Annotated in this window: 43 protein-coding genes and 1 pseudogene (2 of these 44 only partly in view); 27 read left to right on the top strand and 17 right to left on the bottom strand. The window is 63.7% G+C overall.

Features of this window, described 5'->3' with window-relative positions; all coding sequences use genetic code 11:
* On the top strand, positions 1 to 2,819 hold the 3' portion of the coding sequence (locus CD932_RS07180) for an ATP-binding sensor histidine kinase (RefSeq protein ID WP_094442033.1). Its footprint begins 2,734 nt before the window's first position; the window shows 2,819 of its 5,553 coding nt (coding positions 2,735-5,553); its start codon lies off the left edge, out of view; the stop codon is at positions 2,817 to 2,819.
* Positions 2,816 to 3,451, top strand: a complete 636-nt coding sequence (locus CD932_RS07175) for a response regulator transcription factor (RefSeq protein WP_254926495.1) — start codon at positions 2,816 to 2,818, stop codon at positions 3,449 to 3,451. Before CD932_RS07180 ends, CD932_RS07175 begins: the two co-directional genes overlap by 4 nt.
* Positions 3,452 to 3,496: 45 nt before the next feature.
* On the opposite strand, the gene CD932_RS07170 is transcribed toward CD932_RS07175, so the two are convergent.
* Together CD932_RS07170 and CD932_RS07165 are read right to left on the bottom strand one after the other, a co-directional pair.
* Complete coding sequence (locus CD932_RS07170) at positions 3,497 to 4,888, bottom strand: YfcC family protein (RefSeq protein ID WP_094442031.1); 1,392 nt, start codon at positions 4,886 to 4,888, stop codon at positions 3,497 to 3,499.
* A 12-nt stretch (positions 4,889 to 4,900) separates the two neighbouring features.
* Positions 4,901 to 6,037: a succinylglutamate desuccinylase/aspartoacylase family protein gene (locus tag CD932_RS07165; protein WP_094443509.1), complete on the bottom strand. Its 1,137-nt coding sequence runs from the start codon at positions 6,035 to 6,037 to the stop codon at positions 4,901 to 4,903.
* 211 nt (positions 6,038 to 6,248) lie between these two features.
* On the opposite strand from CD932_RS07165, the gene CD932_RS07160 reads away from it, so the two are divergent.
* From CD932_RS07160 to CD932_RS07150, 3 genes are all read left to right on the top strand, one after another.
* Positions 6,249 to 7,241 (top strand): MurR/RpiR family transcriptional regulator, encoded by a 993-nt coding sequence (locus CD932_RS07160; protein ID WP_094443508.1) that lies wholly within the window; start codon positions 6,249 to 6,251, stop codon positions 7,239 to 7,241.
* Between the two features lie 30 nt (positions 7,242 to 7,271).
* Positions 7,272 to 10,034 (top strand): TonB-dependent receptor, encoded by a 2,763-nt coding sequence (locus CD932_RS07155; RefSeq protein ID WP_094442030.1) that lies wholly within the window; start codon positions 7,272 to 7,274, stop codon positions 10,032 to 10,034.
* 63 nt (positions 10,035 to 10,097) lie between these two features.
* Positions 10,098 to 11,363 carry a cyanophycinase gene (locus CD932_RS07150; RefSeq protein WP_094442029.1) on the top strand — a complete coding sequence of 422 codons (1,266 nt, stop codon included), beginning with the start codon at positions 10,098 to 10,100 and terminating at the stop codon, positions 11,361 to 11,363.
* Between the two features lie 3 nt (positions 11,364 to 11,366).
* Here the strand turns inward: CD932_RS07150 and CD932_RS07145 are convergent, their stop codons facing one another.
* Positions 11,367 to 13,355, bottom strand: coding sequence for an ATP-binding protein (locus CD932_RS07145; protein WP_141213198.1), 1,989 nt, complete (start codon positions 13,353 to 13,355; stop codon positions 11,367 to 11,369).
* A 173-nt stretch (positions 13,356 to 13,528) separates the two neighbouring features.
* Here CD932_RS07145 and CD932_RS07140 point away from each other — a divergent pair, with 173 nt between their 5' ends.
* From CD932_RS07140 to CD932_RS07085, 12 genes are all read left to right on the top strand, one after another.
* Entirely contained in the window at positions 13,529 to 14,953 is a 1,425-nt protein-coding gene (locus CD932_RS07140; protein WP_094442027.1) for an IgA Peptidase M64, read from the top strand.
* Positions 14,954 to 15,218: 265 nt separating this feature from the next.
* Positions 15,219 to 16,001 carry an enoyl-ACP reductase FabI gene (gene fabI / locus CD932_RS07135; protein ID WP_094442026.1) on the top strand — a complete coding sequence of 261 codons (783 nt, stop codon included), beginning with the start codon at positions 15,219 to 15,221 and terminating at the stop codon, positions 15,999 to 16,001.
* Positions 16,002 to 16,008: 7 nt separating this feature from the next.
* Positions 16,009 to 17,442 carry an efflux transporter outer membrane subunit gene (locus tag CD932_RS07130; RefSeq protein ID WP_094442025.1) on the top strand — a complete coding sequence of 478 codons (1,434 nt, stop codon included), beginning with the start codon at positions 16,009 to 16,011 and terminating at the stop codon, positions 17,440 to 17,442.
* 31 nt (positions 17,443 to 17,473) lie between these two features.
* On the top strand, positions 17,474 to 18,553 hold the full coding sequence (locus tag CD932_RS07125; RefSeq protein WP_094442024.1) for an HlyD family secretion protein: 1,080 nt from the start codon (positions 17,474 to 17,476) through the stop codon (positions 18,551 to 18,553).
* 29 nt (positions 18,554 to 18,582) lie between these two features.
* Positions 18,583 to 21,297, top strand: coding sequence for a ribosome-associated ATPase/putative transporter RbbA (gene rbbA, locus CD932_RS07120; protein ID WP_094442023.1), 2,715 nt, complete (start codon positions 18,583 to 18,585; stop codon positions 21,295 to 21,297).
* Between the two features lie 4 nt (positions 21,298 to 21,301).
* Entirely contained in the window at positions 21,302 to 22,426 is a 1,125-nt protein-coding gene (locus tag CD932_RS07115) for an ABC transporter permease (RefSeq protein ID WP_094442022.1), read from the top strand.
* A gap of 102 nt (positions 22,427 to 22,528) precedes the next feature.
* Positions 22,529 to 24,709: a DUF3141 domain-containing protein gene (locus tag CD932_RS07110; RefSeq protein WP_254926603.1), complete on the top strand. Its 2,181-nt coding sequence runs from the start codon at positions 22,529 to 22,531 to the stop codon at positions 24,707 to 24,709.
* Positions 24,710 to 24,717: 8 nt separating this feature from the next.
* Positions 24,718 to 26,127 (top strand): bifunctional enoyl-CoA hydratase/phosphate acetyltransferase, encoded by a 1,410-nt coding sequence (locus CD932_RS07105; protein ID WP_254926494.1) that lies wholly within the window; start codon positions 24,718 to 24,720, stop codon positions 26,125 to 26,127.
* Positions 26,124 to 27,338, top strand: coding sequence for an acetate/propionate family kinase (locus tag CD932_RS07100; RefSeq protein ID WP_094442019.1), 1,215 nt, complete (start codon positions 26,124 to 26,126; stop codon positions 27,336 to 27,338). Before CD932_RS07105 ends, CD932_RS07100 begins: the two co-directional genes overlap by 4 nt.
* Before the next feature lie 190 nt (positions 27,339 to 27,528).
* Positions 27,529 to 27,993 carry a hypothetical protein gene (locus CD932_RS07095; RefSeq protein ID WP_094442018.1) on the top strand — a complete coding sequence of 155 codons (465 nt, stop codon included), beginning with the start codon at positions 27,529 to 27,531 and terminating at the stop codon, positions 27,991 to 27,993.
* 179 nt (positions 27,994 to 28,172) lie between these two features.
* A complete protein-coding gene (locus CD932_RS07090; RefSeq protein ID WP_217907240.1) occupies positions 28,173 to 30,164 on the top strand; it encodes a M43 family zinc metalloprotease in 1,992 nt (663 codons plus the stop codon).
* Between the two features lie 12 nt (positions 30,165 to 30,176).
* The gene (locus tag CD932_RS07085; RefSeq protein ID WP_094442017.1) at positions 30,177 to 30,524 is read left to right on the top strand and encodes a hypothetical protein; all 348 of its coding nucleotides are present in this window, start codon (positions 30,177 to 30,179) and stop codon (positions 30,522 to 30,524) included.
* Here CD932_RS07085 and CD932_RS07080 read toward each other — a convergent pair.
* The 5 genes from CD932_RS07080 to CD932_RS07060 all read right to left on the bottom strand — a co-directional run bounded on the left by CD932_RS07080 (position 30,497) and on the right by CD932_RS07060 (position 38,752).
* Positions 30,497 to 30,745, bottom strand: a complete 249-nt coding sequence (locus CD932_RS07080; RefSeq protein WP_176460906.1) for a helix-turn-helix transcriptional regulator — start codon at positions 30,743 to 30,745, stop codon at positions 30,497 to 30,499. The two genes, CD932_RS07085 and CD932_RS07080, sit on opposite strands and share 28 nt — an antisense overlap.
* Positions 30,746 to 30,814: 69 nt before the next feature.
* The gene (gene parC / locus CD932_RS07075) at positions 30,815 to 33,169 is read right to left on the bottom strand and encodes a DNA topoisomerase IV subunit A (protein WP_094442015.1); all 2,355 of its coding nucleotides are present in this window, start codon (positions 33,167 to 33,169) and stop codon (positions 30,815 to 30,817) included.
* Between the two features lie 51 nt (positions 33,170 to 33,220).
* Entirely contained in the window at positions 33,221 to 35,044 is a 1,824-nt protein-coding gene (locus CD932_RS28730) for a J domain-containing protein (RefSeq protein ID WP_094442014.1), read from the bottom strand.
* Positions 35,045 to 36,754 (bottom strand): molecular chaperone HscC, encoded by a 1,710-nt coding sequence (locus tag CD932_RS07065; RefSeq protein WP_094442013.1) that lies wholly within the window; start codon positions 36,752 to 36,754, stop codon positions 35,045 to 35,047. It abuts the gene before it with no gap.
* A complete protein-coding gene (locus CD932_RS07060; RefSeq protein WP_094442012.1) occupies positions 36,755 to 38,752 on the bottom strand; it encodes a DNA topoisomerase IV subunit B in 1,998 nt (665 codons plus the stop codon).
* Between the two features lie 360 nt (positions 38,753 to 39,112).
* Between CD932_RS07060 and CD932_RS29135 the strand changes: the two genes are divergently transcribed.
* The 8 genes from CD932_RS29135 (at position 39,113) to CD932_RS07025 (ending at position 48,136) form a co-directional block, all read left to right on the top strand.
* Complete coding sequence (locus CD932_RS29135) at positions 39,113 to 39,220, top strand: potassium ABC transporter ATPase (protein WP_217907239.1); 108 nt, start codon at positions 39,113 to 39,115, stop codon at positions 39,218 to 39,220.
* Positions 39,217 to 39,306: a K(+)-transporting ATPase subunit F gene (gene kdpF / locus CD932_RS07055; protein WP_094442011.1), complete on the top strand. Its 90-nt coding sequence runs from the start codon at positions 39,217 to 39,219 to the stop codon at positions 39,304 to 39,306. The genes CD932_RS29135 and kdpF overlap by 4 nt, the downstream gene beginning before the upstream one ends.
* On the top strand, positions 39,306 to 41,123 hold the full coding sequence (gene kdpA, locus CD932_RS07050; protein ID WP_094442010.1) for a potassium-transporting ATPase subunit KdpA: 1,818 nt from the start codon (positions 39,306 to 39,308) through the stop codon (positions 41,121 to 41,123). The genes kdpF and kdpA overlap by 1 nt, the downstream gene beginning before the upstream one ends.
* On the top strand, positions 41,120 to 43,186 hold the full coding sequence (gene kdpB, locus CD932_RS07045) for a potassium-transporting ATPase subunit KdpB (RefSeq protein ID WP_094442009.1): 2,067 nt from the start codon (positions 41,120 to 41,122) through the stop codon (positions 43,184 to 43,186). The genes kdpA and kdpB overlap by 4 nt, the downstream gene beginning before the upstream one ends.
* A gap of 9 nt (positions 43,187 to 43,195) precedes the next feature.
* A complete protein-coding gene (gene kdpC, locus CD932_RS07040; RefSeq protein ID WP_094442008.1) occupies positions 43,196 to 43,771 on the top strand; it encodes a potassium-transporting ATPase subunit KdpC in 576 nt (191 codons plus the stop codon).
* 35 nt (positions 43,772 to 43,806) lie between these two features.
* Entirely contained in the window at positions 43,807 to 46,536 is a 2,730-nt protein-coding gene (locus tag CD932_RS07035) for a DUF4118 domain-containing protein (RefSeq protein WP_094442007.1), read from the top strand.
* Positions 46,533 to 47,252 (top strand): two-component system response regulator KdpE, encoded by a 720-nt coding sequence (kdpE, locus tag CD932_RS07030; RefSeq protein WP_094442006.1) that lies wholly within the window; start codon positions 46,533 to 46,535, stop codon positions 47,250 to 47,252. Before CD932_RS07035 ends, kdpE begins: the two co-directional genes overlap by 4 nt.
* A 131-nt stretch (positions 47,253 to 47,383) precedes the next feature.
* On the top strand, positions 47,384 to 48,136 hold the full coding sequence (locus CD932_RS07025; protein ID WP_094442005.1) for a TorF family putative porin: 753 nt from the start codon (positions 47,384 to 47,386) through the stop codon (positions 48,134 to 48,136).
* On the opposite strand, the gene dapA is transcribed toward CD932_RS07025, so the two are convergent.
* The 7 genes and pseudogenes from dapA to CD932_RS28085 all read right to left on the bottom strand — a co-directional run bounded on the left by dapA (position 48,120) and on the right by CD932_RS28085 (position 53,327).
* Positions 48,120 to 49,070 (bottom strand): 4-hydroxy-tetrahydrodipicolinate synthase, encoded by a 951-nt coding sequence (gene dapA / locus CD932_RS07020; protein ID WP_094442004.1) that lies wholly within the window; start codon positions 49,068 to 49,070, stop codon positions 48,120 to 48,122. The two genes, CD932_RS07025 and dapA, sit on opposite strands and share 17 nt — an antisense overlap.
* Positions 49,067 to 49,342: a hypothetical protein gene (locus tag CD932_RS07015; RefSeq protein WP_254926493.1), complete on the bottom strand. Its 276-nt coding sequence runs from the start codon at positions 49,340 to 49,342 to the stop codon at positions 49,067 to 49,069. Before CD932_RS07015 ends, dapA begins: the two co-directional genes overlap by 4 nt.
* 530 nt (positions 49,343 to 49,872) lie before the next feature.
* Positions 49,873 to 51,026: pseudogene (locus CD932_RS07010) on the bottom strand (IS3 family transposase); the annotation flags it as partial.
* 59 nt (positions 51,027 to 51,085) lie between these two features.
* Positions 51,086 to 51,295: a hypothetical protein gene (locus CD932_RS07005; RefSeq protein ID WP_141213197.1), complete on the bottom strand. Its 210-nt coding sequence runs from the start codon at positions 51,293 to 51,295 to the stop codon at positions 51,086 to 51,088.
* A gap of 194 nt (positions 51,296 to 51,489) precedes the next feature.
* On the bottom strand, positions 51,490 to 51,867 hold the full coding sequence (yidD, locus tag CD932_RS29735) for a membrane protein insertion efficiency factor YidD (RefSeq protein ID WP_369679835.1): 378 nt from the start codon (positions 51,865 to 51,867) through the stop codon (positions 51,490 to 51,492).
* Positions 51,868 to 51,883: 16 nt separating this feature from the next.
* Positions 51,884 to 52,843: a TraB/GumN family protein gene (locus tag CD932_RS06995; protein WP_176460905.1), complete on the bottom strand. Its 960-nt coding sequence runs from the start codon at positions 52,841 to 52,843 to the stop codon at positions 51,884 to 51,886.
* 91 nt (positions 52,844 to 52,934) lie between these two features.
* A complete protein-coding gene (locus tag CD932_RS28085) occupies positions 52,935 to 53,327 on the bottom strand; it encodes a hypothetical protein (RefSeq protein WP_141213196.1) in 393 nt (130 codons plus the stop codon).
* An 848-nt stretch (positions 53,328 to 54,175) separates the two neighbouring features.
* Here CD932_RS28085 and CD932_RS06990 point away from each other — a divergent pair.
* Complete coding sequence (locus tag CD932_RS06990; RefSeq protein WP_094442000.1) at positions 54,176 to 55,177, top strand: gamma-glutamyl-gamma-aminobutyrate hydrolase family protein; 1,002 nt, start codon at positions 54,176 to 54,178, stop codon at positions 55,175 to 55,177.
* Positions 55,174 to 56,232, top strand: coding sequence for an alginate lyase family protein (locus CD932_RS06985; protein ID WP_141213195.1), 1,059 nt, complete (start codon positions 55,174 to 55,176; stop codon positions 56,230 to 56,232). The genes CD932_RS06990 and CD932_RS06985 overlap by 4 nt, the downstream gene beginning before the upstream one ends.
* A 3-nt stretch (positions 56,233 to 56,235) precedes the next feature.
* Here CD932_RS06985 and CD932_RS06980 read toward each other — a convergent pair whose 3' ends face one another.
* Positions 56,236 to 57,366: a YbdK family carboxylate-amine ligase gene (locus tag CD932_RS06980; protein ID WP_094441998.1), complete on the bottom strand. Its 1,131-nt coding sequence runs from the start codon at positions 57,364 to 57,366 to the stop codon at positions 56,236 to 56,238.
* Positions 57,367 to 57,671, bottom strand: partial view of a cation:proton antiporter gene (locus CD932_RS06975; protein ID WP_094441997.1) — the end only. Its footprint extends 883 nt past the window's final position; 305 of the gene's 1,188 nt are visible here — the last part of the coding sequence; its start codon lies off the right edge, out of view; it ends in the stop codon at positions 57,367 to 57,369.

Here is a 57,671-nt window from a genome sequence, read left to right as displayed (position 1 = left end):
TGCTGTCGGGCATGCTGCTGCCGGCCAGCTTTTCGTCGCCATCGCTGCTGTTCCTGCATCTGTGCCATACGCTGCAGGTCAGTCTCGATTACGGTATCTGCGGCGCGACCACCACGGCGCTGGCCTGGTTCGGCGTGATGAGCGGCGAACGGCACGGCGCTTATGCCGAGGGCTTCGAGTATGCCGATACCGCACGCAGCCTGGTCGAGCGGCATGGCTTGCGTGCCTGCGCCGCACCGGTGCTGCTGGCGCTGGACCAGATCAGTGTGTGGACCCAGCCGCTGTCGTCCGCGCTGCAGTATGCACGGGCCGGATACGACGCCGCGCTGGTGGTGGGCGACCTGCCGATGGCCAGCCTGGAGCAGTGCCACCGCATCTGCATGCTTATCACCCGCGGCGACGCACTCGAAGCGGTTGCCGCCGAAATTGCCAGCGCGCGCGCCTTCGTGGCGACCATCGAATTTCGCGATATGGACAAGATTTTGCAAGTGCAGCAGTGGTACGTGAATCATCTGCGTGGCCTGGACGACGAACCACTGGTGCAGGGCATCGTTGCCAACAGCATGGCCCCGCTGCGCTTCTGGCACCTGGTGTACCAGGCCGGCCCCGCTTTCCTCGATGGCGACCTGGTACTGGCCCGCGCCTGCCTGCAGCAGGCGGCTGCACTTGCCTGGTCCGCGCCCGCGCATGTGCATCAGATGGAATTCCATCTGTTCAGCGTGCTTGCGCTGTGCGCCGCTCCGGCACCCGATGCCGACCCTGCTGCTTGTACCGAGCAGTTACAGGGCCATGTGGCGCTGCTGGCCAAATGGGCGCAGGCCAATCCGGCGACGTTTGCCGACAAGCATGCGTTGGCGATGGCGGCGATGCGCGAGCGTGCCGGCGACGCGTTCGGCGCGCTGGCGCTGTACGAGCAGGCCGCCCTGCATGCCCAGGCGCAGGGCTTTCATCACTACACCGCATTCGCGCACGAGCTGGCGGCCCGCCTGTGCCGCCGTGGCGCTCTTGCCACCGCCGAGCAGGCGCATCTGCGCGGCGCCATTGATGCTTATCGCCGCTGGGGTGCGCTGCGGCGCGTCCGTCAGCTGGAGGTGCGCTACAGCCAGGCGATGCCCGGCGCCGCCATGGGCGGCGGCGACCAGCAAACCGTCTCGCTGATCGAGAGCGCCGAGTTGCGCGATGTCGACAGCATCGTGCGCGCGTCGATTGCGCTGTCACAAGAAATCGAGACCGATGCGCTGGCCCGGTCGCTGATGGGCATCGCGCTGGAGCACGCCAGCGCGCAGCGCGGGCTGCTGATCCGCATGCAGGGCGAAACGCCGCTGATCGAGGCGCACGCGCTGCTGACCGGGCGCGGCGTCGACGTGACGCTGGCACAATCGGCGCCGCATGCGCAGGACCTGCCCCTGACGATGCTGCATACGGCAATGCGCACGCTCAAGCCGGTCAGCGTGGGCGCCGAGCCGCGTCCGGCGCCTTTCCGCGGCGACGCCTATCTGCAGCATTACTCGCAGTGCAGCGCGATCTGCATTCCGATGCTCAAGCAGGCCCGGCTGGTTGGCATGCTGTACCTGGAAAACAGGTCTGCCAGCGCCGCATTTACCGGCGAACAGGCGCGCGTGCTGCTGCTGTTGGCCGCGCAGGCGGCGGTGTCGCTGGAAACGGCCGCCTTGTACGCCGAACTGCTGCAGGAGAACCAGCACCGCCGCGAGGTGGAAAAGACGCTGCGCGAGCGCCGTGCGATGATGCTGCAAGGCGAAAGAATCAACCGTAGCGGCAGCTGGACCTGGGATCTGTCGGAAGCGACCATCAATGGCACGCCTGAGCTGTGCCGTATTTTTGGCCTGTCTGACCCGCAACCGACGATGCCGCTGTCGATCTTTGTCGAAGCGCTGCATCCCGACGACCAGCCGCGCGTCACTCACGTGCTGGAACACGCCATCGCGCAGCGCAAAGCCTATACCATGGACTACCGGATCATCGACCCGGACGGCAAGATCCGCCATCTGAGCTGCGTCGGTGAACCGATGGCCGGTACCGGCGGATCGGTGTTTGTCGGCACCACGGTCGACATCACGGCCCGGCGTGTCTCGGAAGACTCGTTGCGCCAGGCGCAGGTCGAGCTGGCCCGGGTCTCGCGGTTGACCACGGTGGGCCAGCTGACTTCATCGATTGCGCACGAAATCAATCAGCCGCTGATGTCGATCGCCTCGAACGCCGGCGCAAGCCTGCGCTGGCTGGACCGCGATCCGCCGCATCTGGACCGCGTGCGCAGCGGTTTGCAGGAGATTGCCGAGCAGAGCCAGCGTGCCGGGCAGATCATCCGTGGCCTGCGCGCGCTCACGCGCAAGGGCATACAGGAATCGGCGCCGGTCGACCTGCATGCGACGATCCGCCATATCGTGCTGATTTCACGCGCTGAACTCGAGCGCAACGAGGTCAAGCTGGAGCTGGCGCTCAATGCGCGCTGCGGCTGGGTCGAAGGCGATGCGGTGCAGCTGCAGCAGGTGCTGCTCAATCTGGTGGTCAATGCCCTCGACGCCATGGCCGGGGTGGCGGGGCGCTCGCGGGTACTGGCCATTGCCACCTGCTCGCAGGAGCGGCAAATGCTGGTGCATATCGACGATACCGGCGTCGGCCTTGAGCCGGCCAGCGCCGCGCGGATGTTCGATCCGTATTACACTACCAAGCATGAGGGCATGGGCATGGGCCTGGCCATTTGCCGCTCCATCATCGAAGCCCATGCCGGCAGCATCACGGCCGAAGTGCGCCACCCGCACGGTTGCAGCGTCGTGTTCAGATTGGCGGAGAAAGATTGAATAACCAAGCCCCGAAGCCCATGGTATTTGTGGTCGACGACGATGCAGCGGTGCGCCGCGCCTTTGTCAACCTGCTCGACTCGGCAGGTTACGATGTCCTTGCTTATGCGTCGGCTGCGGCATTTTTCCAGCAGCCCCTGCCCGACGTGCCGTCCTGCCTGTTGCTCGACCTGCGCATGCCCGATGCGGGCGGCTTCGACGTTGCCGCAGAGCTGGAGCGCACCGGTATCGAACTGCCGGTGATTTTTGTCACCGGTCACGGCTCCATCGCGCTCACCGTGCAGGCGATGAAAGCGGGCGCGCTGGAGTTTCTCACAAAGCCGGTGGCGCCGGACGAACTGCTGCGCGCAGTGCACGACGCCTTGCTGGTGGCCCACGCCAGGCACCAGCAGCGCCAGGAACTGCATGAGTTGCACCTCCGCCACCAGGCGCTGACACCACGCGAGCTCGAGACGATGCAACTGGTGATCGGCGGCCTGATGATCAAGCAGATCGCCGACGAACTGGGCATCAGCGAAATCATGGTCAAAATGCACAAACGCAAGCTGATGGACAAGATGGGCGCGCGCTCCTTGCCCGACCTTGTGCGCTATGCCGAGCGGCTGCGCGTGCTGCATACGCGCAGCCGCTGAGGCGGGACAGTGATCGCAGGCTGCGTTGTATTGCCATGGCCCTGTTCATTGCCAATGCATCAAACAGGGCGGTATCAGCAGCAGCAAGGCCAGCGCCAGGTAAATCAGCTGCAGCGGGATCATCCACTTGGCCCAGGTAATCCAGGGCACGCGCGCCAGCGCCAGCACGCCGACCGTAATGCCGGAGGTGGGGATCATCGGCGTGGTGAATTCGCCAAATTGAAACGCCAGGATGGCCGTCTGGCGCGTCACGCCCACCAGGTCGGCCAGCGGCGCCATGATGGGCATGGTGAGCGCCGCCTGGCCGCTGCCGGAGTGGATGAAGAAGTTGATCACGGTCTGCATGAAGAACATCTTCTGCGCGGCGAACACGGGGCTGGACGACGCCACCAGCGGCGTCAATGCATGCAGCATGGTGTCGATGATCTGCGCGTCGCGCGCCAGGATCATGGTGGCGCGGGCCAGCGCGATCACCAGCGCCACGCCGACCATGTCGCGCGCGCCCTGCACAAACGCGGCCACCAGGCTGTCGGCATCAAGCCGGCCCACCAGGCCTACCACGATGGCCATGACTAAAAACAGGGCGGCGATTTCGTCGATGAACCAGTCGTACTTGACCACGCCGACCACCATGGTGAGCAAGGTGCCGAGGAAGATCCACAGCACGGCGCGGTGGGTGCCCGTCATGCCGGCGAAGCTGTCGAGATCCATCGTGTGCTCGCTGCGCTTTTCGATGTCGAGCTGCCAGGTGGGGCTTTTCTCGGGATGGCGCTTGATGCGCGCCGCGTACCACATCAAAAACACGATGCTGACCGCCGTGGCGATGCTCCAGACGATCAATCGATAGCCGATGCCGGAAAAGATCGGCACGCCGGCGATGCCCTGGGCGATGCCGACATTGAAGGGATTTAAAAAGGCGGCAGAAAAGCCCACCTGCGAGCCGAGAAACGGAATGGAGACCCCGGTAATCGTGTCGTAGCCCAGCGCCAGCGCCAGCGGCACGAAGATCAGGATGAAGGGAATCGCTTCCTCGTTCATGCCGAAGGTGGCGCCGCCGAGGGAAAACATGGTGAAGAAGACGGGGATGATGGCTGCGCGCACGAAGCGCGAGCTGGTGTGGGCCTTGGCAATGGCCTTGATGAGCGAATCGAACGCTTCGGTTTTCTGCAGCACGGCAAAGGCGCCGCCGACGATCAGGACAAAACCGATGATCAGGCTGGCGTCGACAAAGCCCTTGATCGGTGACATCATCAGCGCGGCCAGGCCTTGCGGCTTGTTGTCCACATAGTGAAACGTGCCGGGAATGATCAGCTGCTTGCCGTTGACCAGCTGGGTGTCGAATTTGCCGCCCGGGACCAGCCAGGTGGCCAGCGCGATCATGGCCAGGATGGCGCACAGCAGCACGAAGGTATTGGGCAGCTTGAACGATTTTTTCATGGGTGGGGTCTCTTATTGGCTCAGCAGGCTGCCGCCCCGGTAGGCGACGGCGCCGGCCACCTTGCCGACGTTCATGCCGCGCAGCACATGGCGGTGCGCGCTGCGGGCAAAGAATACGCCGGCCACGCTGCAGCGCAGGGTGGTGGTGGCGCCGCTGACGGGGTCGATCACGTCGGCCACCGCGTCGCCGGCCGCCAGCATATCGCCCATTTCACGCAAATACACCAGCACGCCAGCATGGGGCGCCAGGATCGGTTCCACGCCGGCCAGGGGCGTGGGTACGCATTGCGGTGCCGGCAGGTCATCGGCCGCGCCGGGCATGTCGAGCACGCCTTCGATGGCCAGGAAGCGCAAGATGGCGCCGGCGTCGCGTTCGGCCAGCGCATAATTGACTTCCACTTCGCCGCGCAGCTCCACCGTCACCGACAGGCAGGCGGCGGGGATCGGGTAGCGGCCCTGGAAATGGGTGTCAAGATCCCACCACAAGCGGCTGCACGCTTCGTCGAACGGTTCTTCGCCGGCGGCCAGCTCCAGCAGCACGGCGCGCGCACCGAGCAGGGCGGTGAGGGGCGCGAGCTGCGCCGCCAGCGGCGTGCCGGTGTACAGGTGCAGGGCCGCTTCGTTGTCGCAATGCAGGTCGAGCACGATGTCGGCGTCGATCGCCATGCCGAGCAGGGTTTTTTTCAGGGTCTCGGCGTCCGTGCGCGGCGCCCAATTGGCCACTGCGGCCAGCGCCTGCTGGCGTATCAGCGCCACGTTGGCGCCCGTGTCCGGCCCCAGCTGCCCATCGAGCGTGGTTTTCAGTTCATCGGCCACATGGCGGTAGGCACGGTTGAAGTTGATGCCGGTCGACAGATCGAAGCGGCCGAACGGCGCGCCGTGGATGGCCTGCGACAGGCCGATCGGATTGGCCGCCGGCACCAGGATGATTTCGCCGAGGATCTTGCCGGCCGCTTCCAGCGCCAGCAGTTCGCGGCGCAAAAATTGCGCCACCAGCATGCCCGGTACTTCGTCGGCATGCAGGGCGGCCTGGATATAGACTTTCTTGCCGCTGAGGCTGCCCGCCGCCGCGTCGCCAAAATGAAAGCTGCTCAATTGGTAGGCAACGCTGGCGTGCGGCGTGGAGAGGGTGTGCTGGCGAACTTGCATGATGAGGCGCTCCAAAACGGGGCATGGTGGACGGGTTTTTGGTCGATTATGTAGCATTATTTTCACTAAGTAAATAAATGAAAATCCTTTTACAGATATTGATTGAGTTTTGTTTTTGATATGAGTACAGTGGCTTGCAGCAGCCGCTTTTCGGACCAGTTTCGACAGGCGCCGCATGTCCTTCGCACGCACTATCACAGGCCGCCAGCACATGAAGCCATCCGCCAGTCCTGCCTCCGTCGCCGGCGTCCACGCGCCCGACGCCGCGTTTGCGCAGTCCGCGCTGGGCCAGACCCTGATGCGCGTGCTGGCCACCGGTTCGGCGTCGCACCGCCTGATCGCCGACTATTTGCTGCGCAACCAGATGCGCGTCACGGCGCTCGGCATCGAGGAACTGGCCGACAGCTGCCAGGTGTCGACCGCCACCATCAGCCGCTTTGCGCGCGATATCGGCCAGAAGAATTATTCGGCCATGCGCGGCGCCATGGCCGAAACCCTGCAGTCGCTGTTGCAGCCGGTGGACAAGCTGCGCCACACCATCCTCCATCGCGCGCGCGCCACCTCGCCTGTCACGCAAAGCCTGGAATACGCGGCCGCCAATATCGCCGCCACCGGCGCTGCCCTGTCGCTGGAGCAGATGCAGGCGGTGGTGCGGCGCCTGACGCACGCCAGGGTCGTGTATGTGATGGGCTTTGGCCTGTCGGCCAACCTGGCCGGCATGCTGGTGCAGTATTTGCAGCCGTTCTGCCCGCATGTGGTGGAAGTGGTGGGCATCGGCGGCTCGGAAGTGGCGGCCGGCCACCTGGTCAACCTGACGGCGCACGATGTGCTGGTGGTGATCTCGTTCCCGCGCTACACACTCGACTGCATCGGCCTGGCCAGCTTTGCGCGCGACCGCGGTGCGCACATCGTCGCGCTGACCGATTCGCCCGCTTCGCCACTGGCCGAACTGGCCGACCATGCCTTGTTTGCGCAGAGCATGCATCCGGTGCTGCCCAGCAGCGCCAGCACGGCGCTGGCCATGATCGAGGCGCTGGCGGTGGCGCTGATGGTGTCGAACAAGGGCAATGTTGAAAAGGCCGCGCGCCTGAGCGAGGTGATCGCCGCCTATCTGTATGGCGGCGAGCATGGCGCGCAGGGGCCAAGAAAATCCGCGCTCAGGCAGCATCAGGGCAGGGCGGTGCAAAAAAAGCAGGCCATATAAAAATTCAGGGTAAACCATCGGGAGTGACAAATGCAGGCAGAACAGCAAGCAAAACATCAAGGCGGGGGAAGTTTGCCGCGCGAAGCGGCGCTGGCGCGCACGATACGCCTGGCGCTGGGGGTGCTGGGCATGACGGCGGCGCTGGGCGTGCCGGGCACTGACGCGCTGGCGCAAACGGCCAACGGCGAGATCGACCCGGCCTTGCGCCGCGTGGAAATCACCGGTTCGGCCATCAAGCGGCTCGAGTCGGAAACGGCGTTGCCGGTGCAGGTGATCACGCGCGCCGACATCGACAAGGCGGGCGTGACGACGGCGGCCGAACTGATGGCGCGCGTGTCGGCCAACGTCGGCGGCCTGACGGACGGCGCCAGCATCAACGTGGGCGGCGACCAGCGCGGCTTCAACAGCGCCAACCTGCGCGGCGTGGGCACCTCGTCGACGCTGGTGCTGCTCAATGGCCGGCGCATGGCCAACTTTGCCTCGCCCGGCGACGACACGGGCGTGGACCTGAACAATATCCCGGCCGCCGCGCTGCAGCGGGTGGAAGTGCTGCTCGACGGCGCCTCGGCCCTGTACGGCACCGACGCCATCGGCGGCGTGATCAACTTCATCACGCGCAAGGATTACCAGGGCCTGGACCTGAACGTGTACGGCAGCCGCACCGACGAAGGCGGCGCCGGCAAGCGCACGGCCAGCATCACGGCCGGCACCGGCAACCTGGAAACGGATGGCTACAACGTTTTTGCCGTGGTGGATTTGCAACAGACCGATCGCCTCAGCACCTCGCAGCGCAAGTTCATCTCGAACCTGCACGTGCCCGAGCGCCTCGGCCATCTGCTGTCGAGCTATACCAGTCCTGCCAATATCCGCCTGAGCGGCGACCAGCGCGACTTTCTCCAGGAAAAAGGATTCCTGCTCAATGGCAAGCCGATCACCAATCGCCTGATCAACCTGTCGATTCCGACATGCAGCGGCCCGGCCAATGTCTACCTGCCGGCCGGCACCGGCGGGGTCGATGCCTGTACCTACAACTACATGGGCGACACCGAGCTGTATCCGAAGACGGACAAGCAGAACCTGCTCACGCGCGGGGTCTTCAAGCTCAACAGCGACCATCAGCTGTATGCGGAAGCGGCACTGAGCCGTTCACGCAGCTATTACGTCGGATCGACGTCGCGCCCGGATGGCGACATTGACGCGGGCATGGTGCCGCAACTGGCCGCCGCCGGGCTGACCGGCCCGCTCGCCTTGCGCATCCGCCTGGACGAAGCGGGTCGTCGCACCAGCGAACTGACCAGCGAGAGCCAGCGCTATGTAGTGGGCGCCACCGGTACCGTGGGAAAGTGGGACTACGACATCGGGCTTAACCACAGCGTCAACGTGGTCAAGGACCGCGACACCCATGGCTACCTGCTGGCCGACCAGCTGCAACAGGGTATTACTGACGGCATCATCAATCCTTTTGGCGAGTCGAGCGCGGCGGGCAAGGCGCTGCTCGACAAAATCCAGGTCAACGACGAAGTGCGCCACGCGCGCGGCACCATGGACTCGCTCGACTTCAAGGTCTCGCGCGCCTTGAGCGCGATGGGCGGCGGCGACCTGGCGCTGGCCGTGGGCGGCGAAGTACGGCGCGAGCGCACCGAATTCCGGCCGTCCGCATTGTTGTTGAGTGGAAATATCACCGATGATGCGGCCCCCGAAGGCGGCCGTTTCACCAGCGACAGCCGCAATGTGCAAGCGATCTACAGCGAGCTGCTGCTGCCGTTTACCAAACAGTGGCAGGCGCAATTGTCCGGCCGCTACGACCATTACCAGCAGGTGGGCGGGGCCTTGAGTCCCAAGCTGGGCGTCACCTATATGCCGAACAAGCAGCTGCTGGTGCGCGCCTCGGCCGGCAAGGGCTTCCGTGCGCCATCGATGTCGGACCTGCACCGTCCTACCGTCTACAGCCAGACGGCGACCTTGCCCGACCCGGTGCTGTGCGCTGCGGAAAACAATGATTATTCCAGCTGCGCCAATAACTGGGATACGCGCCGCTACAGCAACGACAAACTGAAACCTGAGCGCAGCCGCCAGTTCTCGGCCGGCCTGGTGCTCGAACCGGGCAAGCACTGGACCTTCAGTGCGGATTACTGGAATATCGAGCGCAGCAATCTGATCAGCGAAATCGGTGACGACATTATCCTGGGCAACCTGGCCAAATACGGCGACCTGGTGCACCGCAATGCCGATAACGAGATCGACTATATCGACCTGCGCAAGGAAAATCGCGGCGCGCAAAAAGCCTCGGGCCTCGACCTGACGGCCGATCTGCATGGCGTAAAAACGGCGTGGGGGCGTTTCGGCGGCCACCTGAGCGGCACCTATGTGCTGGCCTCGAAAATCCAGACCAGCCCCGGCGACGCCTATGTCAGCAACCTCAATGCGTTTGTTACCGACGGCGTGGTGCAGCGCTGGCGCCATACAATCACCGTGGACTGGGATCTGGGGCCGTATTCGGCCAGCCTGTCGAACACCTATTCGTCCGGTTACAAGGATCAGAACTCGGCCATCAATACCGATGACGGCAGCGTGGTCCAGCCGAACCGGGTGAAGGCCTACACGATGTGGGACATGTCGGGTGCGTATGCCTTCAGCAAAGCGTTCAAGCTGCGCGCCGGCATCCAAAATATGTTCAATACCAGCCCGCCGTATTCGAATCAGGCGTATTACTTCCTGTCCGGGTATGATCCCAGTTATACGGACCCGCGCGGCCGGCGGTTTTATGCCAGCGCAAACTACAGCTTCAAGTAACAGCAGTCGTAGTGTGCGGCGCGCGTCTTGCGCGCGCCGTTTTCATCGCATTTGAAAGGCATCATGAAATCAACCACAATCCCGCTTCAAAAATTGTGCACAGCCTTTGTGCTGACGGTGGCGCTGCTGATCACGGGCATGCAGGCCGTGTTTGCCGCGCCCGCCACGCCCGCCGTCCCGGCCAATGCGCCGCAGGGCACCCTGGTCATTATCGGCGGCGGCCTGCGGGCCGACAATGCGGAAGTGTGGCAGCGCATCGTCGCCCTGGCCGGCGGCAAGGGCGCGCGCATTGCCGTGATGGCGTCGGCCTCGATCAACCCTGAAAAATCGGGCGCCAGCATCATCGCCAAGCTCAATCAGTATGGCGCCGACGCCTTCTTCGTGCCGCTGGGCGTAAAACTGGCCAATAGCGACTACCGCAAGGCGGCCGAAGACCCGGCCATCGTCACCCAGATCAAGTCGGCCAGCGGTATTTATTTCGCCGGCGGCGACCAGGGCCGCATCACCCAGGCGCTGCTGCGCCCGGACGGCAGCCGCACGGCGGCGCTCGAAGCGATCTGGTCGGTGTACCGCAACGGCGGCGTGATTGCCGGTTCCAGCGCCGGCGCCGCCATCATGAGCACCACCATGTTCTATGACGCGCGCCCGGTGCTCGACATGCTGAAAATGGGCGTCACCGATGGCCGCGAGATCGCGCCTGGCCTGGGCTTTATCGGCAGCGACGTGTTCGTCGACCAGCACTTGCTGGTGCGCGGCCGCTTTGCCCGCATGATTCCCGTGATGCTGAAAAAAGGCTATCACATCGGTCTGGGCATCGATGAAAACAGCGCCATGATCGTCGACGCCAAGCGCGACGTGGAAGTGATCGGCTACAGCGGCGCGCTGTTGATCGACCTGTCGGGCGCCATCAGCGACCGGGGCGTGAAGAACTTCAATATCAGCAACGCGGCCATCAGCTACCTGGACCGGGGCGACAAGTTCAACCTGATCACCAAGGTGTTTACCCCATCGCCTGATAAAGCCGACAACAAGCTCGATCCGAACCAGCCCGACATGCGCGAACCGGTGTTTACCAACGATATCCTCGGCAATAACGCCGTGCTGGACCTGATGGGCAACCTGATCGACAACGCCCAGCAGGAAGCGATCGGCATCGCCTTCGGCAATCCGCGCGACCCGTACCCGGACCTCGGTTTCGAATTTCGGTTCAGCAAGACCGTCAACAGCGTCGGCTACAGCTCGACCGAGGCGGAAGCGTATTCGGTATTGAAACTGCGGCTCGATATCCGGCCGATCCAGCTGCGCCAGCCGCTGTACCGCTACAAATAGGCGTCAAGCCAGGGCCAGGGTGTCGAGCAGCGCCAGCAGCCTGGCCGTCTCGATCGGCTTGACAAAATGATGGTCGAAGCCGGCCGCGCTGGCCTCCTGCCTGGCCTGCTCGTCGCCATAGCCGGTGATGGCGATCAGCACCGCGCCAGCCAGTTCCGGCGCCGCGCGGATCTGGCGCGCCAGCGCATAACCGTCGAGGTCGGGCAGGCCGATATCGAGCAGGAACACATCGGGCACGCACGCTTGCGCGCGGTTGACCACCTGCAGCGCGTGGTGTTCGATGGCGACCTGGTGACCCGTGGTTTCCAACAGCATGGCCAGCATCTCGGCCGCATCGACGTTATCGTCGACCACCATCACCCGCAGCGCGCGCCAGCCGGCACCGCGCTCCCGGCTGGCCTCGGCATGCACGGGCGAGCGCTCTTCCTGTTCCGGCAAATGCGGCAGGCAGATCGTAAAACGGCTGCCCAGGCCCAGGCCGTCGCTGCTGGCGAAGACTTCGCCGCCATGCAGCCCGACCAGGCTTTTCACCAGCGCCAGGCCAATGCCCAGGCCGCCTTGAGCGCGGTCGGTTTCGCGTTCGGCCTGGACGAACAGCTCAAACGCGTGTTCCAGCACCCTGGCCGTCATGCCGATGCCGTTGTCGGTCACGGAAAGGATCACCTGGTCGTCCTCGACATCGAGTTCGAGGGCGATATCGCCGCCATGCGGCGTGTACTTGGCCGCGTTGTTGAGCAGGTTGGCCACCACCTGCACCAGGCGTTTCGGGTCGCCCAGTACCAGCGCCGAAGCCGCCCGGGTCTCTACCCTCAGGCGGTGGCCACGGTTTTCGATCAGCGGGCGCAGCTGTTCGATCGCATCCGCCACCACGCGCTTGACGTCGGTGCGCACTTTCACCAAAGGGATCATGCCGCGCGTGACGCGCGAGACATCGAGCAGGTCGTCGATCAGGCCGCTGATATGGCGCACCTGGCGCCCGATCACGGCGCTGGCCTGCTTGACCCGGGCCGGGTCGGTGCTGGCCAGTTGCAGCAGATTGGCCGCCGCCGAAATGGGCGCCAGCGGATTGCGCAGCTCATGGGCCAGCATGGCCAGGAATTCATCCTTGCGCCGGTCCGCGTCGCGCAGCGCCTGTTCGGTGCGGGTGCGCTCGGATACGTCGCGAAACATCAGCGCCACTTTTTTTTCTTCGGCCGGGCCGACGCGGATGGCGTAGACATCGAACCAGCGGTTCATCGGCTCCGAGCCCTCCATGAAGCGGACCGATTCTCCCGTCAGCGCCACCTTGCCGTAGATCTGGAACCAGCGCTCTTCCAGGCCGGGCACCAGTTCGCGCGCGGTGCGGCCGATGGCGCCCACCAGCCCGGTCTGCCGTTCAAACGCAGGATTGACCTCCAGGAAGCGGTAGTCGACGGGCAGGCCAGCATCGTCGACGATGATCTGGATCACGGCCAGGCCTTCGTCCATCGAGTCGATCACCGTCACGTATGACTGCTTGAGTTTTTCGCGCAGGCGCACTTCGCCGGTGACGTCGGTGCACAAGGCCAGCACGCCGTGCACGCGTTCTTCGTCCTCGATCGGGCTGCAGCCATAGGTCCAGTACACGTCTTCGCGGTTGCCATGGCGGCTCATCGGCACCAGTGCATTTTCGTGCCAGCTGGCGCCGCGCCCGGCCATCACGTCATCGATCTGCGGGCCGATGACAGGCCAGGCTTCGGCCCAGCATTCCCGGCCGCGCTGGCCCAGGTCCGCCGGATGATGCTCCGCTCCCATGGTGCGGCGGTAGGCGTCGTTGTAGAACTGGTGCAGCTCGTCGCCCCACCAGATGAACATCGGGTGATTGCTGGTCAGCAGCAGGCGCAAGGTCGATTTCAGCAAGGACGGCCATTGCGCGGGCACGCCCAGCGGATGGGCCGCCCAGTCGTGGCTGCGCATCAGGGCGCCCATTTCGCCGCCGCCGGCGAGAAAGGCCGGGGGTGGCGTGTCTGACAAGTCCGTTTGCTTCACGTTATTACCTTTCAGTTTCAACCGGCCTGCAACCGGGCCATCGCCACGCGATTGTAGCAAGCTCCCTGGCCTTGACGCGCGTCTTTGTCGCTACAATGTAGCGCAGCGTACCGTCGCTGTTTGCCGATTTTTTGCCCAACTCCGTTTCCAGGAATACCATGCCGCTCGCTTCCCTTCGATCCTTCCTTTGTGCACTGGCGCTGGTCGCCGGCGCCCTTCCTGCCGCTCAAGCCGCGCAGCCGGCCACCATGCGCCTCGATTACCAGCACAGCGGCAATGCGCTGGGCGAGCACTACGCGCTCGAGCGGGTGCTGGTCGAACCCTTGCCCTGGCCGGGCAGCATGGAACGCACCATCGACGACAGCAACCGTGGCGTCAATATGGTGGAAGTGGTCGACATCAAGACGGGCAAGGTGCTGTACTCGCGCGGCTTTTCCACCATCTTCGGCGAGTGGAGCAGCACCGACGAAGCGAAAACCACCACGCGCGCCTTCCAGGAATCGGTGCGCTTCCCGCAGCCCGCGCAGCCGGTGCGCGTGCGCATCCTGAAACGCGACGAGCGTGGCCTGTTTTCCATCGTCTGGTCTGCCGATGTCGACCCGCAGGCGCCGGACGTGATCCGCCAGCAGCCGCCGGCGCCCGTCAAGCCGATTGCCATTCGCGTCAGCGGGGCCTCGAAAGACAAGGTCGACCTGCTGATTCTGGGCGACGGCTATACGGCGGCCGAGATGGGCAGTTTTGAGGCGACGGCGCGCAAGCTGGCCGACCATTTGTTTACCGTCTCGCCGTTTCGCGAGCGCGCGCAAGACTTCAACGTGTGGGCCATGGCCGCGCCGACCCCGGAGTCGGGCGTGTCGCGCCCCTCGACGGGCGTCCATCATGCGTCGCCGCTGGGCACGCGCTACGATATTTTCGGCAGCGAGCGCTACGTGCTGACCACCGACAACCGCGCGCTGCGCGACTTGACGCAGTACGCGCCGTATGAATTCATCGAAATCCTCGTCAACAACGACACCTATGGCGGTGGCGGCATCTTCGGCCAGTTCAGCACGGCGGCGGCCAATAACGACTGGGCCAACTATCTGTTCGTGCACGAATTCGGCCACCATTTCGCCGGCCTGGCCGACGAGTACTACACCTCGCCGGTGGCGTATCAATCGAATGGCGAACGCCAGGAACCGTGGGAGCCGAACGCCACCGCGCTGCGCGACCCGGCCAGACTGAAATGGAAAAGCCATGTGAAGGAAGGCACGCCCTTGCCCACGCCCTGGCCCAAGCAAGCCTACGACAGCCACGCGCGCCAGTACCAGCAGCAGCGCGCCGCCCTGCGCGCGGCCAACCGCCCGGAAAGCGAAATGAGCGCGCTGTTCAAGGCCGACCTGGCGCACACCGAACAGCTGTTCTCGAGCGCGCCGCAGCGCCATGCGGTGGGCGCGTTCGAGGGCGCCAACTACGAGTCCACGGGGTTTTACCGGCCCGAGATGCAGTGTATCATGTTCGACCGCAGTCAGACCTTCTGCTCGGTCTGCCAGGACGGCATCAGCACCATTATCGACCTGTATGCCGGCCCACCGCAACGCTGACCAGCCAGGAAAAAAGACATGCTTGAACATGGCAGGCTGGTGGCGCGGATGCTGAATCACCGTCCTGAACCCGGAATTGTCCAATGGATCATGGAAGATCTGAATGAGTCTGCCGCACGATAGGCTGGCTGTCATGGTATTGATATGGCATTACGGTAAAATTTGATCCATATCAATGTTGCATCGCCGCAAAAGCCGTTATAGTCGGCTCCGTATCAAGATGGGCACGTATACGGAAAAGCCACAGACATGAGCTAAAGCGAGCATGAACATGACACAAGCACTATTCGGTTTGCAGGGCAAACGCGGCCTGGTGGTCGGCATTGCCAATGAGCAGAGCATCGCCTGGGGCTGTGCCAGCGCACTGCGCGCGGCCGGCGCGCAACTGGCGCTGACCTGGCTCAATGACAAGGCGCGCCCGCATGTGGAACCGCTGGCGCAGCAGCTCGGTGCTGCCATTGCGGCGCCGCTCGACGTGTCGGTGCCGGGCCAGCTCGAAGCGGTGTTCGAGCAGATCAGACAGCAATGGGGCGGCCTGGACTTCGTCGTCCACTCGATCGCCTTTGCCCCGCAACAGGACCTGCACGGCCGCGTGACGGACAGTTCGGCCGCCGGCTTTGCGCAGGCGATGGACATATCGTGCCATTCCTTCATGCGCATGGCGAAACTGGCCGAGCCGCTGATGGGGCAGGGCGGCAGCCTGATGGCCATGACCTACCTGGGTGCCGAAGACGTGATCGCCGACTATGGCCTGATGGGCCCCGTGAAAGCGGCGCTGGAAGCGTCGGTGCGCTACCTGGCGGCCGAACTGGGTCCGGCCGGCATCCGTGTCAATGCGATTTCGCCGGGGCCGCTGGCCACCCGCGCCGCATCCGGCATCGCCCATTTCGACCGCTTGCTGGCCGACGCCGAAGCGCGCTCGCCGATGCGCCGCCTGGCCAGCATCGATGACGTCGGCGCCCTGTGCGCATTTCTGGCCGGCGACGGTGCGCGCGCCATCACGGGCGGCACCCTGTACGTCGACTGCGGCTACAACATCCTGAACTGACTGGAAGATGATGCCCACGGCCGTTCCCGTCCCGTTCCCGCGTGCCATGCTGGCGGCGCTGGCCGCCGGCATGGTGCTGGCCGGCTGCGCCTCGATGGCGCCGCCATACGCGCCACCGCCGCTGCCGGTGGCGGCGCAGTATCCTGAAAACGATCCGGCCGGCGCGTCCGCACCTGCGATCGCCTGGCAAGCCTACTTTGCCGATGCGCGCCTGCAGGCCATGCTGACGCAGGCGCTGGCCAGCAACCGCGATATCCGCATCGCTGCCTTGCGCGTGGAAGAGGCGCGCGCGGCGTATGGTATCGCGCGCGCGGAACAATTTCCTGCTGTGGCCCTGGGCGCGTCCGGCAGCCGCACGCGCGTGCCCGGCGACCTGAGCCTGACGGGCCGCCCGATGACGAGCGCGCAATACCAGCTCGGCTTGAACGTGAGCGCCTGGGAACTCGATTTCTGGGGCCGGGTGCGCAGCCTGAAGGACAGCGCGCTGCAAACCCTGCTGGCCAGCGACGCGGCGCGCCGTGCCGTCGGCGTGGCCCTGGTGGCGCAAGTGGCCAATGGCTACCTGGCCTTGCGCGAACTTGACGAGCGGGTGGCGCTGGCGCGCGCCACCGTCGACAGCCGCGCCGAATCGCTGCGCATCTTTACGCGCCGCTTTGAAGTGGGAGCGATTTCCAAGCTGGACCTGACGCAAGTGGAAACCCTGCTCAGCCAGGCACTGTCCCTGTCGGCCCAGCTGGAACAGGCGCGCGCCGTGCAGGCGCACGCGCTGGCCCAGCTGGTGGGCGGCCCCGTCGACCTGGCACCAGACACGCGCCGTTTCGACGACGCCAGCGTGCTGCAGCCGCTGCATGCGGGCTTGCCATCAGCCTTGCTGGCGCAGCGGCCCGACCTGGCGGCGGCCGAACACCAGCTGCGCGCCGCACAGGCCAATATCGGCGCCGCGCGCGCCGCCTTCTTCCCGGCCATTTCACTGACGGCCGCCTATGGCACGGCCAGCACGCAATTGAGCGGCCTGTTCGATGCGGGCAGCGGTGCATGGAATTTTGCGCCGCGCCTGGTGCTGCCGCTCTTTGACGCCGGCCGCCTGCGCGCCAATATGGACCTGGCCGAAGTGCGCCGCGACCTGGCCGTGGCCAATTATGAAAAGAGCGTGCAGGGCGCCTTCCGCGAAGTGGCCGATGCGCTGTCGAACCGGCGGTCGCTGGCGCTGCAGGTCGAGATCGGCAAGACTACCCTGGCCGCGCAGAGCGAACGCGCGCGGCTGGCCAAACTGCGCTATGACAACGGCGCCGCGCCCTATCTGGAAGTGCTCGACGCGCAGCGCGACCTGCTGACGGTGGAGCAGCAACTGGTGCAGACGCGCCGCGCGTTGCTGTCCAGCCAGGTCAGCCTGTACGCCGCCCTGGGCGGCGGCGCGCCCGCCGCCACGTTCGCTGATTGATTTTCACGCATTCATTGCCATTGCCGACACCATGAAGCCACAACTGATGAAAAAACTCGTTCCCGCCATGCTGCTCGTGGTCGTGGTCGTTGTCGCGCTGGGCTATATGGCCTGGCAAAAAATGCGTCCTGCCGGTCCCGGTGAAGGGTTCGTCAGCGGCAATGGCCGTATCGAAGCGACCGAGATCGACGTGGCCACCAAGCTGGCCGGCCGGCTCAAGGAAATCTCCGTGCGCGAGGGCGACTTCGTCAAGGCCGGCCAGCCGCTGGCCGCCATGCAGGTCGATTCCCTGACGGCCCAGCGCGACGAGGCGCGCGCGCGCCAGCAGCAGGCCTCCGATGCGGTGGTGGGAGCGCAGGCGCAGGTGGCCGTGCGTGAAAGCGACAAGGCGGCGGCGCTGGCTCTGGTGGCGCAGCGCGAAAGCGAACTCGATGCGGCGAAGCGCCGCCTGGCCCGCTCCGAAACCCTGTCGAAAGAGGGCGCGTCCTCGGAGCAGGAACTCGACGACGACCGCGCCCGCGCCCGCAGCGTGGCCGCCGCGCTGAATGCGGCCAGGGCGCAAGTGACGGCGGCGCAGGCGGCCATCGACGCGGCCAGGGCGCAGGTGGTCGGCTCGCGTTCGGCCGTGGTTGCCGCCGAGGCAACCACGGCGCGCATCGATTCGGACCTGGCCGATGGCCAGCTGGCCGCGCCGCGCGACGGCCGCGTGCAATACCTGGTGGCGCAGCAGGGTGAAGTGCTGGCAGGCGGCGGCAAGGTGCTCAACCTGGTCGATCTGTCGGACGTCTACATGACCTTCTTCCTGCCCGAAACGGCTGCCGGCAAGGTCGCCCTGGGCGGCGAAGTGCGCATCATCCTCGACGCTGCGCCCGCTTACGTGATTCCTGCAACCATCTCTTTTGTCGCGTCCAGCGCGCAGTTCACGCCGAAAACAGTGGAAACGGCCAGCGAACGCCAGAAACTGATGTTCCGCGTGAAGGCTCAGATCAGCCGCGAGCTGCTGCAAAAACACCTCGCCGTGGTCAAGGTGGGCTTGCCGGGCGTGGCCTGGGTGCGTCTCGATGCGCGGCAGGCATGGCCTGCTGAACTGACGGCGAAGGTTCCGCAGTGAGTGTTGCCGCCACGTCCCTTGTCGTCAGCATGCAGGGCGTCAGCCAGCATTATGGCAAGACGCTCGCGCTCGATGCGATTGACCTGGACGTGCCGGCAGGCTGCATGGTGGGCCTGATCGGGCCCGATGGCGTGGGCAAATCGAGCCTGCTGTCGCTGGTCGCTGGCGCCCGCGCCGTGCAGCAGGGCAGCGTCATGGCGCTCGGTGGCGACATGCGCGATGCGCGCCACCGCGACGAGGTCTGTCCGCGCATCGCCTACATGCCGCAAGGCCTGGGCAAGAATCTGTATCCGACCTTGTCGGTCGAGGAAAACCTGCAGTTTTTCGCGCGTCTGTTCGGCCACGACGCAGCCGAGCGTCGGCGCCGCATCGACCAGCTGACCCTGAGCACGGGATTGCACGCCTTCCTGGCGCGGCCGGCCGGCAAGCTGTCGGGCGGCATGAAGCAGAAACTGGGCCTGTGTTGTGCCCTGATCCACGATCCCGACCTGCTCATTCTCGATGAACCGACCACCGGCGTCGATCCGCTGGCGCGGGCCCAGTTCTGGGACCTGATCGCCGGCATCCGCGTACAGCGCCCGCACATGAGCGTGCTGGTGGCCACCGCCTACATGGACGAGGCCGAGCGCTTCGATTGGCTCGTTGCCATGGACGACGGCAAGGTGCGAGGCACGGGCACGCCGGCCGAACTGCTGGCGCGCACGGGCAGCGGCAGCCTGGAAGCGGCCTTCATCAAACTGCTGCCCGAAGCCAAGCGCGCCGCTCACCGGCCGGTGGTGATCACGCCGCTGGACGCGGCCAGCGCGCACGATGTCGCCATCGAGGCGCAAGACCTGACCATGCGCTTTGGCGACTTCACGGCCGTCGACCATGTGAATTTCCGCATCGGCCGCGGCGAGATTTTCGGTTTCCTCGGCTCGAACGGCTGCGGCAAGTCAACCACCATGAAAATGCTCACTGGCCTGCTGCCGGCCACCGAAGGCAAGGCCTGGCTGTTTGGCAAGCAGGTCGATTCCAGCGACATTGACACGCGCCGCAGGGTTGGCTACATGTCGCAGGCGTTTTCGCTGTACAGCGAACTGACGGTGCGCCAGAACCTGGTGCTGCACGCGCGCCTGTTCCACGTGCCGGAAAGCGCGATACCGGCCAGGATCGACGAGATGGCGCAGCGCTTCGACTTGCGCGAGGTGATGGACGACTTGCCCGACAGTCTGCCGCTGGGCATCCGCCAGCGCCTGTCGCTGGCTGTGGCGATGGTGCACAAGCCGGAAATGCTGATCCTCGACGAGCCCACTTCCGGCGTCGACCCGATCGCGCGCGACAATTTCTGGCGCCTGATGATCGAGCTGGCGCGGCGCGACCACGTCACCATATTTATCTCGACCCACTTCATGAACGAGGCCGAGCGTTGCGACCGCATCTCGCTGATGCATGCGGGTAAAGTGCTGGTCAGCGATGCGCCGGCCGAACTGGTGAAAAAACGCGGCAGCACCACCCTGGAGCAAGCCTTCATTTCCTACCTGGAGGAGGCGGGCGGCGCCACGCCCGCCGAGGCGCAAAGTGGGCAGAATGCGGCCGAACCCCCGGACGCAGCGACGGCGCGGAAACAGCGGCGCAGCCGTTTCAGCCTGGGTCGCATGCTCAGCTACATGTGGCGCGAAACCCTGGAACTGCGCCGCGACCCCGTGCGCCTGACCCTGGCGTTGGGCGGCTCGGTGCTGCTGCTGTTCGTTATCGGTTTCGGTATCAGCCTGGACGTGGAAGACCTGACGTACGCCGTGCTCGACCATGACCAGACCACCCTGAGCCAGAATTACGCGAACAACCTGGCCGGCTCGCGCTACTTCATCGAGCGACCGGCACTGCGCGACTATGCCGATATCGACCGGCGCATGCGCAGCGGCGAACTGTCGCTGGCGATCGAGATCCCGCCCGGCTTCGCGCGCGATGTGCAGCGCGGCGCGCCGGCCCAGGTGGGCGCCTGGATCGACGGCGCCATGCCGATGCGCGCCGAAACCGTGCAGGGCTATGTGCAAGGCATGCACCAGCTATGGCTGGCCGACCAGGCCCTGCACCGCTATGGCATCAAGGTGAACAACCCGGTCGCCATCGAGACGCGCTACCGCTACAACCCGGACGTGAAAAGCTTGCCGGCCATGATCCCGGCCGTGATTCCCTTGCTGCTGCTGATGCTGCCGGCCATGCTGGCGGCGTTGTCCGTGGTGCGCGAAAAGGAACTCGGTTCCATCATCAACCTGTATGTGACGCCCGTCACCCGCCTTGAATTCCTGCTCGGCAAGCAGGTGCCGTACGTGGTGCTGGCCATGTTCAACTTCGGCCTGATGGCCGCGCTGGCGGTCACCGCCTTCGGCGTGCCGGTCAAGGGCGGCTTGCCGGCCCTGATCTGCGCCACCTTCATCTTCAATATCTGCGCCACCGGCATCGGCCTGTTCGCCTCGACCTTTACGCGCAGCCAGATCGCCGCCCTGTTCGTGACCATGATCGGCACCATGATCCCGGCCATCCAGTTTTCCGGCCTGCTCAATCCCGTCTCGTCGATGGAAGGCGTGGGCAAGGCCATCGGCCTGATGTACCCGGCCACGCACATGCTCAATATCAGCCGCGGCGTGTTCAACAAGGCGCTGGGGTTCGGCGACCTGCAGGCCTCGTTCTGGCCCCTGCTCGTGGCCATTCCGGCGATCCTCGGCGTGACGGTGGCGCTGCTGAAAAAGCAGGAGAGCTGATCCCATGCGCCACCTTGCCAACATCTACCGCCTGGGCGTGAAGGAAATCTGGAGTCTGATCCGCGACCCCATGATGCTGGTCCTGATCCTCTACACGTTTACCCTGGCCATCTACGTGGCCGCCACGGCCAAGCCGGAAACCCTGCATATGGCCGCGATCGCCATCGTCGACGAGGATGGCTCGCCCCTGTCCGGGCGCATTGCCTCGGCCTTCTTCCCGCCTCAGTTCACGCCGCCGGCCATGATCAACCAGAGCCAGGTCGATACCGGCCTCGATGCGGGCCAGTACACTTTCGTGCTGACGATCCCGGCCAAGCTGCAGGCCGATGTGCTGGGCGGGCGCCAGGCGGAACTGCAGTTGAACGTGGATGCCACGCGCATGAGCCAGGCTTTCAGCGGCAGCGGCTACATTCAGCAGATCGTCGCCGGCGAAGTGTCCGAGTTCGCCAAACGCTATCGGGGCGCGACGGCCTCGCCGGTGGAGCTGGTGATGCGTGCACGCTTCAACCCCTCGCTGAGCCAGGCCTGGTTTGGCTCGCTGATGGAAATCATCAACCAGGTGACGATGCTGTCGATCATCCTGACGGGCGCGGCCCTGATCCGCGAGCGCGAGCACGGCACCATCGAGCACTTGCTGGTGATGCCCGTGACGCCGGCCGAAATCATGCTGAGCAAGGTCTGGTCGATGGGACTGGTGGTGCTGCTGGCAGCCGTCCTGTCGCTGAACCTGGTGGTGCGCGGCATGCTGCATGTGCCGATCGAAGGCTCGATTGCGCTGTTCCTGTGTGGCGCAGCCCTGCACCTGTTTGCCACCACCTCGATGGGCATTTTCCTCGCCACCGTGGCGCGCAGCATGCCGCAGTTCGGCATGCTCCTGATCCTCGTGCTGCTGCCGCTGCAGATGCTCTCGGGCGGCAGCACGCCGCGCGAGAGCATGCCCGAGCTGGTGCAAAATATCATGCTCATTGCGCCCACCACGCATTTTGTCGAATTGAGCCAGGCCATCCTCTACCGCGGCGCCGGCATCGACGTGGTGTGGAAGCCGTTCCTGGCCCTGCTGGCGATCGGCGCGGCCCTGTTCACCTTTGCCCTTGCCCGTTTTCGCAAGACCATCAGCCAGATGGCGTAGCCCCCGCGCCGGAATGGTCCGGCGCTTATTTGCATGAAAAGGACAGCCATGAAGATTCAACCCGCACCATTTTTCGCCACTGGCGGCATACCATCCCTGGGGATGCTGGGCGCTGCAGGTGATTACGCGCGCGATTCGTGGCAGCGCATGGTGCTGTACGCGGACGTGATGCGCCAGCGCGGCAACCAGTACCAGGAACACCTGGTAGAAGACGTGCCCAATGTGCTCGATTTTCCGGCCGAAATCGTGATGACGGGCGTGGACCTGCCGCGCCCCGTCAACTATGGCCTGGTGCGCATCCTGGCGCCCGACCTGCCTGAACCCCATCCATCGAAGCGCCCTTTCGTGGTGGTCGACCCGCGCGCCGGCCACGGCCCCGGCATCGGCGGCTTCAAGGCCGAAAGCGAAGTGGGCGTGGCCCTGCGCGCCGGCCACCCCTGCTATTTCATCGGCTTTTTGCCCAACCCGGTGCCGGGCCAGACGGTGGAAGACGTGATGCATGCGGAAGTGGCGTTCCTGGAAAAAGTCATTGCGCTGCACCCCCACAGCGAAGGCAAGCCCACCGTGATCGGCAATTGCCAGGCCGGCTGGCAGATCCTGATGACGGCCGCCATGCGCCCGGACCTGTTCGGCCCGATCATCGTGGCCGGCGCGCCCGTGTCGTACTGGGCCGGCTGGCATGGCCGCAATCCGATGCGCTATTCGGGCGGCACCATGGGCGGCAGCTGGGCCACGGCGCTGGCCGGCGACCTGGGCAACGGCCGTTTCGACGGCGCCAACCTGGTGCAAAATTTCGAGAAGCTCAACCCCGCCAATACCCATTGGAGCAAGCAGTACAACCTGTACGCAAACATCGACACGGAAGCGCCGCGCTACCTTGAATTTGAAAAATACTGGGGCGGCCATGTATTCCTGAACGCCGTCGAGATGCAGTACATCGTCGACAATCTGTTTATCGGCAACCGCCTGGCCACCGCGCAATTGATCACCGCCGATGGCGTGCGCCTGGACCTGCGCAATATCCGCTCGCCGATCGTGGTGTTCTGCTCGAACGGCGACAACATCACGCCGCCGCCGCAGGCGCTGGGCTGGATCTCGGATTTGTACCGCGACGACGCCGACCTGCAGGCGCACGACCAGACCATCGTCTATGCGGTGCATGACAGCATCGGCCACCTGGGTATTTTCGTCTCCGGCAAGGTGGGCCACAAGGAGCACCAGAAGTTCGCCAGCAATATCGACCTGATCGACCTGCTGCCGGCGGGTCTGTACGAAGCGAAAATCGCCGACAAGATGGCGGATATGCCCGACCTGGAGCTGGCCAGCGGCGACTACGTGCTGTCGCTCGAGCAGCGTACCATCGACGATGTGCGCGCCATCGTGCAGCCCAGCGTGGAAAACGAGCGCAAGTTCGCCGCCGCCGCGCGCGTGTCGGAAATCAATCTGGCGCTGTACCGCACCTTCATGCAGCCGTGGGTGCGCGCCGTGGTGACGCCGCAATCGGCGCGCCTGCTCGAACTGACGCATCCGCTGCGCGTGTCCTACGAGCGCTGGAACGACCATAATCCGCTGGCCAGGCTGGTGGCGAAGGAAGCGGACAAGGTACGCGCCCGGCGCGCGCCGGTGGCGCCCGACAATCCGCTGCTGGCGCTGCAGCAAGCGTGGTCCAGCGCCATTATGGCGGGCCTGAACAGCTGGCGCGACCTGCGCGACGCAGCCACCGAGCAGACCTTTGATATGGTCTATGGCAATTGCCTGGTGCAGGCGCTGGCGGGCCAGGGCGCCGGCAGCATTCCCCGCCCGTACCCCGGCGCCGTAGCGAGCCTGGCCGATGATGGCGCGGAGCTGGACGACGATATATATCAGGGCGGTCTGGTGGAGGCCGGCGTGCGTGCGCTGTTCCACGTTCATCGTTTCCGCACGGCTGCCGACGAACGCCGCTTCAACCTGGCCCTGAAACTGCTGCAGCCGCTGTTCGATCAGGGCTTGCGCATGGATGACTTCCGCGTGATCGTGCGCCGCCAGGCGCGCTTGATGCAGCATGATGTCGAGGCCAGCATGGCGGCCCTGCCGGTGCTGCTGGCGCGCGCGCAACCCGATGCGGTGCGCGCGATGGCGGACGGCCTGGAGCAGGTGGTGCTGATGCTGGATGCGCCCACGCCGGACGAAAAGACGAGTCTTGCGCAGATGCTGGAAGTGTTCGGCCGCGCCGCGCAACCAGGCACCGAAACAAAAAACGCGGCGTCCGGAAAGACGCTAACCCAATCCGCTACTACCGCATGAAGGCCCAGATGAATCCCCATGATGAACTCAATATCGTGCGCAACCGCACCTTCGGGCAGATCGCCATCGGCGACAGCGCCAGCATCCTGCGCACCCTGAGCGCCGACGATATCGCGCTGTTTGCCGTGATGTCGGGCGATGACAATCCGCAGCACCTGGACGCCGAATTTGGCGCCGCGTCGCGCTACCAGGGCGTGATTGCGCATGGCATGTGGGGCGCGTCGCTGATCTCGGCCGTGCTGGGCACGCGCCTGCCCGGCGCCGGCACCGTCTATACGGGCCAGACCCTGCGCTTCCTGCTGCCGGTGAGGGTCGGCGACACGCTCGATATCAGCGTGACGGTGACGCAGCGCGAGCCGGCCACGCGCCAGGTGACGCTGGCCTGCCGCTGCGTCAACCAGCATGGCGAGATGGTGCTCGATGGCGTGGCCGAAGTGATCGCGCCAGCCGAACAGATCGAACGCACGCGCGCCACCTTGCCCGAAGTGCGGCTGCACAATGGCGATGGCACGCGCCGCCTGGTCGAGCAGGCGCGCAGCAAGGGGCCGATCAAGGTGGCGGTGGTGCACCCCTGCGATGAACTGAGCCTGGCCGGCGCGCTCGACGCGCATGCGGCCGGCCTGATCACGCCGATCCTGGTGGCGCCGCGCGCGCGCCTCGAAGCGGTGGCGGCCGCCGCAGGCCTGAGCCTGGCCGGCATCGCCATCGAGGACGTGGAACACAGCCATGCGGCGGCCGCGCGCGGCGCCGAGCTGGCCGGCAAGGGCGAAGTGGAAGCATTGATGAAAGGCAGCCTGCACACGGACGAACTGATGTCGGCCGTGCTGGCGGCCAGCGCCGGCCTGCGCACCAAGCGCCGCGTGAGCCACTGCTTTCTGATGCAGACGCCCGCCTATCCGCGTCCCTTCATCATCACGGACGCCGCCGTCAATATCGTGCCGACGCTGGAAATCAAGGCCGACATCGTGCGCAACGCGATCGACCTGGCGCACGTGATCGGCGTGGCCTGCCCGCGCGTGGCGATCCTCGCTGCCGTGGAAACCGTCAACCCGGCCATGCCGGCCACGGTGGACGCCGCCGCCCTGTGCAAGATGGCCGACCGTGGCCAGATCACCGGCGCCATTCTCGACGGCCCGCTGGCGTTCGATAACGCCGTCTCGATCGCGGCGGCCACCGTCAAGGGCATCGTCTCGGACGTGGCGGGGCGCGCTGATATCCTGCTGGTGCCGGACCTCGAAAGCGGCAATATGCTGGCCAAGCAGCTTGAATACATGGGCGACGCCGATACGGCCGGCATCGTGCTGGGCGCAAAAATTCCCATCATCCTCACCAGCCGCGCCGACTCGCGCGCCAGTCGCATCGCTTCGTGCGCGCTGGCCGTGATGCTGGCCAGCCACTACCGGAGCACGCCGCCATGAGCGAAACTTTCCATCAAGAAGATGCGCTGATCCTGGTGCTCAATTGCGGCTCGTCGAGCATCAAGTTCGCGCTGTTCGCGGCGAACAATGGCGCGGTGGCGCAGCAGAGCGAATGGAGCGGCAAGGTCGAAGGCATCGGCCGCGAAAAAACAAGCTATCGCGCCGGCGGCCTGCCTGCCGAAACGCTGGTGTTCGATCAAGCCCAGGCGCACCACGAGTCGCTGGCGCATATCCGCGAAAAGGTCGTCGAACAGCTGGCGGGACGGCGCCTGCATGCGGTGGCGCACCGCGTGGTCCATGGCGGCAGCAAGTATTTTGCGCCCGTGCTGATCGACGCGGCCGTGCTGGCCGACCTGAAGACCTATGTGCCGCTGGCGCCCTTGCACCAGCCGTTCGCGCTGGAGGCGATCGAAGTGCTGCTGGAATCGCGTCCCGATATCGCGCAGGTGGCGTGTTTCGACACGGCCTTCCATCACACGGTGCCGCAGGTCGAGCAGATGCTGGCGCTGCCCTACGCTGCGTGGCAGCGCGGCCTGCGCCGCTACGGCTTCCACGGCCTGTCGTATGAATACCAGTCGCTGGTGCTGGAACAGCGCTTTGGCGCTGCCGCGCGCGGCAAGGTGATCGTCGCGCATCTGGGCAGCGGCGCCAGCCTGTGCGCCATGGAGAACCTGGCAAGCGTCGGCACCACCATGGGTTTTTCCGCGCTCGACGGCCTGATGATGGGCACGCGCTGCGGCGCGCTCGATCCGGGCGCCGTGATCTACCTGATGGAAATCGAAAAGCTGTCGCTGGAAAAAGTGGCCCATGTGCTGTACCACGAGTCGGGCTTGCTGGGGGTGTCGGGCGTGTCGGCCGACCCGCCGGTGCTGCTGGCCCAGGAAGGCCGCATGGACGAGACCGGCGAGCGCATCCGCGCGGCGCTGGCGCTGTACGTGCGCCGCATCGTGCGCGAGATCGGCGCGCTGACGGCGGTGCTGGGAGGGCTGGACATGCTGGTGTTTACGGCCGGTATCGGCGAACACAGCGCGGTGCTGCGCCAGCGCATCTGCGATGCGTTGACATTTGTCGGCCCCGCGCTCGATGGCGAGGCCAATGCCCGCAACGCCAGCGTGATCTCGGCGCCGCACAGCCGCATCGTGGTTGGCGTGGAACCGGCGAACGAGGAATGGGTGGCGGCCCGCCATGCGGCGCGGGCGGTGTCGTCCTGAGAGGGGCAATTGCTTGTTTGCAGTGTTTTCTCTCTTGAGTGCGCTAGCGCACTGTGTGGTTTTTGATTGTTCTCTACTATGAAGTCATGCCACTGCGTTGTTTGCAAAAACCTCGGCAGTGCTGGCAAATTTTGAACATTTTGCCCGCCTTTATTAAAAGAATTTAAACCATATTGAAAGGTCACACATCATGAACAAATTACTCGCCGCCCTGATCGCTACCGTATTTGCTACCGCAGCCATCGCTCAAACCACCCCAGTTGCCGAAGCCCAGGCGTCGGCTCAAAAAGACGTCAACAAGGCCGCCACCAAGGAAGCCAAAGTCGTCGCCAACGCCAACGAAGATGTCGCCAAGGCACAGATGAAAGCCGACGAAAAGAAAGCTGACGCCCATAACAAGGCCGCCAAGACCAAAGCCAAGGCACACGACAGCGTCGTCGACGCTGATGCGCAAGACAAGATGAAAGCGCAAGCCAAGGCTGACAAGAAGGATGCCAAAGCCGATGCCAAGGCCCACAAAACCGCTGTAAAAGCCGACGAAAAACTGGCCAAGGAAAAAGTGGAAGCCAACGCCGACAAAGCCGTTGCCGCCACCAAAACCGTGGAAGCCAAAGCCAAGGCCGACGCTGACGTCAAGGCAGCCGCAGCCAAGTAATCAGCCCCATCCGTCCGCAGGCCAGTCCTGCGGACTATAAAAGGCAGAAAGACAGCTTCGGCTGTCTTTTTTCGTCTGGACGTTTTTCGCCGGCCCGCTTGCCGGGCTTGATCCGCGTCAATTCCTCCCGTTTTTGCCATGCCATAGTGTTTTTCCTGACAGACTGAAAGGGAGACATCATGGCGACCTCGAACCCCACCAACACGCCGCCAGTGCGCCGCTGCGCCACCATGGACGTGCACCGTCGCCTGCTCAGCGACGATCCGTCCTATGCGCATGCGCGCGACGATATCGAAAACATGACCTTGCTGTACCAGGAAGGGCGCGGCATGGCCGGGCGCGCGGGCGTGACGCGCATTCCGGTGGTGGTGCATGTGGTGTGGAATACGCCCGCGCAGAATATCTCCGATGAACAGATCGCCAGCCAGATCACCGTGCTGAACCGCGATTTTCGCCGCGCCAACCCCGATGTCGAGACCACGCCGGCGCCCTTCCTGCCCTTCACGGCCGACGCGCGCGTGGAATTTGCGCTGGCCACGCTTGACCCGCATGGCGCCGCCACCACCGGCATCGAGCGGCGCCAGACCAGCGTGGCTTCCTTTGGCGCCGACGACGCCGTCAAGTCGCAGGCTTCGGGCGGCCTGGACGCCTGGCCGGCCGCATCCTGGCTCAATATATGGGTCTGTCAGCTCGGTGGCGGCCTGCTGGGCTATGCGCAGTTCCCGGGCGGCCCTGACGAGACCGATGGCGTGGTGATCCTGCAATCGGCTTTCGGCACCACCGGCACGGCCGCGCCGCCGTTCCACCTGGGCCGCACGGCCACGCATGAAGTGGGGCACTGGCTGAACCTGAACCATATCTGGGGCGACGACGGCACCGGCTGCACCGGCACCGACAATGTCGACGACACGCCCAACCAGGGCGGGCCGAACACGGGTCAGCCGCCGTTTCCTCAACTGTCATGCAATAACGGCCCGCACGGCGACATGTTCATGAACTACATGGATTACGTTGACGACCCGGCCATGTTCATGTTTACGGCCGGCCAGGTGACGCGCATGCAGGCTTGCCTCGATGGCCCGCGCGCGGCCATCGGCAGCGGTGGCGGTGCTGGCACGCTGGCGCCGCACAACAGTTCTTCGCCCGTCGTGGCCTGGGGCGCCAATCGGCTCGATATCTTTGTCATCGGCACCGACCACGCGCTGTATCACAAGGCCTGGGACGGCGCGGCCTGGCAGCCCTCCGTCACCGGCTACGAGGCGCAGGGCGGCATCTGCCTGAGCGCGCCACAAGCGGTGGCCTGGGGGCCGGAGCGGCTCGATATTTTCGTCACCGGTAACGACAGCGCCCTGTATCACAAATGGTGGAATGGCTCGGCCTGGGGGCCGTCGGTGGACGGTTTCGAGTCGCTCGGCGGCTTGTGCGTCGGTGACCCGCGCGCCGTCAGCTGGGGCCCGAATCGTCTCGACGTGTTTGTGGTCGGCACCGATCGCGCCTTGTATCACAAGTGGTGGAACGGCACGGCCTGGGGGCCCTCCCTGACGGGCTACGAGGCGATGGGCGGCGTCTGCCTGGGCCAGCCGGAGGTGGTGTCCTGGGGCGAGAATCGGCTCGATGTTTTCGTCATCGGCGCCGACCATGCGCTGTACCACAAGTGGTGGGATGGCGCGGCCTGGGGACCATCGCTCACCGGTTATGAACGGCTGGGCGGCGTGTGCCTGTCGTCGCCGCGTGCGGTCAGCTGGGGGCCGGACCGCCTCGACGTGTTCGTCACCGGCGCCGATGGCGCGCTGTATCACAAGGCCTGGGATGGCGCGGCATGGCTGCCTTCGGCGGACGGCTTCGAGCGCCTGGGGGGCGTGTGCGTGGGCGAAGTGGAAGCCGTGGCGTGGGCGGCAAACCGGCTCGACGTGTTCGTCATCGGCACCGACAGCGCGCTGTACCACAAGGCCTGGAATGGCGCGGCATGGCTGCCTTCGGCGGACGGCTACGAGCGCCTGGGCGGCCTTTGCACCTCGCGTCCGCGCGTAGTTAGTTGGGGCCCGGACCGCCTCGACGTTTTTGTGCTTGGTACCAATGGCGCGCTGTTCCACAAGGCCTGGGACGGCGGCGCCTGGCAGCCTGGCGTCGACGGCTTCGAGGAGCTGGGCGGCGTGGTATCGTGCTTTTGAAGGAGGCGTGGCATGACGGACACGAACAGGGCACTGCCCGGCGGCAGCTGGACCCATTCTTTTGAGGAGGACGAAGCCGGCGTCGAAGTCTACCGGCCGACGGACGCGTTTCCTTTCCCGCCCAGCCGCAAGGGCCGGGAGGTGCTGCGCTTTGCCACCCACGATGATGGCGAGCCGGCTGTCACCTCGTTGCTGCCCGGCCCCGACGACCGCCCCCGCGCCGCGCCGGCCGCGACCTTGCGTGCGCTGGGCGGCGGGCGCTACGCATGGGGAGCTGACATGGAGCTGGAAATCGTCGAGGCCACGCCGGCCATATTGAAGCTGGTGCGCCGTCACGGCGGCGGCGCGCGCAACTTGTAGGCCAGCGCCGTGCGGTTCGCCACGCCGAGTTTTTGATACACGGCATGCAGCTGGTTGCGCACGGTGGCGGGCGACTTGCCGAGGTTCCTGGCGATGATTTTATACGGCAGCCCTTCGGCCGCCATGCTGGCGACCCGCCGTTCGGCCGGCGTCAGGCGCTGCATGGGAAGGTGCTTGATGGTGCGTGGGCCATGTCCGTTCTCCTGTTGATCCGCAGGCATGACCATGCATGCCTTGCAGGGATAACGGAGAACCGGCAGCAATATGCAAAATTATTTGCATGGACCGGCTTACCCGATCGCGGCCATCTTGATCGGTTTGAGTTTCGACGCCAGCGCCTTGCCCTTCCTTGAACGCTTGCCGAAATGTTCGGTCAGGGCGGTCGCGCCGAGCGACACATCCTGCGGCTTGGCGCCGCGGCCGATGCCCGACACCACCACGCCGCGCTGGGTGATCGGCTGCACGGCCAGCAGCTTGTCCTTGCCTTCGAGTTCGATCAGCTTGACGCCGGTGCCACCCTTGGTCAGGGTCTTCATTTCATCGAGGCCGAACACCAGCAAACGCGTGCCTTCGGTCAGGCAGGCCAGTGCGCTGGCCGCTGGCGCAATGACTCTTGGCGCCAGCGGCAGGTCGCCATCACCCAGGGTAATGAAGGACTTGCCGCCTTTCAAACGGCTGGCCATGTCGCCTGCCTTGGCGATAAAACCGTAGCCGGCGCTGGTGGCCAGCAGCAGGTTGGTGGCGCCATTGCCCGCAAAGTAGTGCAGGATGCGCACGGCGTTGCCGGGCGTGCCGCCGCTCAGGTCGCACAAGGTGGTGATCGGCACGCCGTCGCCGCGCGCGTTGGGCAGCGCCGACACCGGCACCGAATAGATTTTGCCATTGTTGCCGAAGCCTAAGAGCGTGTCGACCGTGCGGCACTCGAAAGCGCCGTGCAGCGCGTCGCCGGCCTTGAAGGTGAACTGGGCCGCGTCGTGGCCGATGCCGGTGCGCGCGCGCACCCAGCCTTTTTCGGAAATGATCACGGTGACGGGCTCGTCGAGCACCTTCTGTTCGGCCACGGCTTTTTGCGCTTCCTCGATCAGCGTGCGGCGCGCGTCGCCGAACTGTTTGGCGTCCGCTTCGATTTCACGGATGATGGAGCGCTTCATCGATCCCGGGTTGTCGAGCAGGTCCTGCAAGGACTTTTCTTCCTTGCGCAGCTCGGCCAGCTCTTGCTGGATCTTGATCGTTTCCAGGCGCGCCAGCTGGCGCAGACGGATTTCCAGGATATCGTCGGCCTGGCGCTCGGACAGATTGAACGCCTCGATCAGCGCCGCCTTCGGCTCGTCCGAATTGCGGATGATATGGATCACCTTGTCGATATTGAGCAGGATCGCTTCGCGCCCTTCCAGGATATGGATGCGGTCGCGCACCTTGCCCAGCTTGTAGCCGGTGCGGCGCGTGACGGTCTCGAAGCGGAAGGCGATCCATTCGCGCAGGATGTCGCCCAGGCCTTTCTGGCGCGGACGGCCGTCGCCGCCTATCATCACCAGGTTGATCGAGGTCGACGATTCGAGCGAGGTATGGGCCAGCAGCATCAGCATGAATTCTGCCTGGTCCTGGTTCTTCGATTTCGGCTCGAACACCAGGCGCACCGGCGCGGCGCGGCCCGATTCATCGCGGATGGTGTCGAGCGAATTGAGGATCAGCGCTTTCAGGGTCACCTGTTCCGGCGACAAGGCTTTTTTGCCCAGCCTGACTTTCGGGTTGGTCAGCTCTTCGATCTCTTCCAGCACTTTTTGCGACGAGGTACCGGGCGGCAGTTCCGTCACCACCGCCTGCCACTGGCCGCGGGCCAGTTCTTCGATCTTCCAGCGCGCGCGCACCTTCATGCTGCCGCGCCCGCTCGCGTACATGTCCTGGACCTGCGATGGCGGGGTGATGATCTGGCCGCCACCGGGGAAGTCGGGGCCGGGAATAATGGCCATCAGCTCGGCGTGCGTCATCTTCGGGTCGCGGATCAGGGCCACCGCCGCTTTCGCCACTTCCGCCAGGTTGTGCGACGGGATCTCGGTGGCCAGGCCGACGGCGATACCGGAAGCGCCATTGAGCAGCACCATCGGCAGGCGTGCCGGCAGCAGTTTAGGTTCTTCCGTCGAACCGTCGTAGTTGGGCTGGAAGTCCACCGTGCCCATGCCGATTTCCTCCATCAAGAGCTTGGCGATCGGCGTCAGGCGCGCTTCCGTGTAGCGCATGGCCGCCGCGCCGTCGCCGTCGCGCGAGCCGAAGTTGCCCTGGCCGTCGATCAGCGGATAGCGCAGCGAAAAGTCCTGCGCCATGCGCACCAGCGCGTCGTACACCGACTGGTCGCCGTGCGGATGCAGTTTGCCGAGCACGTCGCCGACCACGGCGGCCGACTTGCGCGGCTTCGCGGTGGAACTGAGTCCCAGCTCGTTCATCGCATACAGGATGCGGCGCTGCACCGGCTTCTGGCCGTCGCAGACGTCCGGCAGGGCGCGGCCCTTGACCACCGAGATGGCGTAGTCGAGATAGGCGCGCTCGGCAAAAGTGGACAGGGTCAGCGCCTCGCCGTCGAATACCGGTTCATCGGGAACGACAGGCTCGCTCTGGGCATCGTCAAATAAATTCGTTTGTGTGGACATGGTGCGGGTTCAGTTCAGTATGGAGTGATTGCGGTTGAATTCGTGGGCCAGTCATGACAGCCCGTTTTGGGATCGCGATAGCTGGTACAGGCGATACAGATGCAGCATGGTGAAATACAGCACGGCCAGCGCCAGCACCGCGCCCAGCCTGGTCATGGTGTGCGAGGTGTACGATTGCGCGCCAGAGACCTGCCCGGCCAGCAAAAAGTGGGCGATCGCCGGCGCCAGCACCAGCGGCCAGGAAAACTTCCAGCGCAGGTCAGCTGGGGCGAACAGCATGCCGACGCAGGCCCATGCAAACAGCAGGGCGCCCACTACCATCGCGTTCGCCGGATGCACCTGCAGCGCCGTCAAGCCGATGGCGCAAGCGATGACCCACGCCGCGCGCCAACGCGGCAGCATCGCTTCCGGCCAGCCGCATTGCGCATACAGGCCGTTGGCCGTGCGCAGCGCCAGCACCAGCAGGCAGAACACCAGCATCATGCTGTCGCTGATCGCCAGCGCGCCTGGGCCCTCGCCGCTCATGAAGATGCTGGCAAACAGCGACACGCCCACCGTGTAGCCGAGCAGGCCTTGCAGCAAGGTGCGGTTGGCGGCAAACGCCAGCATCGCCAGCATGCACAGCGCGGCAGCGGTGGCCACGCGCAGCGCGGTATCAGGGCCAGGCGCGAACAACAGCTGCGACACGAACAGGAAGGGAACGATCCATCCCAGCTGCAGCAGGCCGGGGCGCGATTGCAAGGCGGGCAGGCGTTCGTGCGTGCGATCCTTGAGCGTTTGCAGCTTGTCGAACAGGGGTGCCGGCCAGCGGAAGGCCTGCAGGGCCAGCAGCGCAAAGGCCAGCGCCTGGAAACCGAACAGGCTGATCTTGCTGCCGGCATCGCCCAACTGCATGCCGGCGGCGCTGATCACGCCGGCCAGCATGAAGTGCAGCACGAAACCCAGGCCACACGACGCCAGCGCCGTTTGCGAGAAATAGCGTTTGCTGAACACGGCATGCTCCCAGCGCTCGAACTGTTCGATATCGAGTTTGTAGATGAGCATTTCAGCGTGATGCCAGCGTATGGTGGAGAGCAGCTCGCTCAGCTGCCTGGTGAATTTTTTATCGAACAAGCGGCGCGCATAGGCCGAAGGCGGCTTGTGCGACATGATGCAGTCGAGCCCCGGATAATTCCTGCCAAACTCGACGAAGTGCATGAACGACTGGTCGGCGCGGTAACGCTGCACGGCGTTGCGTACCATGTCGCCATGGCTGCGCGCCAGGTAGGAAAAGTCGCTGTTCCAGCCCAACGCGGCAAACACGGCGTCGCGCAGCGCGCTGTTGTAGCCGTCGCTGGCGCAGTAGCGCAGCGCGCACAGCTCGAATTCTTCGCGCACGTCGAGTCGCAGCAGGGCAGGGTCCCGCAGGGCATGGGCCAGCGCCGGCTCGGCATCGAGCTGCCGCAACTGCTCCAGGCAGGCCTGCCAGATACTGGCCGCTTCCCCGGCCGGCTCGATCTCGATCACGCCCCATAGTTCAGGGGGCGGCGGTGGGGGCGTGTTGATCACACCCCATAGCTCGGCCGGCGGCGCCTCTGCCTGCGCTTCCACCGGCAATTCGTCCACTGGCAATTCGTCCACCGCTTCAGGCAAGACAACGTGCGCCGCTTCTTCAGGTTCTTCCTGCATCTGCGCCAATTCGGCAGCAAAGCGCGGCGCATGGTGCAGCGCATATTCATAGGCGTCGCGCAGTTCCTGGAAGGCCTGCGGATCATCCTCGGGACGCGTCACCTTCAGGCGCTTCGCATAGGCGCGCTTGATGGCGCGCTCGTCGCCGGTCGGCGCCGTGCCGAGGATGTCCCACAGACTGCGCCTGTTATCGATGCCGCCGCCCATTTACAGAAAGCTCTCGCTCTCGACCTGGCGCAGCACGTCGTCCAGGGTCTGGCGCGCCTTGCGGATGGTGGACGGGTCCTGCGACTCGAGCGCGGCCTGGAAGTTGGCGGTGTGCTCGGCCAGGTACTGGCGCACGTCGCCCAGCGACTGTTCGTACAGGCGGTCGGCGCGCGTGACCAGGGTGCGGTTTTCGATCTGGTCGCGCGGGTGGATTTTCAGGTCGGCCAGCTCAAGAAAGCGCTGTTCGATCTGCTCGGGTGTCATCACGCCGGCGTTGTCGCTGATGATCATCTTGTGGCGTTCCTGGGTGGCCAGCACCGTCACTTCGGCTTCCAGCACGCCGCTGATATCGTAGGTAAAGCGCACGTCGATGGCCACTTCGCCGGCTTTTTTTGCGGGGATCGGGAAGTTGATCTTGCCCAGGAAGACATTGTCGGCCACCAGGCGCGATTCGCCCTGGTAGATCGCCACATTGATTTCTTTCTGGTTGTCGTGGATGGTGACGATGTTTTCCGTGCGCGACACCGGCACCACCGAGTTGCGCTCGATGATCGGCAGGTAGTGGCCGCCTTCGTACTGGTTCGGCCCCATCTGGCGCGAAATGCCGATGCCCAGCGAGTACGGCGCCACATCCGTCATCACTACTTCGTCGAGCGCCGCGTCGCGCATTTTCAGGCCCGCCTGCACGGCCGCGCCCAGCGCGATCGCTTCGTCCGGGTCGAGGTGGATGGCGGGGAAGCGGCCGAACATGCGCGACACTAATTTACGCACCAGCGGCATGCGCGTCGCGCCGCCGGCCAGCACCACTTCATTGAGTTCTGCGGCGCGGATGGTGGCGTCGCGCAGCGCCCGCTCGACCGGCACGCGCAGGCGCGCCAGCAGCGGTTCGCACAACTGCGCCAGTTTCTCTTCGCCGATTTCCCAGCTGTAGTCGGTGTCTTCAAAGCGCGTGTTCATGCGCACCGGCGACTGATCGGACAGCAAGCGCTTGACCCGTTCGGCTTCGTCGCGCAGCACCTGCTGCTGGCGCAGATCAAACTGGCGGCTGCCCAGTGCCTTGCGCAGGCCACTTTCTTCGACAAAGGCGTCGACCAGCACGGTGACGAAATCCTCGCCGCCCAAAAAATTGTCGCCGGCCGAGGCGCGCACTTCCATCACCCCTTCGAACAGCTCCAGGATGGACACGTCGAACGTGCCGCCACCGAGGTCAAACACGAGAAATTTGCTTTCCTGCTCCTTGTCGCGGATGCCATAGGCCAGCGCTGCGGCCGTCGGCTCGTTCAGCAAGCGCTCCACGCGCAAGCCCGCCAGCTGGCCGGCGATGCGCGTGGCCTTGCGCTGCGCGTCGCTGAAGTAGGCCGGCACGGTAATGATGGCTTCCTCGACCTTTTCGCCCAGGAAGGCTTCGGCATCTTCCTTCAGCGCGCGCAGCACCATCGACGACAGTTCCTCGGGGCGGAACTGCTGCGCGCCGAGGGTGATCTTCTTTTCGCTGCCCATGTAGCGCTTGAAGACGGAGGCCGTCAGTTGCGGGTGCGTCTGCAGGCGCTCGCGCGCGGCGCGGCCCACCAGCACGGTGCCGTCGTCGTCAATGCTGACGCACGACGGCGTCAACGATTCCCCCAAGGCATTGGGAATGATGGAAGCCTTGCCGTCGCGCCAGATGGCGACCAGGCTGTTGGTGGTGCCCAGGTCGATGCCGATGATCATTTAAATATCCGCCTCTGCTTCGTTGCCGTGTTCTTCGATCCAGGCGCGGCGGCCGGCAGCCTCGCCTTTGCCCATCAACATATTGAAGCGCGCGCTCGAGTCCACATGGTCGACCGCGCCCAGCATCACCGGCAGCAAGCGGCGCGTATCCGGGTTCATCGTGGTTTCCCACAACTGCTCGGCGTTCATCTCGCCCAGGCCCTTGAAGCGCGAAATCGCCCAGGCGCCTTGTTTCACGCCTTCCTTGCGCAGCTTGTCTTCGATGGCGACCAGTTCGCCGTCGTCGAGCGCGTAGATTTTCTGGATCGGCTTCTTGCCGCGCGCCGGCGCATCCACGCGGTACAGGGGCGGGCGGGCGATGCAGATATGGCCCTTTTTGATCAGCGCGGGGAAGTGCTTGAAGAACAGCGTCAGCAGCAGTACCTGGATGTGCGAGCCGTCGACATCCGCATCGGACAGGATGCAGACCTTGCCATAGCGCAGGCCGGACAGATCGGGCGTGTCGAGCGCGCTGTGCGGATCGACGCCGATGGCCACCGCGATATCGTGGATTTCGTTATTGGCAAACAGGCGGTCGCGGTCGGTTTCCCAGGAATTCAAGACCTTGCCGCGCAGCGGCAAAATCGCCTGGAACTCCTTGTCGCGGCCCATCTTGGCCGAGCCGCCGGCCGAGTCGCCCTCGACCAGGAACAGTTCATTGCGCGTGATGTCCGACGATTCGCAGTCGGTCAGTTTGCCCGGCAAGACGGCCACGCCCGACGATTTTTTCTTTTCCACTTTTTGCAGCGAGCGCTGGCGCGACTGCGCCTGCTTGATCACCAGCTCGGCCAGTTTCTTGCCGTAGTCGACGTGCTGGTTCAGCCACAGTTCCAGCGGCGGCTTGGTATAGGTCGACACCAGCTTGACGGCGTCGCGCGAGTTCAGGCGCTCCTTGATCTGGCCCTGGAACTGCGGGTCCAGCACCTTGGCCGACAGCACGAACGAGGCGCGCGCAAACACGTCTTCGGGCAGCAGTTTCACGCCTTTCGGCAGCAGCGAGTGCATCTCGACGAAGTTTTTCACGGCGCCGAACAGGCCTTCGCGCAAGCCCGATTCGTGCGTGCCGCCGTTCGAGGTGGGAATCAGGTTGACGTAGGACTCGCGCACGATGGCGCCTTCCTCGGTCCACGCCACCACCCAGGCCGCGCCTTCGCCTTCGGCAAAGCCGTCGGACTCGCCGCTGGCGTACTGCGCGCCTTCGAACAGCGGGATCAGGGTTTCGCCGTTCGATACCTGCGCCAGCGATTCGGTCAGATAGCCGCGCAGGCCTTCGGCGTACAGCCAGGTCTGGGTGTCGCCGGTTTTCGCGTTGGTGAAGGTGACGGTCACGCCGGGCAGCAGCACGGCTTTCGAGCGCAGCAGGCGCTGCAGCTCGGGCTGCGAGATAGCCGGCGAGTCGAAGTATTTCGGGTTCGGCCAGGCGGTCACGCGCGTGCCCGATTTTTTGCCGTCGCGCGGGGCCGGGCGCGAGTTCAAAGGTTCAATCACATCGCCATCGGCAAACACCATGTGGTGCAGGCCATTGCCATCGCTTTCCTTGCGCCAGACGGTAATTTCCAGGCGCGACGACAGCGCATTGGTGACGGACACGCCGACGCCGTGCAGGCCGCCCGAGAACGCATAGGCGCCGCCCGAACCCTTGTCGAACTTGCCGCCCGCGTGCAAGCGCGTAAACACGATTTCCACGGTGGGCACGCCTTCTTCGGGGTGTATGCCGACGGGAATGCCGCGGCCATTGTCTTCGACCGTGATGCTGCCGTCGACGTTTTGCGTCACGGCGATATGCGTGCAATGGCCGCCCAGCGCCTCGTCGGAGGCATTGTCGATCACTTCCTGGATGATGTGCAGCGGATTTTCAGTGCGGGTGTACATCCCCGGGCGCTGCTTGACGGGTTCCAGCCCTTTCAGGACACGGATGGATGATTCGCTGTAGTCGGATGCTGGTTTTTTAGTGGCCATACGTGTTCAAGCTAAGTAAAGACAGTGGTTGGAACGCCAGGCGCGCTTGCCGTGCGGGAAGTGCCAAGGTAACAGCGGCAGCGATAACTGTATAAATATACAGTATATCGTCCCTCGCGTCACTGTGGCAGCGCATTGCGGCGGGCCGAGCGTCCTTGTGCGGACGCTCGCGCATTCTATCGTGATCGGCGCGCAATGGCGCTACTGCTTGGCAACGATGGTGCCGCATTCCCATGACCTCTTGATGATAACGGGCAATTTTTACATTCTGTTTACACCGGCCCACCCAGTCTTTACGAATTTTTTAGACCCTTCTGGCTAAGCTTCAGGCTATCAAAACAAACCTGAATGAGGGTGGCAATGGATCTCGTATACCTGGGCCTGATGGCCGTGTTCTATGTCGCGGTGGCCGGTTTTGCCGGCGCCTGCGAACGCCTGGGCCAAACCAGGCAGGGGGGCGCGCAATGAACGCCTTTTATGTGCTGGGCGCCGTGGTCTCGGCTGGCCTCCTGGTCTACCTGCTGGTGGCGCTGTTGAGAGCGGAGGAACTGTAATGACGACCCAATCGATATTGCTGCTGGCGCTGTTCCTGGTGGTGCTGCTGGCGCTGGCCTATCCGCTGGGCCTGTATATGGCCAGGGTGGCTGGCGAGGCGCCGATACGCGGCCTGGGCTGGTTGCACAAATGTGAAAACCTGCTGTACCGCCTGGCCGGCGTCAAGGCCGGCCCTGAGCGCGGCATGGGCTGGAAACACTATGCCATCGCGCTGCTGGTGTTCAATACCGTGGGCGCCTTTTTTGTCTATGGCCTGCAGCGCCTGCAGGGCGTGCTGCCCTTCAATCCGCAAGGGCTGGGCGCGATCAGCCCCGATTCCTCGTTCAATACGGCGGTGAGCTTTGTCGCCAATACCAACTGGCAAGGCTATTCCGGCGAGCAGGCCATGAGCTATCTGACCCAGTTGCTGGGCCTGGCCTGCCAGAACTTCTTTTCGGCCGCCACCGGCATCGCAGTGATCTTTGCGCTGGTGCGCGGCTTTGCGGCAAGGTCGAGCAAGTCGATCGGCAATTTCTGGGTCGACCTGGTGCGCTCCACCCTGTACATCCTGCTGCCGCTGTCGCTGGCCTTGTCGGTCGTGTTCATGGGCGAAGGCGTGATCCAGAATTTTTCGCCGTACAAGGAAGTTGCCCTGCTCGACCAAGTGAATTATGAAACGCCAAAAACCGACGCCGCCAGCCAGCCGGTACTCGATGCTGCCGGCAAGCCGGTGATGCTGGCACAGGTGGCCACCACGCAGACCATCGCCATGGGCCCGGTCGCTTCACAGGAGTCGATCAAGATGCTGGGCACGAATGGCGGCGGCTTTTTCAATGTCAATTCGGCCCACCCGTATGAAAACCCCACGTTCATGTCGAACTTCCTGCAGATGCTGGCCATCTTCCTGATTCCCGCCGGCCTGTGCTTTACCTTTGGCCGCATGGTGGGCGATACTCGCCAGGGCTGGGCCGTGCTGGCCGCGATGACGGTGATCTTTGTGGTCATGACGGCCGGCGTATTTCAAGCCGAGCAGCAGGCCAATCCCGCCTTGCAGGCGCTGGGCGTGGACCAGCAGCAAAGCGCCCTGCAGGCGGGCGGCAATATGGAAGGCAAGGAAACGCGCTTCGGCGTCAGCTCGTCCGCGCTGTTTGCGGCCGCCACCACGGCGGCCTCGTGCGGCGCCGTCAACTCCATGCATGACTCGTATATGCCCTTGGGCGGCATGGTGCCGCTGCTGCTGATGCAGTTCGGCGAAGTGATTTTCGGCGGCGTGGGCACGGGCTTGTACGGCATGCTGATGTTCGCCATCCTGGCCGTCTTTATCGCCGGCCTGATGATAGGGCGCACCCCTGAATACCTGGGCAAGAAAATCCAGGCCCATGAAATGAAGATGGTCTCGCTGGCCATCCTGGTCTCGCCGGCCCTGGCGCTGATCGGCACGGCGATCGCCGTCATGCTCGAACCCGGCAAGGCGGGGGTGGCCAATCCGGGCGCCCATGGTTTCACGGAAATCCTGTACGCCTTCACGTCGGCCGCCAACAACAACGGCAGCGCGTTTGCGGGGCTGTCGGCCAATACGCCGTTCTATAACGTGATGCTGGCCATTGCCATGTGGTTCGGCCGCTTTGCCGTGATCGTGCCGGTGCTGGCTATCGCCGGCTCGCTGGCCGCCAAACAGCGCCTGTCGGCCAACGCCGGCACCATGCCCACGCATGGCCCCATGTTCATCGGCCTGTTGATCGGCGTGGTGATCCTGGTGGGCGTGCTGAACTACGTACCGTCGCTGGCCCTGGGCCCCGTTATCGAACATCTTCAACTCTTTACTCAACTGCCATGAAAACCAGAACATTGACCCTGTTCGACCCTGCCTTGCTGCTGCCGGCCATAGCCGACGCCTTCAGGAAACTCGACCCGCGCACGCAGTGGCGCAGCCCCGTGATGTTTGTCGTCTACGTGGGCAGCATCATCACCACCTTGCTGGCGATCCAGGCCCTGACGGGCAAAGGCGAGGCGCCGTTCGGCTTTATCGCGGCCATTGCCGTGTGGCTGTGGTTTACCGTGCTGTTCGCAAACTTTGCCGAAGCGCTGGCCGAAGGACGCAGCAAGGCGCAAGCGGCCTCGCTGCGCGCCCTGAAGCAGACCGTGATGGCCAAGAAAATGCAGGTGCCCAAATACGGCACCTCCTGGCTGCCGACGCCGGCCACCGACCTGCGCCGCGGCATGACGGTGCTGGTCGAAGCGGGCGACGTGATCCCCGCCGACGGCGAAGTGACGGCCGGCGTGGCCTCGGTCGACGAGAGCGCGATCACCGGCGAATCGGCGCCCGTGATCCGCGAGTCGGGTGGCGACTTTTCGGCCGTCACCGGCGGCACCCGCGTGCTGTCGGACTGGCTGCTGGTGCAAGTGTCCGTCAACCCCGGCGAAGCCTTTATCGACCGCATGATCGCCATGGTCGAAGGCGCCAAGCGCCAGAAGACGCCGAATGAAATCGCCTTGACCATTCTGCTGGTGGCCCTGTCGATCGTGTTCCTGATCGTGACGGTGACGCTGTTGCCTTACTCGCTGTTCGCGGTGGCGGCTGCCGGCAGCGGCACGCCGGTGACCATCACGGTGCTGATCGCGCTGCTGGTGTGTTTGATTCCGACCACCATTGGCGGGCTGTTGTCCGCCATCGGCGTGGCCGGCATGAGCCGCATGATGCAGGCCAATGTGATTGCCACTTCCGGTCGCGCGGTGGAAGCGGCCGGCGACGTCGACGTGCTGCTGCTCGATAAAACCGGCACCATCACCCTGGGCAACCGCCAGGCGGCCAGTTTCGTGCCGGCGCCGGGCGTCACCGAACAGCAACTGGCCGACGCGGCGCAACTGGCGTCGCTGGCCGATGAAACGCCGGAAGGACGCAGCATCGTGGTGCTGGCCAAGCAGCAGTTCAATATCCGCGAACGCGAGATGGCGAGCCTGAACGCGACCTTTGTTCCCTTCACGGCACAAACCCGCATGAGCGGCGTCGATATCGGCGAACGGCAAGTGCGCAAGGGCGCGGCCGAGTCCGTCAAAAAGTATGTGGCAGCGCTGGGCCAGGCGTATCCACTTGAGGTGTCGCGCGCCGTCGACGATATCGCGCGCCGCGGCAGCACGCCGCTGGTGGTGGTCGATGCGGGTCGCGTGATGGGCGTGGTGGAACTGAAGGATATCGTCAAGGGCGGCATCAAGGAGCGTTTCGCCGAACTGCGCCGCATGGGCATCAAGACGGTGATGATCACGGGCGACAACAAGCTGACGGCGGCGGCGATCGCGGCCGAAGCGGGCGTGGACGATTTCCTGGCCGAAGCGACGCCGGAAGACAAGCTCAAACTGATCCGCAGCTATCAGTCCGAAGGCCGGCTGGTGGCGATGACGGGCGACGGCACCAACGACGCGCCGGCCTTGGCCCAGGCCGACGTGGCCGTGGCCATGAACTCGGGCACGCAGGCGGCGAAAGAGGCGGGCAATATGGTCGATCTCGACTCGAACCCGACCAAGCTGCTGGAAATCGTCGAAATCGGCAAGCAGATGCTGATGACGCGCGGCTCGCTGACCACGTTCTCGATCTCGAACGATATCGCCAAGTATTTCGCCATCATCCCGGCGGCCTTTGTCGGCACCTATCCGCAACTGAAGGCACTCGACATCATGCACCTGGCCAGCCCCGCCTCGGCGATCATGTCGGCGGTGATCTTCAACGCCCTGATCATCGTCGTGCTGATTCCCCTGGCATTAAAGGGCGTGCAGTACCGGGCCATCGGCGCGGCCAGTTTGCTGCGCCGTAACCTGCTGGTGTACGGCCTGGGCGGCATCGTGCTGCCGTTTGTCGGCATCAAGCTGATCGACATGGTGCTGTCGGCACTGAACTTCATCTAAAGGATCATCATGAACACCATCGTACGTCCCGCCCTGGTTCTGTTTAGCGCGCTGACCATCATCTGCGGCGTGCTCTATCCGCTGGCCACCACCGGCATCGGCAAGATTGCCTTTCCGGATGAAACGGCGGGCAGCATCGTCGAACGCGGCGGCAAGCCGGTCGGCTCGAGCCTGATCGGCCAGTCATTCACGTCGCCCAAGTATTTCTGGGGCCGCCCGTCGGCCACCGCGCCGATGGCCAACAATGGCGCCGGCTCGGGCGGCTCGAACCTGGGCCCGGCCAATCCGGCCCTGGTCGACGCCGTCAAGGCGCGCATCGCCGCCTTGAAAGAGCTTGATCCCGCCAACACGCGCGCCATTCCCGTCGACCTGGTGACGGCCTCGGGCAGCGGCCTGGACCCGGAGATCAGCCTGGCCGCCGCCATCTACCAGGCGCCGCGCGTGGCCCGCGTGCGCGGCCTGCCCCTGGCGCAAGTGGAAAACGCCATCGCCAAGGCACAGAAAACCGCGTATATCGGCTTTTTCGGCGAAGCGCGGGTCAATGTGCTGGAGCTGAATCTGGCGCTCGACGCCATGGCAAAATAAAAAAATGATGCCAGCCAGGACGATTAAAATACATCATGCCTCCTAACACGCCCCAACGCCCCGACCCCGACGCCCTGCTGGCCCAGGTCCAGGCGCAGGAACGCCAGGCCGCGCGCGGCCGCTTGCGCATTTATTTCGGCGCTTCGGCCGGCGTCGGCAAGACCTATGCCATGCTGGCCGCAGCGCGCAAGCTGCTGGCCGACGGCGTCGACGTGCTGGTGGGCGTGGTGGAGACGCATGGGCGCGCGGAGACGGCGGCCATGCTGGACGGCTTGCCACAACTGCCGCTCAAGACCATCGTCTACCGCGACAAGGCGCTCGCTGAGTTCGACCTCGACGCGGCGCTGCTGCGCCAGCCGTTTGTCATCCTGATCGACGAACTGGCGCACTCGAACGTGGCCGGTTCGCGCCACCCCAAGCGCTGGCAGGATGTCGAGGAACTGCTGGGCGCCGGCATCGATGTGCTCACCACCGTCAATGTGCAGCACCTGGAAAGCCTGAACGATGTGGTGGGCGGCATTACCGGCGTGCGCGTGGCCGAGACCCTGCCCGACACCGTGTTCGACCGCGCCGATGAAGTGGTGCTGGTCGATATCCCTGCCGACGAACTGCTGCTGCGCCTGAAAGCGGGCAAGGTGTACCAGCCGCAGCAGGCGCAGCGCGCGTCGCAGCATTTTTTTCGCAAGGGTAATCTGATCGCCTTGCGCGAGCTGGCGCTGCGCCGCACGGCCGACCGGGTGCAGGACGACGTGCAGGCCTACCGGCTGGAAAAATCGATCAATCCGGTGTGGAAGACGGGCGCGGCGCTGCTGGCCTGCGTCGGGCCGCATGCGGGCAGCGAACAGGTGGTGCGCAGCGCGGCCCGGCTGGCCAGCCAGCTGAACGCCGAATGGCATGCCTTGTACGTGGAAACGCCGCGTTTGCAGCGCCTGCCGGCGCGCGAGCGCGAACGCATTTTGAACACCCTGAAACTGGCGCAGGACCTGGGTGCGCGCACCGCCATCGTGGCCGCTGACGATATCGCCGCCGCCATCGTCGCCCATGCGCGCAGCGCCAATATCGCCAAGCTGGTGATGGGGCGCCGCCAGGGCGGGGCGCTGGCGCGGCTGTGGCATGCGGCCAGCGCCGCGCGCATCGCCGGCCTGGCGCCCGATATCGACCTGATCGAAGTGGGCCAGCCGGCGCTCGACGCCGCGCCGCGCAAGACGATGGAAGAAGTGCGCATGCCCCGGCCGGGGCGCGCCTGGCGCTACGGGCTGGCCGCCAGCGCCAGCATGGTCACCTCGCTGGTCTCGGTGCCGCTGCTGCCGTATATCGACCTGGCCAATATCGCCATGCTGTCCCTGCTGACGGTGGTGCTGGTGGCGGTGCGCCTTGGGCGTGGACCGGCCGCGCTGGCCAGCATGCTGGGCGTGGCCATTTTTGACTTTGCCTTCGTGCCGCCGCGTTTTTCGTTTGCCGTGGGCGACTTTCAATACGTGATCACGTTTGGCGTGATGCTGGCCGTGGGCCTGATCACGGGGCGCCTGACGGCCGGCCTGCGCTTCCAGGCGCGCGTCGCCACGCACCGCGAAGCGCGCGCCCGCGCCCTGTACGAGTTTGCGCGCGAATTGTCCGGCGTGCTGCAGACCGAAGAGATTTTCGATATCACGCGGCGCGCCATCGAACGCGCTTTTCGCGCCCGCGCCACCTTGCTGCTGCCCGATGACGAAGGCCGCCTGCAGGCACCCAAGGACGCCGGCCAGCTCGATATGGGCATCGCACAATGGGCCTTCGACCGTGCGCAGGCGGCCGGCACCGGCACCGATACCTTGCCCGGCTCCGACATTTTTTACCTGCCTTTGATTGCGCCGATGCGCACGCGCGGCCTGCTGGCGCTGCTGCCGCTGGACTCACCCCAGCACCGGCACTGGCTGCTGGTGCCCGAACAGCGCCAGCAGCTCGACACCTTTGCCGCGCTGGCGGCGATTGCCCTCGAGCGCGTGCACTATATAACCGTGGCGCAGGGCGCGCTGGTGCAGATGGAATCGGAACGGCTGCGCAATTCGCTGCTGGCGGCGCTGTCGCACGACTTGCGCACCCCATTGACCTCGCTGGTGGGCCTGGCCGAATCGCTGGCGCGCTCAAAGCCGGCCTTGTCCAGCGCGCAGCTGGAGATGGCGCGTTCCTTGCAGTCCGAAACGGTGCGCATGAGCGCGCTGGTGGCCAACCTGCTCGACATGGCGCGCATCGAAAGCGGCCATGTGCGCCTGAACCTGCAATGGCAGTCGCTCGAAGAAGTGGTGGGTAGTTCCCTGCGCGCAAGCAGGCCGCAACTGGTCCGGCACCAATTGCGCACGCAGCTCGCGCCCGACCTGCCTTTGGCGCGCTACGATGCCGTGCTGATCGAACGCGTGCTGTGCAACCTGCTGGAAAACGCGGCCAAGTACACGCCGCCCGGCAGCACCATCACGATTGCCGCCGAGGTGCATGGCCAGTGGCTGCGGGTGACGGTCAGCGACGACGGGCCGGGCCTGCCGCCCGGGCGCGAAGAAGCGATCTTTGAAAAATTCACGCGCGGCGAACGCGAATCGAACCTGCCCGGCGTGGGCCTGGGGCTGGCGATCTGCCGCGCCATCGTCGAAGCGCATGGCGGCACCATCGCCGCGCAAGTACCGGTGCCTGCGCGCGGCGCGGCCTTCGTATTGATGCTGCCTTTGGGCACGCCGCCGGCGCTGCCCGAAGAACTGGACAGCGAGTTGACTGACACGGGAACACCATCATGAATGACGCCAATGCAACTGCTAACGCTACCGCACCGACCGCCCTGCTGGTCGAGGATGAACCGCAGATCCGCCGCTTCGTGCGCGCCGCGCTGGAAGCCGAAGGCTGGCAGGTACACGAATCGGCCACCTTGCAGCGCGGCCTGATCGACGCCGGCACGCGCCGCCCCGACCTGGTGGTGCTGGACCTGGGCCTGCCCGACGGCGACGGCATCGATTTTCTCGGCGACCTGCGCAAATGGTCGGCCGTGCCCGTCATCGTGCTGTCGGCCCGCGTGGGCGAAGACGAAAAAATCCGCGCCCTCGACGCCGGCGCCGACGACTACCTGACCAAGCCGTTCGGCGTGGGCGAACTGCTGGCCCGCGTGCGCGCCACCTTGCGCCGCCAGCGCCAGCCAGCCGCCCCTGACGATGGCGTGGTGCGTTTCGGCGACGTCACGGTGGACGTGCAGAACCGCCTGGTCATGCGCGACAAGCAATTGGTGCATGTGACGCCAACCGAATTTCGCTTGTTGTCGGTGCTGGTCAAAAACGCCGGCAGGGTGGTGACCAATCCGCAGCTGCTGCGCGAAGTGTGGGGGCCGTCGAACCTGGACAACGGCCACTACCTGCGCATCTACATGGGCCACTTGCGCCAGAAGCTCGAAGCCGACCCGGCCCAGCCGCAATACCTGCTGACGGAGACGGCGGTCGGCTACCGGCTCCTGCTGCCCCACTAATCCATTTTTCTCCCTCGTTTGACAACAGGCGCCGCGCGCGCCGGGGGGACGCTTTACCCGATATTTTGCAGCGACGGGCCAGCTGCGCCATCCCGGCAAAGGCCCAACCCACCAATGAAGAAGTACCTACCATGAACAAAATCGTATTTGCCATCGCCGCTACCTTAGCTACCTTTGCCTCCGGCCTGATCCACGCGCAGGAAGCCAAACCGGACAATGAAGTCAGTTTCAACCTCGCCGGCGTTTCGGACTACCGCTACCGCGGCATCTCGCAAACGCGTTTGCAGCCAGCGCTGCAGGGCGGCGCCGACTACGTCAACAACCCCACCGGCCTGTATGCAGGCGCCTGGGCCTCGACCATCAAGTGGACCAAAGACGCTGGCGGCAGCGGCGACGTGGAAGTCGATCTGTATGCGGGCAAGCGCGGCCAGGTCACTGACGATATCGGCTACGACGTCGGCGTGCTGGCCTATGTGTATGCCGACAATGGCTTGAAAAACGTGGCCGGCTTCGCCGATGCCAACACCCAGGAAATCTACGGCCAGCTGTCGTACGGCCCCGCCTACATCAAGTATTCGCACGCCGTCTCGAACCTGTTCGGCATCGTTAACAGCAAGAACAGCGGCTACCTCGACCTGGGCGCCAATATCGACCTGGCCAACGGCTGGACCGGCAACCTGCATGCGGGCCACCAGAAGGTGAAAAACAACGACGCATCGAGCTATACGGACTGGAAAGTGGGCGTGACGCGCGACTTTGGCGTGGTTACCGGCGCGCTGGCCGTGATCGGCACCAATGCCGGCAAGGTGGCCTACGCCTCGCCCGTGAATGGCAAATTCATGGGCAAGACGGCGCTGGTGCTGACGGTCAGCAAGGTGTTTTAAACGAGGCCTGCCAGCGCGGCAAGGCCAGCATGGGTTCGAGCGCCAGCGCCAGTTTTTCCTGGCCGGCGCCTGACATGCTCGTCATCGGCAGGCGCAGCTCGTCGCGCAGCTTGCCCTGCATGGCCAGCGCCGCCTTGACCGGGCCCGGGTTCGGTTCGGCAAACAGCAGCCGTATGGCAGGCAGCATGGTCTTGAACAGCGCGCCGGCATCGGCGTGGCGGTTGGTTTTCACGAGATCGAACAGCTGGGCATACAGGTCGGGCCGTACCTGGGCGGCGGCCGACATGGCGCCGTGTGCGCCCATCGCCAGGCTGGCCAGCAGCAGCGCATCGTCGCCGCACAGCACATCGAGGTGGGTGTCGCGCAGCAGCTGACCGAACTGGTCGAGCTGCCCGCCCGCTTCCTTGATGGCGACAAAGTGCGAATCGCGCGCCAGCAGCGCCGCCGTCGCCGTCGTGATATGCACGCCGGTGCGGGCCGGCACGTTGTACAGCACGATGGAGTGGTCGGTGGCGGCGGCGATGGCCTGGAAGTGGCGAATAATGCCTTCCTGCGACGGGCGCACATAGGCCGGCGCGGAAATGAGCAGGCCGGCCAGCGGATGGTCGTGATAGCGCTGCACGGCGGCCGTGACGGCGCGCGTGTCGCTGCCGCCGACGCCCACCACGACGGGAAAACGGGGACCAACGGCTTCCAGCACGCTGCCCAACAGCGTGCCCTGTTCTGCCTCGCTCAGCATGGCCGCCTCGCCCGTGGTGCCGCACACCACCAGGCCTTTGACGCCGCTGGAAGCGAGTTCGCCGGCCAGCTGCTGCGCGGCGTCGAAGTCGACCGCGCCATCGCGAAACGGCGTGACCATCGGCACCCAGATGCCCTGGAAATGGGCCGTGATGCGCTCGCAGGACATCGCGTGTTCGCACGCGTACTGGTTCACTGCGCACCACCGTGGCGTGGACGGTCCTGGCAAATGCGGCCAAATTCCGCCGCCGGCAACCAGCGCATCACGGCGTCCATCGTCAGGCGCAACGCCGGCTCGGTCACGCACAGGTCCACTCGCATGCGCTCGGCATGATCGACCGCCACGACCCGCATGAACGACAGCATCGCGCCGCAGGTCTTGAACACCAGCTGGCGCAGCGCCGACAGGCACTCCTTGTCGACCGTGATATGGATAAGAAAAGTGGGTTGGCGTAAGGATGTGTCCATGGCAAAGGCTGCTTTGCAGCGGTGGTTGAGATGCAATCGAGATTAGCAGCGGGCTTGTAAAGATGGTCTAAAAAGCGCGGTGGCGGGTGTAAACGCGGTGTATTTTTTTGGACAGTCGCCAGAGTCGCTTTCGGCAAATTCGACAGTTTGTATCTCGCTACCCGATCGAAGGCGCAGACAGGATGTCGTTCGCCGACCAATTTCATGCGTTGTGCGGGAAAGGTCCGTCCAGTTTGAGGGGACCATTCGGAGAAATTTCGCCATCGGATCAACAATGTGACAGAACCGAGCAGGAACTAAAGTGGACCCATCCGTCAAGACAGTTTTTGCCTGAATTTAAGCTATGGTCTTGATCCTGCATGCAGCAGATCAGCGCTGCCCTGTCTTGCTTAATTTTACCCACCCGTGAGCATGGGAGTCATCTCGGTCGGCTCCCGGCAGGGCGGGGTTTGGGGCGGAGCCCCATGCTCCCCAGCACTGCTTGCATCGTGCCCTGGTTTTGTCTCAGGTGATTCCAGCGCAGGCACGCTGCCGTATTTATCGAGGATCAAGGCACCACCGCCTTCGCCACTTTTGTACACTACATCCGGCGTCTGATAGTTCAACGCCTGGTGCGGCCGCTCGCCATTGTAAAAGGCGAAGTACCGCGTCAATCCTGCATGCAGGTCGCCCATCGTGGCGTAGCCGTTCAAGTACACGTCCTCGTACTTGACGTTGCGCCACAGGCGCTCCACGAAGATGTTGTCCAATGCACGGCCCCGCCCGTCCATGCTGATGTCAACTCCTGCACGCTTCAGGACCCCTGTGAAGGCCACGCTCGTGAACTGACTGCCCTGGTCGGTGTTGAAGATCTCAGGCTTGCCGTGATCGATCAATGCCTCCTCCAGACAGTCCACGCAAAATGACGCGTCCATGCTGTTGCTGATGCGCCAGGTCAGCACGCGCCGCGAGTACCAGTCGATGATCGCGACCAGGTACGCAAAGCCGCGTGCCAGCCTGATATACGTGATGTCTGTACTCCAGACATGGTTTGGCCGCACGATGGCCACGCCACGCAGTAGATACGGATACACCTTGTGCCCTGGATGTTGAACTGCCGTGCCCGGCCCCGGCGCCATCCCCGCCAGCCCGAGCATGCGCATCAATCGCTGCACATGCTTGCGGTTAACCATCCAACCTTGCCGCGTCAGAATCACCACCATCCGCCGGCTCCCGTAGAACGGATGCCGCGTGAATTCTTCATCGATCAGCGCACACAAGGTCAGCTCATCGTCATCAGGACGCGCCGCCTCCCGTGGCCGGTACACGGTCGCCCTCGAGACACCCGCCAACTCGCATTGTCGCGACAGCGATATCTCGCCGGCGACGATCCATTCCAACCGCACCGCGCCGCTTACAGGCCTGACTTTTTTTTAAGCCAATCTAACTCCATCTTAAGGCGACCAATTTCGCCGTACAGCCGGTCTTCGTCCTCGTGTGCCGCCTCCACTTTCGGTCCCCGCTTACCTTCGAACAGGGTCCCAGCTCGGGCAAGGATCTCCTTCTTCCACTGGCTGACCATCACAGGATGGACACCGTGATGCTGCGCGATCTCGTTCACCGTTTTGATACCACGCACGGCCTCAAGACCGACCTTTCCCTTGAACTCCGCGCTGTGCACTTTCCGCTTCTTTATCTCCGCCATTCGCCGCCATCCTCCTGTGAGGACCATAGCTTAAACTGCTGTCTCAAATCGTGGGTCCACTATATTCCTGATTGAATGGCGGCCACCGTGACGGCCCCCTCTGTTGGAACAACCAGGCCACCAACGCGGGCTTTTTGCGTGATGCTGCCGAAAGCAGCAAATGCCAATAGCCCAGCCGCGATGGCAAGTGCAACGACTGCGGCCAGCGTGCCAGAAATGGGATGCCCCAACTGGATCGCACCGTTCCAGGTAATGGTATGGGTCTCCATAACTTCCCTGCGGAAGAGCGAAGTTGTATTGGAAGCGGGGACCGGGTCGGGCAGCACTGGCTGAATGTTCATGGACGCAAAAGCAGAGCAGACGTATCTGTTGCAAATTAGGCAATATTGGGCGGTTTCAAAAAATTTGTCATTTTGTGAACGGACATTTGGCTTTATCGCCTACCACCAGACGTGGGTGCGAGCTACGGCTTCTTTCTACTCGGTGGCAAACAGCTCTTCAGACTAATAGCCGTAGCGCAATCGAGCATGCATGGTCCGATTGCCTCGGGTGCACAGACTTCCACACAGCCTATCACTTCGCAATTTCCTCGCTGCCGTCGAGTACCGCGAAATAGCGCGGTTTCAGTCAGACGTCGAATCCTGTCATGGGAGACCTCGCACCGCTTCATCCTGCGAGCGATTAACAAAAGACCAAGCGATGCTCCATGACGTTCGACCGCTCTGTACCCGAAGATGGAGCAACTTTGATTGCCCCAATAGGCATGAGCACAAGAGAAACCCTTATAAGGGGAAATGAATTTTCGATAGACTTTAATACACCACAAAAAAAGTATCCGCATCATTTCTTGGTTGACTTTAGTATTTAATTTGTTTCACAGAGTAACCGCGATCTCTCAATCCGTGCACCACGCCGCTCACCCCCGCCAGATGCTCACACCCGACAGCGAAAAAACCGCCGCTAGCATTATTAGAAGCATTGGCAATCATCTTGATGAATTTTTTATTTCTCTCATCTATGACATTTTTAAAATAAAATGAAGAATAAGCATCTTTTTTCTGGCGTGCGTCGACCATTAAATTTTCCAGGCTTTCGAAATCTGAAGAGGTCCAGGCTGAAATTTCCTTGAATATTCTGCCGTATATAATTTTGTTCTTGACCAAATCCACATATGAGGAAAAGTAAACCCTTTCCACATCGTCTGCCATCGAAGAGAAGAACTGTGCTTGGTTGGCAATACCTTCAATTTCAATCAACGGAATGACATATTCTTTTGATAATTTTATGATTTTAATATCGCTACCAAATTTCAAAAGCGGATATGATTCAACCAGTGAATCTGCAATTGGAATCAACATGGCAATTAGCCAAGGCCTGGCAATTTCGTATTCTTGAATCGAGAGAAATTGACCACGATCCACAAGAATAGAACGATAAAGATCGTAATTTTTTGCATCGATAGATTGAGCCAATTTTTTGTCGCCCTTGTAAAAGCCTTCATCCTCAATAGCTTTATCGCTTTTTGCCACATCACTAATATCAGCTTCGACATAAATTCGTCTGGATTTTTTAATAATTTGAGTTGTTCTTGCATCCATGAGCTGCGCTGGAGAAAATCCCGTATGGATGGTTCCAAAAACGAAGGACTTGAAGCCATTTTTTTCGATTTCAAAAAGAAAGCCTGTTTGTTCTGTCGTTGCGCCTTTTTGAGGAACAGTTACTTCTGTTCCAGCATGCGATACAGAGGGGGAAATTGAGAACAGGATTTGACTCGCAAGAAATGCAAGGAAAAAAAACAAATTCTTAAGATTTTTCATGGTCAATAGCATGTTCTGCAGGGAAGTTTCCCTGCAGTTTTAATGTTGCGAGAGACTCTTTTAAATGGATATCTCGTACAATGAATATTTCTTAAGCCATACAGAGATTTTTTTCGCCGTTGTCGTAACCGCCAGCATCATCGCCAAACGACATGCCACCGATACCGTTTCCGCATACTGCACCACCAATCGATTGTCCGATGTTACCCAACGCGGATGAGCCTGCTGCTCCACCAACCGTTTTCCCGTATTTAGCACCAGCCGCCGCGCCGATCAACGCTCCGCCTTCAGGATTGCCAACTATTGCGCCGGCTGCGGCGCCAACAATCCCGCCAACTTCGGCACCATATAACCCGCCCAAGAATCGACCAGCAGTATTTCCCACCGTCGATCCGATATTTTTGCCTATCGCCTCGTAATCACCAGAAGTATCGATCAAGCCCCCGCTTACTGCTTCAATTTCAGTTGCGCCAATAACTCGCATTACGTTCCCCTCAATTTTGAAATGGTTATGTGAGGTTTATATCGCCAATAATCGTGTTAAATCGAAAATTAAAAATAACGGTTTGCATCTATCAAATGCTGAAGCTTAACGATTGATTTTGACATGCAGCCGTTGATATGAATTTATCTTCTTATCTATGGCGAGTCAAACGCTTTCATGCAACATTGCCGAATCGTAATTGTTACTTTTCGATAGTTTTTCATCTTGATTTTTATGATATCCACTCCGGGAATTAGCATGACTTTGGGCCATTTTTTATACACAACTCGATAGATGGGTCTGACATAGCTTGAAAGCCGTTTACATTCATGTCCTGGCACCGCACTGGACGCAGACACAGGTGCGATCGGACCACGTTGCAGCAGGTATGCAAGGCCGTGTGCGGTGTTACCTGCCTTGACGGCTGATCTAATGTTCCTCGGGAAACGATGAAGCGAGCAATTTTTGCAGGCTTTCTAGTGCTCGTGGCGGTAGTGCTCCTTGCTGCTGGAATCCAGATCAAGCGAGAGGTTGATAGCTGCCTGGACCGTGGTGGGCGGTGGAATGACGAAGTCGCTGCCTGCGAAGGCACCACTGAGTAGGTGTACTTGGGCTTGGGCTACCTGCGAAGCGGGATTCGTTCCTGAAACCGGGATCAGTTTTGGTGTCCGAACGCGGCCAAGGGAGAGTGCCGCCTTATGTGCATAGGCTGCCGACGACAAGAGGGAGGCAGAATATCTGTTGTTGCAGTTATGCCCCGCCGATACGTTTTTGTTACAAAATCGAATCGTGCTTGCGGGAACCGAGGTTTATATTGAAACCGTCTCCGCCATCCAGCAAGTCACGCCATGTCAGACGAAAAAATCCCCCCCATCGTTTCTCCGCCCACGCCTGCTCCGCCAGTGCGCCCCGACCGCGTGGGCCGCGCGCCAGACGCCGATGAGCGCGACCGGCGGTCGCGCGAGGCGCCGCCGCGCTATATGCAGGACAACGACACGCCGTTCGCGCTGGCCTGGCGGGTGCTGACCGCGCGCTACCGCTCGATGCGCGACAAGGCGGGGCGCGACTTTATGCGGCGCACCTTGCGCATCGGGATTTCGGCGCGCATTTTCCATCCGGAGCCGGGCGCCACTGGCCTGCGCAGCAAGAATTTGCAGTACCTGGAGGAGTCAATCGCACAGTGGGTGATGTCGCGCGATGTGCTGGTGTTCATGATCCCGACCGTCAATACCAGTGGCCTGCTGCACCCCAGCAATATCACCCTGCGCCACTATGCGCGCCACCTTGATGGCCTGGTGCTGCAGGGTGGCGCGGACGTGTCGCCGCAGACGTATTCGGAAGCGGCCACCCGTCCGGAATGGAGCGGCGACCGTGCGCGCGACCTGTATGAACTGGAACTGCTGCATGAATTCGTCGATGCCGGCAAACCGGTGCTGGGCATCTGCCGCGGCTGCCAGCTGATCAACGTGGGCTTTGGCGGCACCTTGTACCAGGATATCGCTTCGGACGTGGAGGGCGCATCGTCGCACGTGAACGACCTGTATGACCGCCACCGCCACACCATCGTGTTCCCGAAGGGCTCGACCCTGGCCGGGCTGTTTCCGAAGGCGGGCGAAGCGCTGGTCAACTCGATCCACCACCAGTCGGTGAAAGACCTGGGGCGCGATATCACGGTGGAAGCGTATTCGCATGGCGACAATATCGTCGAGGCGATCCGCTACCAGCGCGCGCGCTTCGTGATGGGCTTGCAGTGGCACCCGGAATTTCATTCGGCGGGCGGCGTCGAGCTCCTCGATTGCACGCCCATCCTCGATAACTTCCTGCGCGCGGCGCGGGAGACGCGCTTTTGATTAGCCGTCGCACAGTGCTGGCCGGCCTGCTGGCCCTGCCGCTGGCCGGCGTGCGTGCGGCGAAACCGGCTAGTGCATCCCTGCCGTTTGCGCTGACATCGCAATCGCGCGCGGCCGCTTTGCGCTCGCAGGTGCCGGAAAAAATCGCGGCGCAAGTGCTGCGCGCGGCGCACAAGGCGGTGGAGCGGCCCGTACACCTGATGGAGCAAGTGCGCACCGGCGGCCTGCTCGATGGCGAGGGTGGGCGCAAGGAAAGCCAGCAGGCGCAGGAAGACTGGCGCCAGGCGCGGCTGCAGGCGCTGGCCTGGAGCTTATCCGGCGAGTCGGCTTGCCTGGACAATGCGCACAAGCTGGCGCTGGCCTGGTCTCGCAGCTACCAGCCCTCATTCAGCCCCATCGACGAGACGGAACTGGCCAGCCTGTTGATGGGCGTGGACCTGATCCAGGAGCGTTTGAGTACCAGCGAACGCGAGCAATTGCAGGCGTTTTGCCGCACCCTCGCCAGCGGCTACCTGAGCGACCCGATCAAGGTGGGCGGTCCATCGACGGCGCGCAACAACTGGCATAGCCACCGTATCAAGATCGGTACGGCGGCCGCTTATCTGACCGGTGACGCGGCCCTGGTGGCGCGCGCAAAAGAGCGCTTCATGTCCCACGTGCCGCGCAATATTGGCGAGGACGGGGTGCCGTTCGATTTTGAACAGCGTGACGCCCTGCATTACACCACCTACAGCCTGGAGCCGCTGCTGACGGCGGCCCTGATGGCGAAAAACCATGGCGACGACTGGTTCGCCGCGCCCGGTGCACGGCGTTTGCAAGAAGCGCTGGCCTGGCTGGCGCCCTATGCGCAAGGGAAGAAAACGCACGAGGAGTTCGCCAAAAGCGCCGTGCCGTTCGACCGCAAGCGCGTGGCCGTCGGCCAGAAGGGTTTTACGGGCAACTGGGACCGCTCGGGCGCGGCCAATGTGTACCTGCTGGCGTCGCGCTTCGACGTATCCTATGCGCCGCTGGCGAAGCAATTGCAGCCGCCAGCGTGGGCGCTGGCGCTGTTCTGATCTTCAATAAATCATCGGCTCGCCCCGGAAACACCGGATCGCCGAATCGACCATGCCCTCGGCGCTGCCCTGCAGGTTGTATTGCTTGCGCAGATACTGCGCGTCGCTCCATTGCTTGGCCACGTCGGACAAATGTTTCAGCGCCTGCGTGCTGCCCAGCGCTTCGCCGTGCGGTTCCATCTTGCGCAGGGTGGTCATGATGTCCTCGCGCAGCGACATGGTCTCGTAGGTTTTCGGGTGCGTGATGGCGCCGTCGAGGCCAAAGCGGCAGGCCTGGAAGCGGTTGTAGTTGTAGACCAGGTAGTCGTCTTCCACCGGCGGCGTTTCGCGCCGCTCGAGCAGGTAGCGGCACAGCGCCTGCAGGTAGGCGGCCAGGGCGGCGGCGCGTTCCACCGTCAGCGGGGTGTCGCACACGCGCAGCTCGATGGTGCCGAACTCCGGCTTGGGCCGGATATCCCAGTAAAAATCCTTCATGCTCTTGATGATGCCGGTGTTTTCCATCTTCGCGAAATACTCGTTCGAGAACTGCTCCCAGCTGAGCGTAAACGGCGCGCGCCCGCTCATCGGAAACGCGAACACGGAATTCAAACGGGCCGAATCGAACAGCGTGTCGCGTCCCTGCACATAGGGTGATGAGGCCGACAGGGCGATAAAGTGCGGGATATAGCGGTTCAGAGAGTGCAGCAAAAACATGGCGTCGTCGCCCGAGGCACAGCCGATATGCACGTGCTGGCCGAAGATGGTGAACTGCTTGGCCAGGTAGCCGTACAGTTCCGAGATCTCCTGGAAGCGGGCCTTGGAAAAGATCTTTTGCGACGACCATTGCTGGAACGGGTGGGTGCCGCCGCCAGCGATGCCGATATTGAGCTTGTCGCCGGCGGTAATCAATGTGTCGCGGATTTCCTGCAGCTGCGCCAGCAGCGGTTCGTGGTGCGTGTGCACGCTCGAATTAATCTCGATCATGCTCTCGGTGATCTCGGGCGTCACATTGCCGGGAAACGGTTGCTTGCCCAGCAAATGCAGCAGGTCGGGGCTGGCCGCCGTCAGGTCGTAGTCCGACAGGTTCACCAGTTGCAGTTCGAGTTCGACGCCGAAAGTCAGCGCGGCCGATTGGCCAAAGGGTTCCAGCGGCATTTAGCGCTCCTTGATTTCATGGGTTTCTCTGGCCAGCATCAGCACGCGCTGCACCAGCACGGGGCCGACCAGTTCGAGCATCAGGGTGATGGCGGCCAGCGCGTTCAATTCGTCGCCAAAATTGACGCCCAGCTGGCGCGCGTGTTCCAGCACCAGGATGATGAATACGGACACCGGCGTCAACGCCGCGCCGGTCAGTATGCCCTTGCGCCAGGAGATGCCGCTGACATGCGAAAACGCGGCCACTCCCACTACCTTGGTCAGCAGGCGTCCGGCGATGACGGCGCCGGCCAGCGCCGCGCCGG

This window comes from Janthinobacterium sp. PC23-8 (assembly GCF_002250505.1).
In the GTDB taxonomy this organism is placed as follows: Bacteria; Pseudomonadota; Gammaproteobacteria; order Burkholderiales; family Burkholderiaceae_D; genus Janthinobacterium.
The sequence above is the reverse complement of the archived record's forward strand: the minus strand, read 5'-3'. Positions and strand labels throughout refer to the sequence as shown.

Coding starts and splice junctions, on each gene's coding strand:
- CD932_RS28085 (WP_141213196.1), bottom strand. CDS start 53,327: ATGCGAGTTATTGGCGCAACTGAAATTGAAGCAGTAAGCGGGGGCTTG.
- CD932_RS07170 (WP_094442031.1), bottom strand. CDS start 4,888: ATGAAAAAATCGTTCAAGCTGCCCAATACCTTCGTGCTGCTGTGCGCC.
- CD932_RS07140 (WP_094442027.1), top strand. CDS start 13,529: ATGCCGCTCGCTTCCCTTCGATCCTTCCTTTGTGCACTGGCGCTGGTC.
- kdpE (WP_094442006.1), top strand. CDS start 46,533: ATGAATGACGCCAATGCAACTGCTAACGCTACCGCACCGACCGCCCTG.
- CD932_RS07005 (WP_141213197.1), bottom strand. CDS start 51,295: ATGGAGACCCATACCATTACCTGGAACGGTGCGATCCAGTTGGGGCAT.
- kdpF (WP_094442011.1), top strand. CDS start 39,217: ATGAACGCCTTTTATGTGCTGGGCGCCGTGGTCTCGGCTGGCCTCCTG.
- kdpB (WP_094442009.1), top strand. CDS start 41,120: ATGAAAACCAGAACATTGACCCTGTTCGACCCTGCCTTGCTGCTGCCG.
- CD932_RS07080 (WP_176460906.1), bottom strand. CDS start 30,745: ATGCCTGCGGATCAACAGGAGAACGGACATGGCCCACGCACCATCAAG.
- CD932_RS07065 (WP_094442013.1), bottom strand. CDS start 36,754: ATGATCATCGGCATCGACCTGGGCACCACCAACAGCCTGGTCGCCATC.
- fabI (WP_094442026.1), top strand. CDS start 15,219: ATGAACATGACACAAGCACTATTCGGTTTGCAGGGCAAACGCGGCCTG.
- CD932_RS07130 (WP_094442025.1), top strand. CDS start 16,009: ATGATGCCCACGGCCGTTCCCGTCCCGTTCCCGCGTGCCATGCTGGCG.
- CD932_RS28730 (WP_094442014.1), bottom strand. CDS start 35,044: ATGGGCGGCGGCATCGATAACAGGCGCAGTCTGTGGGACATCCTCGGC.
- CD932_RS07105 (WP_254926494.1), top strand. CDS start 24,718: ATGAATCCCCATGATGAACTCAATATCGTGCGCAACCGCACCTTCGGG.
- CD932_RS07060 (WP_094442012.1), bottom strand. CDS start 38,752: ATGGCCACTAAAAAACCAGCATCCGACTACAGCGAATCATCCATCCGT.
- CD932_RS07015 (WP_254926493.1), bottom strand. CDS start 49,342: ATGGACACATCCTTACGCCAACCCACTTTTCTTATCCATATCACGGTC.
- CD932_RS07150 (WP_094442029.1), top strand. CDS start 10,098: ATGAAATCAACCACAATCCCGCTTCAAAAATTGTGCACAGCCTTTGTG.
- yidD (WP_369679835.1), bottom strand. CDS start 51,867: ATGCGGATACTTTTTTTGTGGTGTATTAAAGTCTATCGAAAATTCATT.
- CD932_RS07035 (WP_094442007.1), top strand. CDS start 43,807: ATGCCTCCTAACACGCCCCAACGCCCCGACCCCGACGCCCTGCTGGCC.
- CD932_RS07095 (WP_094442018.1), top strand. CDS start 27,529: ATGAACAAATTACTCGCCGCCCTGATCGCTACCGTATTTGCTACCGCA.
- CD932_RS07115 (WP_094442022.1), top strand. CDS start 21,302: ATGCGCCACCTTGCCAACATCTACCGCCTGGGCGTGAAGGAAATCTGG.
- CD932_RS06990 (WP_094442000.1), top strand. CDS start 54,176: ATGTCAGACGAAAAAATCCCCCCCATCGTTTCTCCGCCCACGCCTGCT.
- CD932_RS29135 (WP_217907239.1), top strand. CDS start 39,113: ATGGATCTCGTATACCTGGGCCTGATGGCCGTGTTCTATGTCGCGGTG.
- CD932_RS07125 (WP_094442024.1), top strand. CDS start 17,474: ATGAAGCCACAACTGATGAAAAAACTCGTTCCCGCCATGCTGCTCGTG.
- CD932_RS07025 (WP_094442005.1), top strand. CDS start 47,384: ATGAACAAAATCGTATTTGCCATCGCCGCTACCTTAGCTACCTTTGCC.
- CD932_RS07085 (WP_094442017.1), top strand. CDS start 30,177: ATGACGGACACGAACAGGGCACTGCCCGGCGGCAGCTGGACCCATTCT.
- kdpA (WP_094442010.1), top strand. CDS start 39,306: ATGACGACCCAATCGATATTGCTGCTGGCGCTGTTCCTGGTGGTGCTG.
- CD932_RS06995 (WP_176460905.1), bottom strand. CDS start 52,843: ATGAAAAATCTTAAGAATTTGTTTTTTTTCCTTGCATTTCTTGCGAGT.
- CD932_RS07155 (WP_094442030.1), top strand. CDS start 7,272: ATGCAGGCAGAACAGCAAGCAAAACATCAAGGCGGGGGAAGTTTGCCG.
- CD932_RS07100 (WP_094442019.1), top strand. CDS start 26,124: ATGAGCGAAACTTTCCATCAAGAAGATGCGCTGATCCTGGTGCTCAAT.
- kdpC (WP_094442008.1), top strand. CDS start 43,196: ATGAACACCATCGTACGTCCCGCCCTGGTTCTGTTTAGCGCGCTGACC.
- CD932_RS07110 (WP_254926603.1), top strand. CDS start 22,529: ATGCTGGGCGCTGCAGGTGATTACGCGCGCGATTCGTGGCAGCGCATG.
- parC (WP_094442015.1), bottom strand. CDS start 33,169: ATGTCCACACAAACGAATTTATTTGACGATGCCCAGAGCGAGCCTGTC.
- CD932_RS07160 (WP_094443508.1), top strand. CDS start 6,249: ATGAAGCCATCCGCCAGTCCTGCCTCCGTCGCCGGCGTCCACGCGCCC.
- CD932_RS07090 (WP_217907240.1), top strand. CDS start 28,173: ATGGCGACCTCGAACCCCACCAACACGCCGCCAGTGCGCCGCTGCGCC.
- CD932_RS06980 (WP_094441998.1), bottom strand. CDS start 57,366: ATGCCGCTGGAACCCTTTGGCCAATCGGCCGCGCTGACTTTCGGCGTC.
- CD932_RS07165 (WP_094443509.1), bottom strand. CDS start 6,037: ATGCAAGTTCGCCAGCACACCCTCTCCACGCCGCACGCCAGCGTTGCC.
- rbbA (WP_094442023.1), top strand. CDS start 18,583: ATGCAGGGCGTCAGCCAGCATTATGGCAAGACGCTCGCGCTCGATGCG.